52 protein-coding genes and 3 pseudogenes (1 of these 55 running past the window's edge) are annotated in these 57,671 nt (G+C 47.6%); 43 read left to right on the forward strand and 12 right to left on the reverse strand.

Annotated features, from left to right (window positions below; all coding sequences use genetic code 11):
- Positions 1-248, reverse strand: a pseudogene (locus BMZ79_RS30750) (IS110 family transposase); the annotation flags it as partial.
- Positions 249-563: 315 nt separating this feature from the next.
- Between BMZ79_RS30750 and BMZ79_RS30755 the strand changes: the two are divergent.
- From BMZ79_RS30755 to BMZ79_RS30805, 12 genes are all read left to right on the forward strand, one after another.
- Positions 564-1,505 carry an aldo/keto reductase gene (locus tag BMZ79_RS30755; RefSeq protein WP_090648270.1) on the forward strand — a complete coding sequence of 314 codons (942 nt, stop codon included), beginning with the start codon at positions 564-566 and terminating at the stop codon, positions 1,503-1,505.
- Positions 1,506-1,608: 103 nt separating this feature from the next.
- A complete protein-coding gene (locus BMZ79_RS34000) occupies positions 1,609-1,866 on the forward strand; it encodes a hypothetical protein (protein WP_143089176.1) in 258 nt (85 codons plus the stop codon).
- A gap of 180 nt (positions 1,867-2,046) precedes the next feature.
- Positions 2,047-2,253 (forward strand): hypothetical protein, encoded by a 207-nt coding sequence (locus BMZ79_RS34005; protein WP_143089177.1) that lies wholly within the window; start codon positions 2,047-2,049, stop codon positions 2,251-2,253.
- Between the two features lie 302 nt (positions 2,254-2,555).
- Positions 2,556-4,301, forward strand: coding sequence for a sensor histidine kinase (locus BMZ79_RS30765; RefSeq protein ID WP_090648275.1), 1,746 nt, complete (start codon positions 2,556-2,558; stop codon positions 4,299-4,301).
- Positions 4,270-5,364 (forward strand): response regulator, encoded by a 1,095-nt coding sequence (locus tag BMZ79_RS30770; protein WP_090648278.1) that lies wholly within the window; start codon positions 4,270-4,272, stop codon positions 5,362-5,364. The genes BMZ79_RS30765 and BMZ79_RS30770 overlap by 32 nt, the downstream gene beginning before the upstream one ends.
- A 144-nt stretch (positions 5,365-5,508) precedes the next feature.
- A complete protein-coding gene (locus tag BMZ79_RS30775; protein ID WP_090648281.1) occupies positions 5,509-6,828 on the forward strand; it encodes an ABC transporter substrate-binding protein in 1,320 nt (439 codons plus the stop codon).
- A 75-nt stretch (positions 6,829-6,903) separates the two neighbouring features.
- Positions 6,904-7,815: a carbohydrate ABC transporter permease gene (locus tag BMZ79_RS30780; RefSeq protein ID WP_090648283.1), complete on the forward strand. Its 912-nt coding sequence runs from the start codon at positions 6,904-6,906 to the stop codon at positions 7,813-7,815.
- Between the two features lie 5 nt (positions 7,816-7,820).
- The gene (locus BMZ79_RS30785; protein WP_256253255.1) at positions 7,821-8,645 is read left to right on the forward strand and encodes a carbohydrate ABC transporter permease; all 825 of its coding nucleotides are present in this window, start codon (positions 7,821-7,823) and stop codon (positions 8,643-8,645) included.
- Positions 8,646-8,661: 16 nt separating this feature from the next.
- Complete coding sequence (locus tag BMZ79_RS30790; RefSeq protein WP_218154842.1) at positions 8,662-9,705, forward strand: Gfo/Idh/MocA family protein; 1,044 nt, start codon at positions 8,662-8,664, stop codon at positions 9,703-9,705.
- Between the two features lie 21 nt (positions 9,706-9,726).
- Complete coding sequence (locus tag BMZ79_RS30795) at positions 9,727-10,716, forward strand: zinc-dependent alcohol dehydrogenase (RefSeq protein WP_090648287.1); 990 nt, start codon at positions 9,727-9,729, stop codon at positions 10,714-10,716.
- A 14-nt stretch (positions 10,717-10,730) separates the two neighbouring features.
- Complete coding sequence (locus tag BMZ79_RS30800) at positions 10,731-11,492, forward strand: sugar phosphate isomerase/epimerase family protein (protein ID WP_090648289.1); 762 nt, start codon at positions 10,731-10,733, stop codon at positions 11,490-11,492.
- The gene (locus BMZ79_RS30805; RefSeq protein WP_256253257.1) at positions 11,489-12,691 is read left to right on the forward strand and encodes a glycerate kinase family protein; all 1,203 of its coding nucleotides are present in this window, start codon (positions 11,489-11,491) and stop codon (positions 12,689-12,691) included. Before BMZ79_RS30800 ends, BMZ79_RS30805 begins: the two co-directional genes overlap by 4 nt.
- A 146-nt stretch (positions 12,692-12,837) precedes the next feature.
- Here the strand turns inward: BMZ79_RS30805 and BMZ79_RS30810 are convergent, their stop codons facing one another.
- Entirely contained in the window at positions 12,838-13,107 is a 270-nt protein-coding gene (locus tag BMZ79_RS30810; protein ID WP_090648292.1) for a cupin domain-containing protein, read from the reverse strand.
- A gap of 272 nt (positions 13,108-13,379) precedes the next feature.
- Here BMZ79_RS30810 and BMZ79_RS30815 point away from each other — a divergent pair, with 272 nt between their 5' ends.
- The 13 genes from BMZ79_RS30815 to BMZ79_RS30870 all read left to right on the forward strand — a co-directional run bounded on the left by BMZ79_RS30815 (position 13,380) and on the right by BMZ79_RS30870 (position 31,368).
- Positions 13,380-14,123 carry an SDR family NAD(P)-dependent oxidoreductase gene (locus BMZ79_RS30815; protein ID WP_177222436.1) on the forward strand — a complete coding sequence of 248 codons (744 nt, stop codon included), beginning with the start codon at positions 13,380-13,382 and terminating at the stop codon, positions 14,121-14,123.
- Between the two features lie 573 nt (positions 14,124-14,696).
- Positions 14,697-15,116, forward strand: coding sequence for a hypothetical protein (locus tag BMZ79_RS34010; protein WP_143089178.1), 420 nt, complete (start codon positions 14,697-14,699; stop codon positions 15,114-15,116).
- Positions 15,117-15,940: 824 nt separating this feature from the next.
- Complete coding sequence (locus BMZ79_RS30820; RefSeq protein ID WP_090648295.1) at positions 15,941-16,414, forward strand: hypothetical protein; 474 nt, start codon at positions 15,941-15,943, stop codon at positions 16,412-16,414.
- A 153-nt stretch (positions 16,415-16,567) separates the two neighbouring features.
- Positions 16,568-17,119 carry an ATP-binding protein gene (locus BMZ79_RS30825; protein ID WP_256253259.1) on the forward strand — a complete coding sequence of 184 codons (552 nt, stop codon included), beginning with the start codon at positions 16,568-16,570 and terminating at the stop codon, positions 17,117-17,119.
- A 170-nt stretch (positions 17,120-17,289) separates the two neighbouring features.
- Positions 17,290-17,982 (forward strand): hypothetical protein, encoded by a 693-nt coding sequence (locus BMZ79_RS30830; protein ID WP_090648299.1) that lies wholly within the window; start codon positions 17,290-17,292, stop codon positions 17,980-17,982.
- A 221-nt stretch (positions 17,983-18,203) separates the two neighbouring features.
- Positions 18,204-18,869 (forward strand): TetR/AcrR family transcriptional regulator, encoded by a 666-nt coding sequence (locus BMZ79_RS30835; protein ID WP_090648302.1) that lies wholly within the window; start codon positions 18,204-18,206, stop codon positions 18,867-18,869.
- Between the two features lie 186 nt (positions 18,870-19,055).
- Complete coding sequence (locus tag BMZ79_RS30840; RefSeq protein WP_177222450.1) at positions 19,056-20,270, forward strand: serine hydrolase domain-containing protein; 1,215 nt, start codon at positions 19,056-19,058, stop codon at positions 20,268-20,270.
- A 652-nt stretch (positions 20,271-20,922) separates the two neighbouring features.
- The gene (locus tag BMZ79_RS30845; RefSeq protein ID WP_256253260.1) at positions 20,923-21,963 is read left to right on the forward strand and encodes an ABC transporter permease; all 1,041 of its coding nucleotides are present in this window, start codon (positions 20,923-20,925) and stop codon (positions 21,961-21,963) included.
- Between the two features lie 3 nt (positions 21,964-21,966).
- Positions 21,967-22,860, forward strand: coding sequence for a carbohydrate ABC transporter permease (locus BMZ79_RS30850; RefSeq protein ID WP_090648310.1), 894 nt, complete (start codon positions 21,967-21,969; stop codon positions 22,858-22,860).
- A gap of 57 nt (positions 22,861-22,917) precedes the next feature.
- On the forward strand, positions 22,918-24,600 hold the full coding sequence (locus BMZ79_RS30855; RefSeq protein WP_090648312.1) for a type 2 periplasmic-binding domain-containing protein: 1,683 nt from the start codon (positions 22,918-22,920) through the stop codon (positions 24,598-24,600).
- Positions 24,601-24,749: 149 nt separating this feature from the next.
- On the forward strand, positions 24,750-26,492 hold the full coding sequence (locus BMZ79_RS30860) for a cache domain-containing sensor histidine kinase (protein ID WP_090648574.1): 1,743 nt from the start codon (positions 24,750-24,752) through the stop codon (positions 26,490-26,492).
- Between the two features lie 2 nt (positions 26,493-26,494).
- The gene (locus BMZ79_RS30865; protein WP_090648315.1) at positions 26,495-28,090 is read left to right on the forward strand and encodes a response regulator transcription factor; all 1,596 of its coding nucleotides are present in this window, start codon (positions 26,495-26,497) and stop codon (positions 28,088-28,090) included.
- A gap of 251 nt (positions 28,091-28,341) precedes the next feature.
- A complete protein-coding gene (locus tag BMZ79_RS30870; protein ID WP_090648317.1) occupies positions 28,342-31,368 on the forward strand; it encodes a glycoside hydrolase family 2 TIM barrel-domain containing protein in 3,027 nt (1,008 codons plus the stop codon).
- Positions 31,369-31,715: 347 nt separating this feature from the next.
- On the opposite strand, the pseudogene BMZ79_RS30875 reads toward BMZ79_RS30870, so the two are convergent.
- Positions 31,716-32,023, reverse strand: a pseudogene (locus tag BMZ79_RS30875) (winged helix-turn-helix transcriptional regulator).
- 221 nt (positions 32,024-32,244) lie between these two features.
- On the opposite strand from BMZ79_RS30875, the gene BMZ79_RS35750 reads away from it, so the two are divergent.
- Together BMZ79_RS35750 and BMZ79_RS34015 are read left to right on the forward strand one after the other, a co-directional pair.
- A complete protein-coding gene (locus BMZ79_RS35750) occupies positions 32,245-33,036 on the forward strand; it encodes an alpha/beta hydrolase (RefSeq protein WP_371263828.1) in 792 nt (263 codons plus the stop codon).
- Positions 33,037-33,292: 256 nt separating this feature from the next.
- Positions 33,293-33,760 carry a hypothetical protein gene (locus BMZ79_RS34015; RefSeq protein ID WP_143089179.1) on the forward strand — a complete coding sequence of 156 codons (468 nt, stop codon included), beginning with the start codon at positions 33,293-33,295 and terminating at the stop codon, positions 33,758-33,760.
- A 292-nt stretch (positions 33,761-34,052) separates the two neighbouring features.
- On the opposite strand, the gene BMZ79_RS30885 is transcribed toward BMZ79_RS34015, so the two are convergent.
- Entirely contained in the window at positions 34,053-34,877 is an 825-nt protein-coding gene (locus BMZ79_RS30885) for a copper amine oxidase N-terminal domain-containing protein (protein WP_090648321.1), read from the reverse strand.
- A 254-nt stretch (positions 34,878-35,131) separates the two neighbouring features.
- Between BMZ79_RS30885 and BMZ79_RS30890 the strand changes: the two genes are divergently transcribed.
- The 11 genes from BMZ79_RS30890 (at position 35,132) to BMZ79_RS34890 (ending at position 45,578) form a co-directional block, all read left to right on the forward strand.
- Positions 35,132-35,434 carry a hypothetical protein gene (locus tag BMZ79_RS30890; RefSeq protein WP_090648324.1) on the forward strand — a complete coding sequence of 101 codons (303 nt, stop codon included), beginning with the start codon at positions 35,132-35,134 and terminating at the stop codon, positions 35,432-35,434.
- Between the two features lie 47 nt (positions 35,435-35,481).
- Positions 35,482-35,649 carry a hypothetical protein gene (locus BMZ79_RS34600; RefSeq protein WP_177222437.1) on the forward strand — a complete coding sequence of 56 codons (168 nt, stop codon included), beginning with the start codon at positions 35,482-35,484 and terminating at the stop codon, positions 35,647-35,649.
- Between the two features lie 348 nt (positions 35,650-35,997).
- Positions 35,998-36,585 (forward strand): cupin domain-containing protein, encoded by a 588-nt coding sequence (locus BMZ79_RS30895; protein WP_090648326.1) that lies wholly within the window; start codon positions 35,998-36,000, stop codon positions 36,583-36,585.
- Positions 36,586-37,559: 974 nt separating this feature from the next.
- Positions 37,560-37,988, forward strand: coding sequence for a hypothetical protein (locus BMZ79_RS30900; RefSeq protein ID WP_090648328.1), 429 nt, complete (start codon positions 37,560-37,562; stop codon positions 37,986-37,988).
- 489 nt (positions 37,989-38,477) lie between these two features.
- Complete coding sequence (locus BMZ79_RS34020) at positions 38,478-38,747, forward strand: hypothetical protein (RefSeq protein ID WP_143089180.1); 270 nt, start codon at positions 38,478-38,480, stop codon at positions 38,745-38,747.
- A 442-nt stretch (positions 38,748-39,189) separates the two neighbouring features.
- Positions 39,190-40,182 carry an alpha/beta hydrolase family protein gene (locus BMZ79_RS30905; protein ID WP_218154844.1) on the forward strand — a complete coding sequence of 331 codons (993 nt, stop codon included), beginning with the start codon at positions 39,190-39,192 and terminating at the stop codon, positions 40,180-40,182.
- 523 nt (positions 40,183-40,705) lie between these two features.
- Complete coding sequence (locus BMZ79_RS35755; protein WP_090648333.1) at positions 40,706-41,080, forward strand: hypothetical protein; 375 nt, start codon at positions 40,706-40,708, stop codon at positions 41,078-41,080.
- 121 nt (positions 41,081-41,201) lie between these two features.
- Positions 41,202-41,972, forward strand: coding sequence for a hypothetical protein (locus tag BMZ79_RS34025; RefSeq protein WP_143089181.1), 771 nt, complete (start codon positions 41,202-41,204; stop codon positions 41,970-41,972).
- A gap of 401 nt (positions 41,973-42,373) precedes the next feature.
- Entirely contained in the window at positions 42,374-43,699 is a 1,326-nt protein-coding gene (locus BMZ79_RS30925) for a stalk domain-containing protein (RefSeq protein WP_090648339.1), read from the forward strand.
- Between the two features lie 426 nt (positions 43,700-44,125).
- Positions 44,126-44,875 carry an alpha/beta hydrolase gene (locus BMZ79_RS30930; protein ID WP_090648342.1) on the forward strand — a complete coding sequence of 250 codons (750 nt, stop codon included), beginning with the start codon at positions 44,126-44,128 and terminating at the stop codon, positions 44,873-44,875.
- 472 nt (positions 44,876-45,347) lie between these two features.
- Positions 45,348-45,578: a DUF6199 family natural product biosynthesis protein gene (locus BMZ79_RS34890; RefSeq protein WP_218154846.1), complete on the forward strand. Its 231-nt coding sequence runs from the start codon at positions 45,348-45,350 to the stop codon at positions 45,576-45,578.
- A gap of 389 nt (positions 45,579-45,967) precedes the next feature.
- On the opposite strand, the gene BMZ79_RS30935 is transcribed toward BMZ79_RS34890, so the two are convergent.
- The 3 genes from BMZ79_RS30935 to BMZ79_RS30945 are packed head-to-tail and all read right to left on the reverse strand — an operon-like array spanning position 45,968 to position 48,484.
- Entirely contained in the window at positions 45,968-46,279 is a 312-nt protein-coding gene (locus tag BMZ79_RS30935; protein ID WP_090648344.1) for a hypothetical protein, read from the reverse strand.
- Positions 46,263-47,702, reverse strand: coding sequence for a radical SAM protein (locus tag BMZ79_RS30940; RefSeq protein ID WP_090648347.1), 1,440 nt, complete (start codon positions 47,700-47,702; stop codon positions 46,263-46,265). Before BMZ79_RS30940 ends, BMZ79_RS30935 begins: the two co-directional genes overlap by 17 nt.
- A gap of 2 nt (positions 47,703-47,704) precedes the next feature.
- A complete protein-coding gene (locus BMZ79_RS30945; RefSeq protein WP_256253262.1) occupies positions 47,705-48,484 on the reverse strand; it encodes a prolipoprotein diacylglyceryl transferase in 780 nt (259 codons plus the stop codon).
- Positions 48,485-48,948: 464 nt separating this feature from the next.
- On the opposite strand from BMZ79_RS30945, the gene BMZ79_RS30950 reads away from it, so the two are divergent.
- Positions 48,949-49,590, forward strand: a complete 642-nt coding sequence (locus tag BMZ79_RS30950) for an HAD family hydrolase (RefSeq protein WP_090648351.1) — start codon at positions 48,949-48,951, stop codon at positions 49,588-49,590.
- Between the two features lie 422 nt (positions 49,591-50,012).
- On the opposite strand, the gene BMZ79_RS35445 is transcribed toward BMZ79_RS30950, so the two are convergent.
- Positions 50,013-50,417 carry a DUF6223 family protein gene (locus tag BMZ79_RS35445; RefSeq protein ID WP_090648353.1) on the reverse strand — a complete coding sequence of 135 codons (405 nt, stop codon included), beginning with the start codon at positions 50,415-50,417 and terminating at the stop codon, positions 50,013-50,015.
- Positions 50,418-50,716: 299 nt separating this feature from the next.
- On the opposite strand from BMZ79_RS35445, the gene BMZ79_RS30960 reads away from it, so the two are divergent.
- Both BMZ79_RS30960 and BMZ79_RS30965 read left to right on the forward strand, forming a co-directional pair.
- Positions 50,717-51,403: a response regulator transcription factor gene (locus BMZ79_RS30960; RefSeq protein ID WP_090648580.1), complete on the forward strand. Its 687-nt coding sequence runs from the start codon at positions 50,717-50,719 to the stop codon at positions 51,401-51,403.
- Positions 51,400-52,545: a sensor histidine kinase gene (locus tag BMZ79_RS30965; protein ID WP_090648356.1), complete on the forward strand. Its 1,146-nt coding sequence runs from the start codon at positions 51,400-51,402 to the stop codon at positions 52,543-52,545. Before BMZ79_RS30960 ends, BMZ79_RS30965 begins: the two co-directional genes overlap by 4 nt.
- Before the next feature lie 1,263 nt (positions 52,546-53,808).
- Here the strand turns inward: BMZ79_RS30965 and BMZ79_RS30975 are convergent.
- Positions 53,809-53,934: pseudogene (locus BMZ79_RS30975) on the reverse strand (MerR family DNA-binding transcriptional regulator); the annotation flags it as partial.
- Positions 53,935-54,242: 308 nt separating this feature from the next.
- Here BMZ79_RS30975 and BMZ79_RS30980 point away from each other — a divergent pair.
- Entirely contained in the window at positions 54,243-54,683 is a 441-nt protein-coding gene (locus BMZ79_RS30980; protein WP_090648361.1) for a VOC family protein, read from the forward strand.
- A 19-nt stretch (positions 54,684-54,702) separates the two neighbouring features.
- Positions 54,703-55,422 (forward strand): alpha/beta fold hydrolase, encoded by a 720-nt coding sequence (locus BMZ79_RS30985; protein ID WP_143089182.1) that lies wholly within the window; start codon positions 54,703-54,705, stop codon positions 55,420-55,422.
- 146 nt (positions 55,423-55,568) lie between these two features.
- Here the strand turns inward: BMZ79_RS30985 and BMZ79_RS30990 are convergent, their stop codons facing one another.
- The 3 genes from BMZ79_RS30990 to BMZ79_RS31000 form a co-directional block, all read right to left on the reverse strand.
- Complete coding sequence (locus BMZ79_RS30990) at positions 55,569-55,973, reverse strand: VOC family protein (protein ID WP_090648367.1); 405 nt, start codon at positions 55,971-55,973, stop codon at positions 55,569-55,571.
- Positions 55,974-56,381: 408 nt separating this feature from the next.
- Positions 56,382-57,620: a carboxylate--amine ligase gene (locus BMZ79_RS30995; RefSeq protein ID WP_090648369.1), complete on the reverse strand. Its 1,239-nt coding sequence runs from the start codon at positions 57,618-57,620 to the stop codon at positions 56,382-56,384.
- 47 nt (positions 57,621-57,667) lie between these two features.
- A protein-coding gene (locus BMZ79_RS31000) for a MarR family winged helix-turn-helix transcriptional regulator (RefSeq protein WP_090648372.1) crosses the window boundary here: on the reverse strand, positions 57,668-57,671 show its final stretch. Its footprint extends 440 nt past the window's final position; 4 of the gene's 444 nt are visible here — the last part of the coding sequence; the start codon falls outside the window, past its right edge — the gene reads right to left on this strand; its stop codon occupies positions 57,668-57,670.

Here is a 57,671-nt window from a genome sequence, read left to right on the forward strand (position 1 = left end):
GTGGGTTCCATGCCAACAATGACGCTGCTCAGTTTGTAGGAGTGAAGTAGATCCTGGATCCAACGCTTAAACAGCATAAAGCCTTCGCGATCGTTACCAAACTCGAGCGGCGTACCCAAAGCAACGCCGCGAAAGCTGACAGCGCGGGCTACATGAACTTCCTGTGCAATGTCTACACCCACGACAAGGTGAGAAACGGTAATGTTTTCAATGCGTTGATTTTGCTTATCCTGTGCCTTAAAATTCATAGTAGAGCGACCTCCTGATGGGCTTTTTGAGGCTTTTGACCTCGTGCGTAACCCCATCGTACCGAAGCGCTCGTTTTTGTTCAAACACCAAATTATTCGTTTTACAGGAATTCTAACGGGAAACGATAGCTCAACCAAAACACGGAGGCAGTCGGCTAGAAATGATCGGCTTCCTTCGTTCCACTAAAAGGGAGTTCCAGGTTCGGACGATAATTGTATAAAGCTGGGAGGAGTTATTGGAGTGAAGCCGAATTCAATATTATTATGTTTTGTCCCTGTACAGAATCGATTCGAGAAAGGATGAGCAGAAAACCAATGAAGTACGCAAAACTAGGCAGAACTGACATGGAAGTATCCCGCATTACGTATGGCGCAATGGAGTTAGGAGGAGGAAACGCATTCTCGGGTGGGTTGACTCGCTGGGAGCTGAGGCCCGAAGAGGACAACATCCGGCTTCTCCGTCGAGCCTTTGAAAATGGAGTAAATTCGTTCGATACCGCTGAGCTCTATGGGGCGGGACTCTCAGAGATTCTAGTAGGAAAAGCCCTAAGCGAGGTTAGAAAACAATGCGTAATCGCAACCAAGGTAAGCGCTCATCACCTACGGCCCAAAGAGATCCGTACGGCCCTGTGGCAAAGCATGTTTCGGCTGAACACTGACTATATCGACTTGTATTATATCCATACGCCCAGTAACGAAATCCCGATCGAGGAATCTATGGGAGAGCTGAGCAAGCTGAAAGAAGAAGGAGTAATTCGTGCCATCGGTGTATCCAATTTCTCGTTAGCTCAGTTGAAGAAGGCTATGCAATACGGACGGATCGACGCGATTCAACCGGAATATCATATGCTTCAGCGCAGCATCGAGGACGATCTGCTTGGTTATTGTTTGGAAAATGACATTAGCATCATGAGCTACAACTCCCTCGCTAAGGGCATTCTGACCGGGATTTTTCACAAAGGCAAAGAAGTGACAGATTTTCGCAAGGAGCGGCCATTATTCCAATCAGAAAACCTGCTGAAAACCGCAGACCTAATCCGTCTTTTGGAGGAGATAGCCGCGGCCAAGGATGCCACTCTCTCGCAAATCGCAATTAGTTGGCTGCTACGCCAGAAGGGCTTGACCTCGGCTATTGTGGGCACGCAGAACGAGAAGCATTTCTTTGAAAATCTGCAGTCCATTGACACGGAATTGACCGACGAGCAAGCGACCAAGCTGGACGCCGTAAGCAAGCAGACCCTAAGAAATCTTGCATAAGTATCTAACATTCTTGCGGCTCATGTACGAAATGGGAAACTTTTTAAGTAGATATAACGTGACATAGCCGCACCTAATTTTTTCCAATAGGAAGGGAGAGATTATGAAAAAGATACTGGCTTCATCGCTTGTTGCTACAGCAGTACTGGTTGTGAGTAGCTCTGCTTCTGCTCTTGCGAATAATTCAAATACGGGAGTCATGATCAGCAAACAGGAGTATGAGAGAATGTCTAAGATAGTTATTGGAGTGAACAAAGGACAGCTTCCTGTATCTGCACTTACGGCTGCTGAACCACTTCTTCAAAAAAGACCTGACCTTGTATCCCGACAAACCCTTGAAAAATATAAGGCCATTCAATAATGGCGACATCTTCTTCGTTATCGCGATTTCTACGTTCAAGACATCTTGGAGCAGTTTGCCGACGGCAACTGCTCCGTTTTTTGTTATGCTAACGGGTAGAATAGCGTAACTATCCAAATTCCGGATCGTAAAATGACGTAACGTTATTACCTTTTTTGGAGCTTTATTAGGGGAGGACTAGTGAGCAAATATTTATTCTTGTTTTTATTAACTACTACCTTAATGATTGTTAATGTCCTGGTATTTGTCTTCGAGCCTTTTGAACCAAAAGTTGGTGTTATAGGTGAGCCTCACAAAGAACGGGCTATATTCGTAACAACTTCTATTGCTCTTATCGGAGCCAGTATAACTTCTTTGACAGCATGGCAAAAAAGCAAAAGAAAGTAGTCCGCGTTCCCTAGAGCATATTCAACTAACGGGACGCGTTAATTCAAAGAACACTTAGAAACGGCAGCCAACAAGGTGGCTGCCGTTTTCGCTTTCCGGGCAAGAGGCTAACGATCAAAGAAAAGGAAAGCGTTTGTAAGGAGGGATAAACGTCCTTCTTTAATCGGAACCATTGACAAAAACGCTCGCATGCCGCCCTTGCCGGTGGTAGTCGCTCTGAGAAACAAATCGATGATCGTTGTTGACACCCGGCCGATTGAGTTTTACACTCTTAACCAGTTCGCGATCGAGGGTGGTTAACTATGATACGACCGGGGTTCTTCAGTTTCCGCAACAAAATCCTGCTCATCATTCTCGTCATCGGTGTCATTCCGATCACGGTGACCGGCATACTATCCAACCTGGAGTTCAACCGACTGCTGGAAAGACAGGCGGAGGACATTACGATGCAGGCGCTGCGCCAGAGCGAAGGTTATTTGTCGATGTATTTTTCCGAAATGGAGCAGATTGGCATCTTCGCCTCGACCAACGATCAGATTTTGAACCTACTCAAGAAGAGGCGGTTCGAGTCGACCTATGAGAAGGTGTTGGCGGCGAACGAGGTCGACATGATACTGAAGCAGTACCTGAAAACAAGATCTGATATTGAGAAAGTGGAAATTTACGGCTATAACGGCTTTTCCTTCAGCGGAGGCTATTCGAACGACACAATCGATGAGAGCGAGCCATGGATCAAGGAAGTGGTTGACCGCAACGGCTCCCCCTATTGGTACTCTATAAACGAAGGTCAATTCATGGTGTATTCCCGCATGATTACCGGCAATAAATTCGAGGAGAAGCTTGGCATTATTCGAATTGTAATTCCAAGCTACCGCTTGGAATCCGTCCTCAACCAGTTCCAGCCGCTCCATACAGGCTTTTTGCTGCTAATCGACCAAGACCGTCATCCGATTATCGGACGCAACTCGAACGGAAGGGAGCTTGCGCTAAAGCTCGATTTGAATAACTCAAACAAGGAGGTCTCTTTTAAAGGCAAGAAGATGCTCATCACCCAATATGCGCTGGACAAGACGGACTGGACCTTCGTATCCGTGGTGCCGAGGGACGAAATCGTCGAAGGGACAAAGCAGATCCGCAAATACTTTTTAAATACGGTCGTCATCATCCTGGTTATAACGCTCGGCATTGCTGCTTGGATGACGCAAATTTTTACACGGCCGATCAAACTTTTCATCCGGCATATGCAAGAGGTGGAGAAAAACAACTTCAAGTCGCGCCTTGAGGTTCGTTCGAATGACGAGATCGGTCTGCTCACGGCTAGTTACAACCGTATGGTGCAGCGGGTGAACAGCTTGATTAACGAGGTGTACGAGCAACAGATTCTCAAGAACGAAGCGGAGTGGAACGCGCTGCAGGCTCAAATCAATCCGCACTTTCTATACAACACGCTCGACTCCATCAACTGGATTGCCCGCACGCACAAAATTCCCACAATTGTGAAGATGGTGACGGCATTGTCCAAGCTGTTCAAGCTGAGCCTGTCGAAGGCGGACAAATTCATTACGGTGGAGGAGGAGCTGGCGTATATCAAATACTACGCTCACATCCAGGAGACCCGGTTTTCGGACCGGATCAAGATTATAATTGACGTTCCCGAGAAGATGCGTTCGTATCCGATTCCGAGATTTATCCTTCAACCGCTTGTCGAAAACTCCGTCGTACACGGACTGGAGCGGCAAGAAACGTATGGAGAGGTGCACATTAAAGGAGCGGAGTCCGGGGATCGAATATTCTTCATCATCCAAGATAACGGCGTCGGCATCCCGAAGGAAAAGCTGGCTACGTTGTTGAAGCCGGAAGCTCGTCATCACGAGCATCTGGGCCTGGCCAACGTGGACGAGCGGATCAAGCTGTTGTACGGAAGGGAATGGGGCCTCAAAATTGATAGTATCGAGGACGGTGGCACGATCGTGGAAGTGTGGCTGAAGAAAGACTTGGCGAAGGGGGAAGCTCGCAATGAATTACCGGCTGTTGATCGTCGACGATGAGCCGATCGTCCGCAACGGGCTCCTTCACTTTGATTGGGAGTCGCACGGCTTCGAGGCCGTGGACGCCTGCGGGAACGCAAGGGAGGCGCTGAAATGGCTCGCGGATGGTAACGAGGCTCATGTCATCTTGACGGACATCAAGATGCCAGGCATGGACGGCGTGGAATTAAGCAACGAGATTCGGATGAAATATCCCGATCTTCTCGTGGTATTGCTCACTGGATACAATGAGTTTAACTACGCGCAACGCGCAATCCAATCTGGCGTGTTCGATTATTTGCTCAAGCCGGCCGAAGACGAGGATTTCGGGCACGTACTGGTCAAGTGCGCAAAGGAGCTTTCGGAACGCTCGAATCGCGGACTCGATCTCGATGATTTGTTGAACCTCTCCTCCGTCATCCGGAAAATCGGCTTGCTCGCGAGCCGTACATCCGGTCTTGGTCCTAGACGGCTGAGCGACGCCATAGACGATATCGTGCGGGAGTTCGAAGCCTGCGAGTTTCCACCGGGACGCTTATGGCCATTGATGCGCTTTTTGCTGACCTCGCTTGAGATGGAATTCGCAAAGCTGCCCTATTTCCCCGAAGAAAAGTGGACCGCCCGAAAGGAAAGCTTCTATCGAATGCTCGAAGAAGATAGAGTCACTTCCTTCGAACAGGCGAATGAGGGGCTGCGCCGCGAGCTCGGGCATTTCGTTCGCGAGTTGAACCTGGAAAGCTCCCGCCAAAAGGATTCCTCCAAGCTGGACGCCGTACTGGCGTTCATTCACGAGCGTTACAGCGAGGTGCTGTCACTTGACGTGGTCGCTGAATCCGCCGATCTGCATCCGAACACGTTTTCGTCATGGTTTAAGGAGACCAAAGGCATGAACTTCGTCGATTACGTCACCAAGTATCGAATCGACCGCTCCAAGGAATTGCTCGAGGGGACTAACCTGAAGGCGGGTCAAGTCGCTGAGAGCGTTGGCATTCCGGACGCCCGTTACTTCGGTCAAGTGTTCAAGAAGCATGTCGGATTGACGCCGTCTGAATACCGTTCGATGTTCAAATCGAACCTATGCTAACAAGTTCCGGGCCATGAGGCCCTTTTTTTGTGTGGACGAAAAATTTCAACATGAGGCGAATTATTTCGAATTGTGGAGACCCCTTCTCAGAAGGTAGCCTGAAGATAGGCAAGAGAATCGACAGATATAGGAGGTCACGGACGGATGGTGAAAGTCAAGAAAACATTGTTGACGGCAATATCGGTTGCCATGCTGAGTTCTATCGTGGTCGCATGCACGACTGACAACGGCGCGAGCGAGACCAGCAATGCCAAAGACGGCCAGAAGGCGGGCAAGACGAGCTTGAGATTCGCCTGGTGGGGATCCGAGGAACGCCATAATGCCACGCTGGAAGCGATTAAGTTGTACGAGGAGCGTCACCCGGAGATCGACATCGTTCCGGAATACGGAGGCTGGGAAGGCTTCACCGACAAGCTGAAGACTCAATTGATCGCCGGCGAGGGCCCCGATGTGATTTTCGCCGAATTGGCGTGGGGAATTGATACGAACTATTACTTGAGCGTCGATAAATTCCCGTCCATCCACCTGGATAAAATCAATAAGGCATTGCTTGATCAGGCGAAGGTGAACGGGGAAGTGAAGGGCGTGCCGGTCTATCAGGCGGTGAACGCGATCGTCTACAACAAGACGCTGTTTCAAGAGCTTGGCGTGGCGGAGCCGAAGCAAGGTTGGACGTGGGCCGATTACGCGGCGAAAGCAAAGGAAATCACCGAGAAGTCGAAAGGCAAAGTATACGGTGCGGTGGATGACATGGCAGGCAACGCGAGCGCCGACGTATTCTACGCTCAAATGAAAGCCCTTACGGGCAAGCCGGTTTACTCGGCGGACGGCATCGTCTACTCGGATCAAGACGCCTTGAAGGTCGTTCAGTACTGGGAAGAATTACGTGCGGCTGGCGCCGTGACCACGCCGGACATCTCCGCGGCAGATGACAGCAACCAGAACAGCCCGCTCGTGAAACGCCAAGCAGCGATGCAGTTTCGCGGTGCAAGCATCTTCGGTCGCCTTCAAAGCAACACGAAGGACGAGCTTGCCATGGTTCCCGTGCCTCGTGGCGATTTCTCTCCGGACGCAGCCATCACGGAAGTCATCATGACGATCAACAAACATTCCAAGGCGCCGGAGGAAGTCGCTAAATTCATCGATTTCTTCATCAACGACCTGGATGCGGCGAAATTGCTTAAAAACGTACGCGGCGTCTCTTCGAACTCCGAGGTTCGCGATATGCTGGCGAATTCGCCCGATCTGCTCGACGCCTCGACCCGCGCCTTGTTCAAGATCAACAGCGAAGTGTATGCGCAGGAGCTGGCGCCGATGGATCCGATACCGGAGAAGTTCGACGAGTTCCGAGGCGAGAAGAAGTTGTTCGACCAAGTGATGCAGAAGCTAGCGTTTGATAAGTCGACTCCCGAAGAAGCGATTCAAGAGCTTCGCGAAAAAGGGGAAGCCATCTTCAAGAAATAACGCAAACGGCATGGGCCCGGCCGCTCCAAAGCATGAAATGGCCGGTTCCATGCCGCTTAAAAAGGGGTTTAAAGAATGGAAACGAGACTGGGGCATCGCTTGAAGGAATACGCGCTGGGCTACTTGTTCATCTTGCCTTGGTTAATCGGATTCGTCGCGTTCATGCTGTGGCCTTTTATTCATTCGTTTTATTTGGCGCTGACCGATTACCGCTTCGCCGATGATTACGCGTTCGTCGGTATCGATAACTTTACGAAGCTGTTCCAAGACGACGACCGGTTCTTAAAATCGCTATGGGTCACGACCAAGCTTGTTTTGCTGTCCGTACCGCTGAAGCTGGCGTTCGCCCTGCTCGTGGCGATCGTCCTGAATAAGGGAATCTCCGGGTTGTCGTTCTACAGGACCGTCTACTATTTACCGTCGATCGTCGGTGGCAGCGTCGCCGTCTCGATTATGTGGATGCAAATTTTCGGCCGGGAAGGCCTTCTCAATCTATTTCTGCACATGTTCGGAATTCAGGCGAAAGATTGGATTTTCAATCCCGATTCCGCTCTTTATACGATCGTCATTCTAATGGTCTGGCAATTTGGGTCCTCGATGCTCATTTTCCTGGCCGGCCTGAAGCAAGTGCCAAAGGAAATGTACGAAGCGGTGTCCATCGACGGTGCGGGCAAATGGACCCGATTCCTGCATATCACCCTGCCGCTCATCTCGCCGGTGCTCTTCTTCAATCTGATTATGCAGACGATCCAGACGTTCCAGACTTTCACGCAAGGGTACGTCATTACGAAGGGCGGCCCGATGGACGAGACATTGTTCATGGTCATCTATATTTACCAGCAGGCATTCAGCTCGCTGAACATGGGCTACGCGCAGGCGATATCGTGGGTACTGCTGGCGATCATCGGCGCGGCCACCGCGCTGAACTTCTTCGCTTCCCGTTACTGGGTTCATTACGAAGATTCCGGCTCCGGAAAGAAAGGATAACCATGATGAGATATCTCAAACATATTCTGCTGTCCGCCTGCGGGCTCGTCATGGTCTATCCGATCCTATGGCTCTTCTTCGGAAGCTTCAAAACAAACGACGATATTTTCGGAAACGCGTCAATCCTGCCGAGTAAACTGCAATGGAGCAACTACAAGGACGGCTGGTTCGCGATTGGTGAGCACCCGTTCCATGTTTTCTTCGCCAATTCGTTTCTGTTGTCGATTAGCATCCTGATCGGAACGCTGTTCTCTTGCTCGCTAGCGGCGTACGGCTTCGCGAGGCTCCGGTTTCCGCTGAAGAAAACGTGGTTTGCCGTCCTGCTCGTCACGATCATGTTCCCGAAGCAGATCATCATCATCCCGCAATATTTGTTGTTCGCAAAGCTCGGGTGGCTGAACTCCTATCTGCCGATGACGATTCCGGCCTGGCTCGGCGAGTTCAACGGAGCGTTCTTTATCTTTTTGCTTGTACAGTTTATCCGGGGCATTCCAAGAGAGCTTGATGAAGCGGCCGTCGTGGACGGCGCGGGCAAAGTGCGGTTCTTCTTTCGGATTCTGCTGCCATTGCTGAAGCCTGCCATGTTCACGGTATCCATTTTCGCATTTATGTGGTCGTGGGACGATTTCTTCTCCCACCTGTTGTATATCAATTCCGTGAAGCTTTATCCGGTCACGCTCGCGTTGAACCTATTCCTCGACAATACGGGAAAGACGAACTGGGGCGCCATGTTCTCCGTCTCGTTCCTATCGATCCTGCCGCTGCTGCTCCTGTTCTTCTTTGCGCAGAAGCATTTCGTCGAAGGGATATCGACGACTGGTATGAAATGACGATGGAGGTACCGTTATGAAGGAAACGCTGAATTTCGCGATCGCGGGCTACGGCATGATTGCAGCCGTCCACGCGAAGTGTCTCGGCGAAATGAAGGAGGCAAGGTTGGCTGCTGTATTCGGAAATCATCCGCAGAAAACGGCCGCGTTCGCCGCCGAGTACGGGGCGAAGGCTTACGCGGATTACCGCCGGATGCTGGAGCGGGTGGACCTAGACGCGGTCTGCATCTTGACGCCGAGCGGGACCCATGCCGAGCTTGGCGTGCTGGCCGCGGAGGCGGGCAAGCACGTCGTCGTCGAGAAGCCGATCGACGTCTCGTTGGACAGCGCCGACCGTCTCATCGAGGCGTGCCGGCGGAACGGTGTCAAGCTTTGCGTCGTTTCTCAGCATCGCTTCGATTCCGCCGCGTCGGAGCTGAAGCGGGCAATTGATGCCGGAAGGCTCGGACAGTTGAATTTTGGCACTTCCCAAACGAAGTGGTATCGTTCGCAGGACTATTACGACGCGACACCATGGCGCGGAACCTGGGCGATGGATGGAGGCGGGGCGCTGATGAATCAATCCATCCATTACGTCGATCTGCTGCGCTGCTTGATGGGATCGGTCGTAGAGGTATTTGCGTATACCGCGACCCGCGCCCACGTCCGCATCGAGGCGGAAGACATGGCCGTCGCCGCGGTCAAATTCAAGAGCGGGGCGATCGGCATGATCGAAGGAAGCACATCTGCCTACCCCGGCTTCTTCACGCGCCTCGACATCCATGGCACGGAAGGGACCGTCATGATCGAGAACGACGAGATCAAAGCATGGGAGCTGCAAGACGGCGGCGTTTACGCGCCGCCAGCGGGTCCGACCGCCATCGTCGGCGCAACGGGATCCGCGATCTCTCATCATTCGCATCGTCGACTGCTGGAAGATTTCGTGGAGGCGATTCGCGAGGACCGGGAACCGCTCGTGAACGGGGAAGAAGGCCGACGAACGCTGGAAGTCGTATTGGCCGCTTACGAATCCGCACGCACGGGCAAACCGATCCGCATTGGTACCCCGGCGGCGAACTAGAAAAGGACAGGTGACTTTGAAATGAACCATCATGTTTTGGTCAGCGAGACGAAAGGCGAGATCGAGCTTCAGGCGCAGCAGCTGCCGGAGCCGGGCGACCACGAAATCCAAGTGCGGGTGCATGCTTCCTTGATCAGTCCCGGAACGGAAAGGGCGTTCGTGCTGGGCATGGCGAACACGTCCGGCGATTACCCGATGACGCCTGGTTACAGTTCGGCGGGCGAAGTCGTCAAGGTCGGTAAAGCCGTCACCGACTTTCGGGTCGGCGACCGGATTGCCAGCCACGGCATCCAGCACCGCTCGTACGGGAACATTCGGCAAGCACGCGCGGCACGGATTCCCGACGGGGTACCTTACGAGCTAGCGGCGTTCACCTCGCTCGGTGTCATCGCCATGCAGGGCGTGCGCAAGGCGAGAATCGAGCTAGGCGAATCCGCGATGGTTATCGGCCTCGGCATTATCGGCCAGTTGGCGATGCAACTCGCGAAGCTAAACGGCGCGGTGCCGGTCATCGGCGTCGACCGTGAAGACAACCGCATCGAACTCGCGCGGCATTGCGGCGTCGAACTCGCCCTTAATTCGGCGGACGGGGGATGGACGGACGCGGTGCGCCAAGCGACGGAAGGCAAAGGTCCTCAGGTCGTCATCGAGAGTACCGGCGTTCCGGAAGTAATTAACACCGCGCTCGGCACGGCGCGGGATTTCGGCCGTGCCGTCATTTTGAGCAGCACTCGGGGTGACACGACGGTCAACTTCTATCGTGACGTGCACAAGAAGGCGCTGACGATTATCGGTGCGCATATATCCGGCAACGCGGGAACCGAATCTCGGCCAGGCTTCTGGACGTGGCGGGATGACGCCAATGCCTTTTTGAACCTGCTTTGTCATAACCGAGTTTTGTTGGAGCCGCTGATTACTGAGCGGGTTCATTGGACCGACATCGAACAGTCATATCGCGAAATGCTCGCTGGAAACGCGAATAAAATCGGAACGATTATTCATTGGGAATAGGAGCTGACAGATTCATGTATACGTACGGATGGTGCAGGGGAATCGAAGACGCCGAATTGCTCCTCGAGGCCGGCTTCGATTATATCGAATGCGCCTTGACTGCACTTCAACTGGAGAACGAGCAGGCATATCGGGTGGAGCTGCCCCGTTATTTGGAGAGCCCGCTGCCGGTACGCGCGTTTAACTTGTTTCTCCCGCGGGATATCGCGGTGGTCGGTCCGGACGTGGACGAGTACCGGATACAACGCTACGTGGCGAAAGCGGCGGAAGCGCTCGGGCGCATTGGTGCACGGACGGCCGTACTCGGCAGCGGCCGTTCCCGCAATGTGCCGGAAGGTTATGATGCCGGCAGGGCGGAAGAGCAGTTCGTTCGGCTGCTGAACCGAATCGCCGACGAGTTCGAAGGCACCGGTGTCGTGTTGGCGGTGGAGCCGCTTAACCGGAAGGAAAGCAACTTGGTGAACAGCGTGGAGGAAGCATGCCATTTTGTTCGGCTCGTCGAGCGCGAGCCGATTCGCGCGTTGGCAGACTTCTATCATATGGAGCTGGAGGAGGAGCCGTACACTACCCTCGTGAAGCATGCAAAGTGGCTGGCTCACATTCATGTCGCGGATACGGGAAGGCTGTCGCCGGGAACAGGTGCCTATCCTTACGACGAATTCGCCGTACAGCTGCGCATGTCCGGCTATGATGGTATGATCTCCGCTGAGTGCACGGTGAAGGATGCATCGGAGTATGAGCGGAGCTTGGCCTTCATGAAGAGAGCATTTGGATGAAGAGGGATGTCGCTAATCGCGTTCCGCGCGAACAGAGCCAGTCCATGAAGGTATTAATTGCTCCGGATTCGTACAAGGGATGTCTTAGCGCCGAACAGGTTGCCGCAAGCATGGAGCGTGGCATCCGAGATGTTTTACCGGAGGCGGAAATCATGAAGGTTCCCATCGCTGATGGCGGGGAAGGCACGGTCCGCGCAATCGTTGAGGCGGCATCCGGTCGATACCGTCAAGTGGAGGTCACTGGCCCGCTCGGGGCGCCAGTTAACGCTCAATTCGGTACAATCGACGAGGGGGGCACCGCCGTAATTGAGATTGCGGCGGCATCCGGCCTGACGCTCGTACCTTCCGGGAAGTTGAATCCGCTTGCGGCTACATCGCGCGGAACAGGCGAGTTGATTCGAGCGGCGCTCGATATCGGGTGCCGCAAGCTGATCGTCGGTCTTGGCGGCAGTGGGACAAACGATGGTGGAATGGGCATGGCGCGAGCGCTCGGCATCCGTTTCTTGGATGAACGCGGGGAAGAAGTACCTGATGGCGGCGGAGGCCTGCAGCGCCTTTGCCAAATCGACGTATCGGGCTTGGATGTCCGAATCATGGATTCTGAGATTGTCATTGCCTGTGACGTGACGAATCCGCTCGTTGGGCCGAGGGGAGCATCGATCGTGTTCGGTCCCCAGAAGGGTGCTGATCCAGAGACCGTGCAACTATTAGATCATAACTTAGCTCATCTGAGTCACGTTATTTGCAGAGAGCTTGGCCTCGAAGTTTCACATGTACCCGGCGCGGGCGCGGCAGGCGGCTTGGGAGCGGGCATGCTCGCTTTTCTGAGTGCTCGAATGGCATCGGGATTCGAAGTAGTCGCAAACGCGGCCGGCTTAGAACGTTGGATCTTATGGGCGGATGTCGTCTTTACGGGCGAAGGCCGTACGGATGGCCAGACTTCATTAGGAAAAACGCCAGTGGGGGTCGCCAAGCTTGCAAAGCAGCGAGGAAAGCCGATCGTTTGCTTGTCCGGCGGAATCGGCCCTTCTTCCGATATCGCCTTGCTTTACGGACTCGGAATCGATGTCATCGCCGGAGCGACACAATCCCCTATGCCGCTGGAGGCGGCGATTGCCAACGCACCGGACTTGGTTTGCCACGCCGCAGCTTCCATTATGCGAACAATGACCATTTGGTCGAAGTACGACATCCGCTAAAGCTCATTTGAAGGCCGCCGAAAAGGCGGCCTTTTTATGGCATCGCGATGACACAGCTGCGCGCCGTCCCGGGGAACCCGGTCTCAGGACAGAACGGAAGGACAAGCTCATGCAGATCCAGAAGCCGCTTCAGAAAAAGGGGAGCGTTAGACAACGAGCTGCGGCGACGGCGGTTGGATCATCGGCCGCAGCACATACGAGGTACCGACGGGCAAATAGAATACATCGCCCCTGCGAACGCGGACGAATTCATCCTCGATGTAATGGAAGCCTTCACCTTGCGCGACAAAGACGAATTTCACGGAATTATGAACATGTTGCTCGATGTAGAATCCTTCCTTAGTCCGGGCAACATGAACCGCCAGCCCTTCTGCAAACAACTTTTTCCATTCCAGCACTCGTTTAACGGGCTTCATCGCCTCCTGCCATTGACAGAGGGATTAGGATCTTATATCTTTATATTAAGATAATTAATTTTGAGATTTGAACTCAGATAGATTGCCAACGGAGAGAGCTAACAATCAGAGTAAAGAGGAAACCTATAAATAGGGACAGGGCCGATTGCCGGTTCTAAGAGTAAAACGAATTCATTGTATTCGAGTTAAACCGCTCATTATCTGAAGATTTGCGAATAACTCCGCTGCTCGAGGGCAAAGAAAAGACAAAAAGAAAGTGAGTTGATAATAATATGATGGATTTAAATGAAAAGGTTGCCATTATTACAGGCGGAGCAAGCGGGATTGGATTAGCGACTGTAAGCGCTTTTATAGAAAAAGGCGCAAAAGTCGTTATCGCTGATTTCAATGAACCTTCGGGCAAAGCGATTGAAAAGGAACTTCTTGATCTTGGTGGCGAGGTGTATTTTATTCGCGTCAACGCTGCTGACGAAAAGTCGGTGGAAAATATGGTAAAGGAAACGATTAAAAAATATGGCAGATTAGATATTATGATTAATAATGCGGGCATTGGAGCTCAAGGGGCTACGCATGAACTGTCCTATTCGGATTATCATAAAGTAATTGCGGTCAATCAAGACGGGGTGTTTTTTGGCGCTAAATATGCTATTCGGGAAATGCTGAAAACCGGCGGTGGCGTCATTGTGAATACGGCATCGGTTCTAGGGCTTGTCGGGCAACCGGGTGCATTTGCATATAATGCAAGCAAAGGCGCAGTTAATATTTTGACCAAGAGTTTAGCACTTGAATATGCAAAACATAACATTCGCGTGAATTCGGTTTGTCCAGGATATGTAGAATCGGGAATGGTTAATCGAGATACGCTTGGTGATTATTATAATGGACTTGTTGCCCGGCACCCGATCGGTCGCCTTGGCAACCCATCTGAAATTGCACACGCAGTCGTATTCTTGTGTGAAAATGAATTTGTAACGGGATGCAACTTGGTGATCGACGGGGGTTACACCGCTCACTAATGCTTATAACAGGAGTAACCGATACCTACGGCAGCCAACATCGAGGCTGCCGTTTTTTTATACTCCCTGTGCTCTGTCGTTATATCAACAGCGTATACAATCCTCAACGCAGGAAGACCGAGACGTTAGGTTCAAGTCATGGAACGCCGTATGAAGGAGATTTCAATAATGAATAGGGTTTACGAATTTTCCACGTCGATGACCTCGTCGAGGGAGGTATGTACATCGCGTCCCGTGGTTTCCGTAAGGGCATGATCGGTATCGTTAGCGGCCTGGATGGCTGAGGTGGACTAAAACCTAGGATACGCAGGTTACCAAATTTGTGTCGTTAGACATTATTGTCAGGTGTCATAACCCATAAATGGCTGCGTATATCGCTGCATTTTTATTTTATGACATCAAGTTCTTGTCACGAACCAAAGACAAGAACTTGATGTCATTCCCGATCGATCTGCTCCATGCAAACCTGGTTAAACTAACGGGCAGGATAGTTGAATAATGGTTGCAACATTCATGAAGATTTCCACGTTTTATATTTAATTGAAAAATCCGGTAAAGAGGCGATTTTACAATATGATTAAGAGGATGTTTATTTATGTTGTATTATGCAGTCTTGTATTGTTGATTGGATGCAGTAAAGAACGCGCCCAGCATGAAAGCAATGAAGAGTCAGCGAAGGGTGAAATAAATGTGAAGACCTCTAGTGAAAGTAGTTTTGCATATGATTCAATGCTGAAGTTTGAAAATAATATATATGTTGGTACAAAGGAGGGTATAAAGAATATTGGTGAGCAAATAGGTGAAGTTGAAGTTTTTTCTACAAATGAGACTGATAAGTCAAAAAATACAACATTTTCGAACAGATACCCTAAAGGCACCAAATTATATAGAGTGATCGGTGAAAGAGTAGAAAATGTAATTGCAGTGCAGCTAGGAAGCAATTCATATATTAAAGCATATAGCCTCAAATTTAAGGCTCCTGGTGCAAAGTAAAGAATACACATCCACTTACGAGAGGCAACTAAACGATTATTACAGTTACGCTAACGGGACACGATAGTTCAATTATTACACGACGGTAGCCGGTCTTAGAGAGATCGGCTGCCGTCGCTGCGTTAACGGGCAGTATAGTTGAATAACGGAACTAATTAGGTGACCTTCGTACCAATTAATACCTACAACGATGGGGAGTGATTACATTCTCTGAGTGGATATCTCAACATTTCGGTCTTTTCATTGTTCTCATCATTTTCGCTTTTCCAATAATGGGTGGAGTCATTACCATTGTTTTAATCAATAAGTGGCTAAGAAGGTATAGCATCTTATTAAGCTATCGGAGAACGATAAATCATTGCCCCAATGTTACCGGAACACGGAGGTGTGGTTTTATGCCAGTACTTACAATATTTTTTTATGTAATGCTTATCATCGTGGTTTTCCTCAGTTTTGTTGGAATTCTTTTAAATCGAAAGATAATTTGGGTGGTAGGTGCAGTATGGTATGTCGTTAGCTTTCTAGGAAGCTGGTCAATTGGACTGTATTTACTTGTCTTACCATTCACAATATTTACGATCGCATTAGCACACTCTATACGTTTGATTAAGAAACCTAAACACGTTGCGCTACCATTAGTTCTTGGAATGTTGCTTTGGATTATTAGCATAACCATGGTTGATGACTATTGGCTGTTCTACCCCTTTTCTCGATTAGTGGGGTAGCTAAACTAAAACCCAGCACTTAACTAACGGGACACGATAGCTCAACGCGTCGCCGACCATAAAGATGTGTTAGGAATATTCGTATCTAAGGAGGATCCTATGAGATGGAGAATGATTTTAACGTTTTTGTTGGCGAGCACGCTGCTGCTTAGCGGATGTAAACAGAATGAGAATGATGTGTACACCGGTATGCAACGCAATACTATTCAGGACCTTCAATCGGGTAGCGAAATGGACTACGTTTATGAGTTCAGGGGACATTCGAAGCATTGGGCAGCCGTGTATATCACCTATAAGCCGAAAGGAGAGGAGAATCACACATCAAGATTGTTCATGAAATATATTGGTAAGGATCCTAGACCTTCGGGTCAACTCCGTTACGCGTACGACACAGACGGTGGCGAGGATGGGAACGGAACACTGCCTAGCGTCGATAAGATTGGCAATGTGTACAGTCTTGGCTCCTCGGGTGGAAATGGTTCAACCGCCAATCCTGATTCTTCCGTGAAAATGCAGGTGTGGTGGAACAAAACGTCGGAAACCATTCAACTTGACCCAATTGGGACGAAATAGCCTGCATCGGTCTGTAGAAATTCCGGGGACGATAGTCCATTCATAACACGCGGCAGCCGGCCTTAGAATTAGGGGCAGGATTGTAATTATAATGTGTGGAATGAATCTTGATAATACTTGTGAGGGTGGCATTTGATGAATCGAATTGTAGTCATGACGGTAGGAAAAACGCACAGTGGTAAGACGACATTTGCTAAACAATTGGAATCGCAGTTGAAAAATACAATTATTATTGACCAAGATAATCACGCATCGTTCATTAATGCTCACTACAAGTCGTTACGTCCGAAAGGAGGACCAAATACGCTGAAGTATGCAGTTACCCAAACGATAGTCGATTTCGCTGTAAATCAGACCCATTGTAATCTTGTACTTTGCAATTCTAACCTTGCCCGAAACGGTCGTATGGATGCACTGGACTATTTTCATAGGAATGGGATTATAAGCATTCTTGTCTATTTCGAAATTCCGGAAGTCGTACTTAAAGAACGGATAACAGAAAGCCAGCGAAGTAAAGATATTTTTCGGAGTGCGTCAACTTTCGAAGAGGTGCTAGCTCGACAACAAGAGAGCGATTCATCGGCTCCAAAAATAGGGGAAGCTGACCACTTCTTTATCGTCAACCGTAATGAAGAAGACGTACCTTTGGTTATTAAGCAAATTGCGGAAATATCGAACCGTTCTTACGCTAACGGGACACGATAGCTAAATACTAGCGATGTAACGGTAGCCAACAGTATGGCTGCCGTTTTTCAACTAAACGCTTGCCCCCGAGGTCGTTATCATACGGTTTTTATTTCGATCCGCGCTGCAAAGTAACCCCATTGTATCCAGCGTGTCTAAGGTAGTAATAGGTAGGTCGAGGAGGGTTTTACGTGAAGAGAGTCGGTGTCGTGCTGCTTATGGCTGCCGTAGCACTTACGGGCTGCTGGGAGCAGAAAACGAAGACCTTTCAAGGCGCGGTCGAGCGCGTGGAGAACGGTCGAATATCCGTCAATTGCTCGGATGAAATGAACCGGGGTAAGCGTGGTGCGATCGAGGATATCGGGTACGTATGCGGAATCGAAACTACGCCACAGACCGTTTATCGAGACGAAGACGGCAGCGGGCTGAAGGCAAGCGACTTCAAAGCAGGCGAAGTAGTCAAGGTCATTCTTACTAAAGCTGTGGATTTTCATGCCTCCAAGCCGGGCAATCGGTATGCTGAAACCTTGATTCTCCTGCATCAAGACGCCGTAACGCGCGAAGATATTCTTCTCGCTTTAGGGGAGAAGGGTTTGAAACTGACGGCGTATGACGACCCGGACGAGATTTCGCTGACAGATGCAAAAGCTCAGGCGTTCGTTCTTGAAGACGGCGGCGAGCTTGTGCTCTATGAGTTTCCATCCATGCTGGCGCAGGAGAAAGGATGGGGGACGCTCATGAATGAGTGGGAGTCGAGAGGACATAGAGGTGGAACGAACTTCAATCTTCAGCGTTTCCTGTTGATCCTCTATGCCGGCCAAACCGCGTCCGACTCGACGTTCGGAACGATCCAGCAGGTCATGCATAATCTGGCGGAATATTGAGGCGAGTGTGAATGGCTGCCACACGTCAGCCCTTCGCTACCCTAACGGGACACACAAGACGGCAGCCGGCCTTAAAAACGGTCGGCTGTCGTTGTTGCTAACGGGCAAGATAGCGAATCTGTTTAAGAACAGGCGACCGCGGTGAAGGTGTAGAGTTGACATCGAAAGGTTGATGGGATATATTTATACATACCAACCGAATGTATGTAAGGAGAACGCGAATGGCAAGAAATAAATATCCGGAAGAAACAATTAACCGAATCCTAACCGCGGCTCTTAACCTGTTCATTCAAAAAGGGTACGAGCATACCTCCGTTCAGGATATCATCAATGAGTTGGGAGGGCTGACGAAAGGGGCTATTTACTACCACTTTAAGTCGAAGGAAGAGATCTTGCAGGCCGTCACCGACCGTTTGTTCAAAGGCGCGGACGAGATACTGTCCAGCGTCCGGGATGATAAAAGGCTTAACGGTTTGGAGAAACTTCGCAAGATTTCCCGCGTCTCTCTCGACAATCCAGCCCAAAACGAACTGGCTTCGGCGGCGCCGAACCTCTTACGCAATCCGAAGTTTCTGGCGGCACAGATCGAGAACATCATCGAAAAAGCTGTACCTGTCTATATCCAGCCCATCATCGAAGAGGGTATGCGAGACGGATCCATCCGAACGAACTATCCGCAGGAGCTAAGCGAAGCGTTGATGCTTCTTACCAACTTGTGGCTAAACCCGCTGGTTATTCAGACCTCGCCCGAGATGAAGTTGCGAAAAGTAAGGTTTTTCGATGAAATGCTAAAGGGCTTGGGACTTGACTTGTTTGATGAACAAATATTTCAACGGTATGAAGAACTGTTTCGTTTGTCAGCTAGAGAAACCAGCATAGAAAACTAAACTGCCGAAAGGCAGCTTAATTTTCAAGTTAATCATACCATCGGTTGGTATGATTAACTTGATCTAGGCTTCGTTAACAAGGAAGAGGTTATTATTTTTATGGAAAACGCCAAACTGAGAGAGAATTTGCAGTAAAACAATAGGATTAATAAAAAGGTAAGAAAGGGAAACCAAATGCAAAACATGATGAGACAGAGTAACAGAGGCTTCTCCGAAGCAGGTCTGCGCAGAATGCGCGACGTGCTGGAACGGCATGTCGAATCCGGTAAAATTCCTGGGCTTGTCGCCCTAGTCAGCCGAAACGGTGAGATGCATGTCGAAGCGCTGGGGACAATGCGTCATGACGGGGGCGCACCGATGTGCCGGGACACGATATTTCGGATGGCGTCGACCTCGAAACCGGTCACAATGGCTGCAGCGATGGTCCTGCTCGATGATTGCCGGCTGCGGTTGGATGACTCGATAGATAAGTGGCTGCCAGAACTAGCCAACCGCCAGGTATTGAAACGGGCAGACGGACCGCTGGATGATACCGTGCCAGCGCTGCGACCGATCACTGTACGGGACCTGCTGACGTCCACGTTTGGGCTCGGAGTAGATTTCGCACTTATGCAGTCCCCGATCAGGGCTGCGACCTTCGAGCGAACCGACTACAGCGTGGCATCCGGGCCGGCGCCAGATCCGGATGAATGGATGCGCCGCCTTGGCGAGCTGCCGCTTTCGTACCAGCCCGGAGAACGGTGGCAGTACGATCTTAGCAACGAGGTAGTCGGCGTGTTGGTTGCCAGGGTCACGGGCAAGCCGTTGGAGACGTTCCTGCGTGAACGCGTTCTTGATCCGCTGGGAATGAAGGACACCGGATTCCATGTGCCCTCCGGGAAGATCGACCGGCTACCGCCCCTTTACGGGCCAGACCCGCAGACCGGAGACTTCCTCATGTGGGACGAGGCGATAGGCGGAAGGTTCAGCCAGCCTCCAGCGTTTCAGGGAGGCGGCGGCGGACTGGCCTCCACCGTCGACGACTACTATGCCTACTTCCAAATGCTGCTGAATCACGGTATGCACGGGAACGAACGTATCTTGTCCCGGACCGTCGTCGAGCTGATGACCACTAATCGTCTTACACCCGAGCAGCAAGCAGCTCGAGATACCATGTACAGGAACATCGGCCATGCGTCTCACGGTGGTTGGGGCTTCGGGATGGCAGTCCGCACCTACCGAAGCGACTACGCGCCCATCGGCCAATTCGGCTGGGACGGCGGTACCGGCACAACGGTGTACGCTGACCCGGGCAATCGTCTCACCGGAATCCTGTTGACTCAGGTCGGGATGTCCAATGCGGATTCGCTTCATCTTATCCAAGACTTCTGGACCACGGTCTACCAGGCAATCGAAGATTAATCGAGCCTGCGCCTGCTATACCCCCCGTCCTCAATAATTGCCATGACTCTTGGAACGCTGCGACGATTTCAGGATATTTAGCCGTGCAGTCCGTTTGATGTCGGGTAAATAAGCGCCTAACGCCCTTTATATGCGAAAGAATTAGCCGATGGCTGTCGAGTTTCAGTTCATGAATATGGGAATCGCCTTGAAAGGGCTCTGACCGCTTACCGAGCAGCATGGGCTCTAAGTACATGTGCGTCACCTTTACCTATTGTAGCATTCGCTGGCAGCGCGATTAACCGGTAGATGGCCGGAAGAAAAGGAAGGAACTGCCGCTACAGCGAAACCCCACCACCCCGTAATTCCGTGTGTAAATTTTCGATTTTGAACCGAGATCAGGGCCGCCGTTTGGCGGCTCTTTTTGTTTCTGCTTGAACGATTCGGATCCCGGCTACCTTCGGTATCGCCTTTCCCCGCCAGGGCGAAGACAAGGAAGACACCGCGCTGCCTCGCCGTATCCTCGGACTCTATCATGCCTCTGTCAGAATGGCTGACGAACGTTCAATTAACGATTTAGAGCGTTAATCTTTAAGGCAGTATCATCGTATGCAGGGCGATCACCCTGAATATTTCCGTTGGTACAAATAAATAATTTGAATAGGACGGAGTCATGGAAGGCATTTGGTCATTAACTTGGCGGATGCCTTTTGTTTTGGAGATCAAGCAAACATCGTCTTATTTTGATAGAAATCTGAATGTTGTTACGTATCCTCTCCTAGAGCCACTTTGTACAATAATGAAGAAAAGGAGTGAGCGCATGCTTGCAAAAATGATTAAATACCGCTGGCAGTATGTTATGATTTTGCCGGCACTCGTGTTGCTTTTCCTATTTAATTACATTCCGATGATTGGCATCCAGATTGCGTTCAAAGACTTTGCGATCGGCTCGTCGATATGGGGAAGCAATTGGGTGGGATTGGAAAATTTTTCATTCGTTCATGATCCACAATTTTGGAAGGTTGTCAGAAACACACTTACAATTTCCGTACTGAAGTTCGTTTTTGGGTTTCCTTTACCCATCCTGCTGGCCATTATGATTAATGAAGTTAACCATTCGGGATTTAAACGATTTGTGCAGTCCGTAAGTTATTTGCCACACTTTTTCTCATGGATCGTGGTGGCGTATATCCTCCAATCCTTTTTAACTTTGGATGGAGGTCTTGCAAACGATCTCATTACAAAGCTCGGTGGCGATCCAATCTTTTTTCTTGGCTCTGCGGAATGGTTCCGACCCATGATTGTATCTAGTGGTTTGTGGAAAGAAGTGGGTTGGAACACTATCCTTTACTTGGCGGCCATTACGACTATCGACCCGCAGCTTTATGAAGCTGCTAAAGTAGAAGGTGCGGGTAAGCTCGCTAGGATTCGCTATATTACACTGCCGGGCATCTTGCCTACGATAACCATTGTTTTGATTTTGACCATTCCAGGTTTGATCACCGTAGGGATGGATCAAATTTATCCGCTGATGAATCCGGCAAACCAAGCAGTTGCGGACGTTCTCGATACTTATGTACTCCGTAGCGGGCTTCAACAGGGTTACTTTGGAATGGCAACGGCGATCGGATTAATATCTTCGCTCATTAGCCTAATCCTTGTCGTGACGACAAACTCAATCTCCAAGAAAATCAATGACGAAGGGCTTTGGTAACTGGTGAAAACGTCTAAACTTGAGCGGGTTGGTCAATGGCTGATTATTATACTGCTGGTGTTATTGTGTGTTTCGGTGCTTTATCCATTCTTCTATATGTTGGCGGTTTCCCTGAATAATGGGAAAGATGCTGCAAGCGGTGGGATCTACCTCTGGCCACGGTCTTTTACTTGGATTAATTACGAAATTGTTTTGGGGAACCAAGTCATCCGTCATGCTTATTTAATTACAATCGGAAGAACGGTGATTGGTACGATCGGTGGACTGGCAATCACACTTGCAGCTGCGTTCGGATTATCTTATAAACTTCTTCCACTGAGAAAAAGTATCCTGACTTATATTCTTCTAACCATGTTATTCGCTGGCGGGTTGATTCCCTTCTATATTCAGCTATTTAAATTGGGGCTTACGAATACCTTTTGGGTGTATGTCATCCCCGGTCTTTTCTCGGCATGGAGCATGTTCGTCATGCAGAAGTTCATTCAAGGGCTTCCGGAAGCGTTGACCGAATCTGCTGAGTTGGATGGTGCAGGGCCAGTTCGGATATTACTTCAAATCATAGTACCGCTTTCTCAACCCATGCTTGCCGCGCTTGGACTGTTTACAGCCGTAGGACATTGGAATGATTGGTTCTCTGGAGCTTTCTTCGTGACGGATCAGAATTTAATTCCGGTTCAAACTTTCCTGCAGCAATTGTTGTCAGCCCAGGATTTGTCAACCATTATGAGCTCTAATGGCAATCTAGAAGCGCTTGCTCGAGGTTCCATGGACAATATTACGTTGATGTCGGTTAAAATGGCTACCGTGATGACCAGTGCGCTTCCGATTCTTGCCGTGTATCCTTTCTTGCAGAAGTATTTTGTTAAAGGCGTATTGATCGGTTCGGTTAAAGGCTAATCCTCGGGTATAAGGCAAGAACACATATACCAATAATTTTGAAAAGGGAGTCATAACATGAATTCGAAATCAAAAGGAGTCAAAAGTACAATAGCATTGGCCTTGGTCGCGACGATTAGTCTGACTGCAGGTTGCTCGGGCAACAACAACACTGTCGCAACTGGAAATAATAATGCCGGAACTGAAAAAGATACGTCAAATTCCACAAGTACACCAAGCTCGAATCATTTTAAGATGTGGTTGGGATGGTCGCAAACGATTAACAATAACAGCCTTATCCAAAAATATTGGAAAACAGAAGAGCCTAAGCTCGACGTTCAGTTTGAGGCAACGCAGGGCGACGTTACTACAGCACTTAACCTCAAGCTGAATACGGGTGGATTTGATGACGCGGCTATCTTTTCTCGAAATCAGGTTATCGATAATGCAATGAAGCGCTCCAAGCTCATTCAGCCGCTTGAGCAGTACTTTGACATGCCGGATAAGTATCCGAACTTAGCTGCAATTCCGAAGCAATATTTGGAGCAAATGAAAGATAGCGAGGGGCATATTTGGTCCATTCCGTCGTGGTTTGATACAAATCCCTCGGATCCATTCCCGGGTTGGTCCTCCAATGCCTGGTTCATTCGTACAGATATCCTTGAGAAAACGGGCATGAAAGAAGATGACTTGAAAACGCTTAATGGTGTGGAAACATACTTGGAGAAAGCATCTGCGCTGAAGGATGATTCGGGTAAGCCTCTTCTGCCGCTCGGAGTCTTTATGGATTCAAATGACGAAAATATGATTCTGTCTGCTTTTGGTGTGCCGGTGGCTACGGCTGGAGGGGTTACACCGGTTAAGAAAGACGGGGATAACTTTATTTTCGAGTACGATAATCCAGGTTTCAAAGCAGCGTACCAATGGATGAACAGACTCTATAACAAAGGACTTATCGATCCTGAAGCAGTGACTGATAAAGCAGAGAGATATAGAGAGAAAATTAAAAGTGGTCGTTATGCAATGAATATCGGCAGCTTCTGGAACTTTAATCAAAGCTTGTGGGAACAATTGGATGGACCTACTAGCCCGGGATGGTTCTACAAACCGATTCCGTTTCCTAAAGTTGATGGCGTTACCCAGGTTGGTGAGACAAATATAATCAACCCGTACCCGGGATTCGATACGTATATCAGCAATAAAACAAAGAATCTGGATGCTATCCTCAAATTTTATGATTATGCGTTAACGCCAGTACCGGAGCAATCGCAAATTGTTGGGGATGGACCAGAAGGAAAGTATTGGGGATGGGATGATCAACCATACGGCGCTTGGAAGTTCATTGATCCTGAATATAAAGAACTGCGCAGTTCTGGGGATCCGGTCAAGATAGCACAACTGTCACCGTCATTCTGGCAGTCCTCTAATTACAGTAATAAGTGGTATGCTTGGTTTACCAATGAAAATACACATGCAGGCCAAGCAAAAACAGCGGAGTTTTCTCAAACGATTAGCAAGTTCGGTGCAACCCGCGTTGCGGAGAATTACGATATGGTGCTAGCAAAAGCGGGGGGCGCCTGGGAAAAGTATAAACCAGAGCTGGAGACGGTATATAAAGAATATCGCGCCAAGTTGATGATGGCAGAGAACGATGCGAAGTTCGAAAAAACATGGAACGAGTTTACTTCGGCCCTTGAAACTCGCGCACATTGGAGCGAGTTGAAGACAGAGTGGACCGATCAAGCGATGAACCGATCGTAACAAGAAAAGTAGCTATGCATGAGTGGAGCAGCCCCGAATGGGGATGCTCCCTTTGCGATTTTCTTGCTGAATGAAGAATTGGGCAGAAGAACGGAGAATGCCTTGTGCGACGTTGGCTTGAGAGATTAATTATTCGTCTGACCCATACCATGAACCTTCGGGTTAAACTTGTCGTTATATATGGGCTGGTCGTTTTTATTCCAACAGTGATATTAGGAATGGGCGCTTCTTATCTGGCACTGCATAATGTTAGAGCCAACTACATGCTCACTATTAATGAGGCAGTACGACAAACGACACAGAGTGTGGAGTTTCGAAAACAAGGCTATGATCTTTTGGCAACCCGGGCGGGAACAGATGGAGAACTTATTTCTAGGCTGAGCAGGACTTACGAGAATATGACCCAACAAATCGAAACCGTCAATTATGTAGACCGCTCTTTTCAAGTGATGAGCCGATACTTGCCCGGAATCAAGGCTTTCCGGATTTATCATACCAATGAATCTCTCGTGGAAGACGGAGGATTTTTATGGAAGCCAGGCAAACGAATATTAACGGGTAACCTGAATGAGGAATCCTGGTATCGCAGCGTAATGGAATCGCCCTCTGCATTGCAATGGACCTATATCCCGGGGAGCGTTGCACAACTAATGGTGTCACAAAAAATTACGAATGGAGATAATAGTGTCGTAGGTGTAATTTATCTGCTTCTGGATTATAACACGGTGTTTGGTGAGCTTATGGATCGGCCTTTTAGCGGCTCCGGAAGCTTGTACCTCATAGATGAAGAAGAGCACATTGTTTCAGCTTCTAATCGCTCCATTATCGGCAAATCGGTGATCGATACCGATCTGTCAAACTTATGGAAAAGCGTACTTCGAACTGAAAGTGCCACAGTAAACGGGGAGTATTTTACAGTCAGAAACATTGAGGGAAACTGGACAGTAGCAGCATTAATCCAGATGCGAAAAATGGAAAAACAATCTGCCATGACAGTGTACAGTATTGTGGGGGTCACAGTTTTTTTTCTATTACTCTCCATATTCCTCGTATTAATCGTATTAAAAAACATTGTTCTGCGCATACGCAAGCTGGGTGTGCGGATGAGCGATATTGCTGAGGGTGATTTTAATGTTTCGGTTCAAAGTCGAAGTCAAGACGAACTCGGGGATCTAGAAATCATATTTAATCAAATGGCCGGCCAATTAGGGCAATTAGTCGAAATGCTGAGTAATGCAAAATTGCATGAAAAGGAGTCCTCCTTCCAGGCTCTTCAAGCACAAATCAATCCGCATTTTATTTATAATTCGCTCAGTCTTCTCCACTGGCGTGCTCATGATCAAGGTGACTTATATCAAGTGGAAACGATAGAAGCCTTAACGACCTTCTATCGGTTAGCGCTTGATAACAAATCGAATGTTACGCTAATTCGGAAAGAACTGGAACATGTAAAAGCTTATGTGGATATTCAACAACTTCGCTATCCGGATTGCGTTCGTATAGTGTGGGACATTGACGATGAAGTGCTGGATTTATATTCGATAAAATTGATTTTGCAGCCTATTGTCGAAAATTCCTATATTCATGGAAAGATTTTTACACAGACGGGTGCTTTGATTGCTATTGGGATCAAGAGAAGCTCGAATGGAGTCCGCTTTACAGTAAAGGACAATGGAATAGGAATGGCCCCGTACACCTTGGAACTAGTTCAGAAAGGAGAGAAAGCAGGTCAGGGAAATGGCTTTGGCCTTTTAAATATACGGGAGCGACTCCGACTATACTTCGGCAGCCTTGGAAAAATGACAGTCGAAAGTAATCTTGATTCGGGAACGACGATTACAATCGAGATGCCCGCCTGCTTGGACAAACCGATCATTCAAAAGGAGGGGTAAGAATGCTGCAAGTTCTCATTGTAGACGATGAACCCACTCATATTTTAGGCCTAATCAGGCATATCCCTTGGGATAAACTTGGATTCGCTGATCCGGTTACAGCAAAATCGGGTGAAGAAGCGCTTACCATACTTCAAGCTCATTTCATTGATGTACTGATCACGGATATCACGATGCCTGGCATGAATGGTATTGAGCTTGCGGCAACCGCAAAATCACTCTATCCGAATATACAAATTCTTATTATAAGTGGCTACAATGAATTCGAATTTGCTCAAGAGGCCATTGAAATAGGTGTTCAAGGCTATCTGCTGAAGCCTCTAAAATTGGCAGAGATCAAACATAGACTAACTTCTTTCAGACAAACCTTGGAGAATATCAAGCAAATCAACGAACAAACATTTCAATTTCAATCGATGATGTCGGATAGCTTACATTTGCTCACAGAATCGTTCATTTCGGAACTGCTGCATGATGAGCCAATGGAGGAAGATACACTGTTCTCTTGGTGTCGGCTCCTACATTTACCTGAACAAAATGTGGAGATCCAACTTGGTATTGTATCCCTTGATGACTATGCGACAACCAGTCATGATGCGAATCAAAGGCTAATGTTAAGTTCGGCACTTGTGCAATCGGTCAAGGTCTCTTTACAAGATAAGAGCCATGTCCTTGTTTCAAAACTTAAACCTGACGAGGTTGTGGCGATAATAGTTAATCCGACGGTAGACGAAAAAAGTAGTCTGGAAAGACAGATGCGTTTTGTACAAAACTTTATGGAGAATACGCACCAGGCCTCACTTACCATTTGTATTAGCCGGGAAGGTAACCATTGGAATGAGGTTCAACAGCTTTTCCAAGAGAGTAGGTACACGATTGCTGATGCTCGGCAAAGCGGAACGGGTTTGATTGTATATGTCGGAGCGGAAGAACGTAAGACGTATGAAGATTTTCAGCAACGGGAAAATCTGCTTCCCAGCCTGCTTGCGCTCGCTGACCTGGATGATTCCGATCAATTAATGGAAGCAGTTAGACGAGTATATATGGAACTGAATTTTCAAGCCCAGTCTTTCGCCTATATCCAGTCCCTCAGTATTGGACTACTGGGTGATTTGTCGCGCAAGCCATGGCATGATACCGAAGCGATTATGTATCAAAGCAAACGTGCATGGCGCCGATTGCTGGAGTGTACAACGGTCGAAGAGCTTCAAGAAGCTGTTCTCGAATATATTGAAACGACGTTTTCACTCGCACGGAAAGAGCGAACGATACAGCAGCATCATCTTATAAACCGGATCGTTGCTTATCTGGAAGATCAAGTTTCAGCTAATATAACGTTCAAGCAGCTCGCGGATATGTTTTATCTTAGTGCAGGGCACTTAAGGGTGCTTTTCAAGAAGGAGATGGGGTTAACAATCTCCGATTTTGTCAAGAATTTACGAATGAAAAAGGCTAAGGAACTGCTTCAAGATCCAACGATCAAGATTTATGAGGTCGCGGAGCGAGTTGGATTTCAAACCCCTGCGTACTTTACGTATCAGTTCAAGAAAAATGAGGGATATACTCCGCAGGAATATAGAGACCGATATTACCGTTAATCTCTAAAGATAAAAAAATGAAGTGGTGCTCCTCTTCCAGGTCTACGGGTTCAAGAGAGTATTTTGTTTGTTCCGTAAACTCGAAAATCTTCACATTGATAGAAATCGATTGAATGTTACCTGTAAAGCATGTTTGTTCGACTTTAAGATAGGGATGAGGGAACCCTGAAAATCAAAGTGGATCCCATATTCCTTGTAAAACGTCTGAAGGGTTAGTTGAATCGTGAAATCCCCCAAAAGAGGTGAAAAATATGCTTAGCGTGGGTTTGAAGAACACTTATCATGAAGATCCTCAACAGTTGCATATTAATACGGAGAAAAATCGAAACTACTTTATTCCGTTTTCTCCTGAACAAGATCCATTTACACAAAGAGAACAGTCGAATCATTTCTTTCTGTTAAATGGACAATGGCGCTTTAGATATTATGAAAGCGTTAAAGATTTGGAAGAAAACTTTCTCGAGATTCAAGAATACGATGAAATACCGGTTCCATCCAATTGGCAATTGCACGGTTATGATGTACCGCAATATACCAACATTCACTACCCTATTCCTTATGATCCACCGTTTGTGCCTGACCAGAATCCAGCGGGTGTTTATAACCGAGAGTTCACAATAGATTTATCCGATGAACTTGATCGTTATATAAACTTTGAAGGTGTCGACAGTTGTTTTTATCTCTATATTAACAATCACTTTGTTGGGTACAGTCAAGTTTCTCATATGACCAGCGAATTTAATATTACCAAGTACCTCGTCAGTGGTAAGAATACGCTTACGGTCGTAGTACTTAAGTGGTGTGATGGTACCTATCTTGAGGATCAGGATAAATGGAGGTTGTCCGGTATTTTCAGAGATGTGTACATACTCTCAAGACCGCGGAATAAAATCGAAAACTACCGGATAACCTCGAAGCTTTTTGATTTCAACAATAAAGCAGAAATAGCAGTTGATGTCAATGCAAATACTGAAGTTGCGGTAAAACTCTTTGATGCGAGCGGAATATATCTAGGTGAGAGAATTCTCCAAGATGGAGAAACGTCCGTTGTCTTCTGCGTTGAACATCCATGCTTGTGGAACGCGGAATATCCTTATTTGTACAACGTTACGTTGCAAACAGAGCAAGAGATTATTGGCGAAAAAGTAGGAATCCGGGAGATTACGATTCACAATGGAGCTATCCTTCTGAATGGAGTAGCGATTAAATTCAAAGGCGTTAACCGTCATGACAGCGATCCTGTAACCGGTTCTGTTATTAGCAGAGAGCAAATGTTGGTCGACCTCCATTTAATGAAACAACATAATATTAACAGTATTCGAACATCGCATTACCCTAACAGCCCTATCTTCCTTCAGCTATGTGACGAACTTGGTTTTTATGTTATGGACGAAGCGGATATTGAGTCGCACGGTGCTGTAGAGGCTGCTCATACGCAAGACAACAATGGAGACTATTCCGGCATTGCTCTTCTTGTAGCTCGAGAAGATTATGAGAAAGCCATACTAGATCGAGTCGATCTTATGATTACAAGAGACATCAATCGACCTTGCGTTCTTATGTGGTCGCTTGGCAATGAAGCCGGGTATAGCAAAAACATGGAGAAGACTGCTAAATATATTAAAGCTTACGATTCAACAAGATTAGTCCAGTATCAAAGCATGCACGAACTAGAAGGGGGAGAAAAAGCTGACGCCAGTCCAGCGACCCTAGATGTCGTTTCGGTTATGTATAATTCATCGGAGTGGATGGAGAAAAATTTTCTAAAGCAAGAGGATGAAAAGCGCCCATTAGTATTATGCGAGTATTGTCATTCCATGGGCAATGGGCCGGGGGACTTGGAGGACTATTGGAAAGTTATTTATTCGAGTGATAGATATAGCGGGGGATTTATTTGGGAATGGTGTGACCATGGGATCGAAATCGGGAAAGATAGCTATGGTAATGCCAAGTATGCGTATGGCGGAGATTTTAACGAAGCTCGCCATGATGGAAACTTCTGCATTGATGGCTTGATTTATCCGGATCGTACTCCCCATACCGGGTTATTAGAAGCGAAGAATGTTTATCGTCCGATTCGAATCAAGCCTGTTTATCCCGCGAAAGGTGTATTCGAGTTCATCAACACGTATGACTTTGCCTATTTGTCCGATAAACTTGAATGCACCGTTGAGGTTACTGACCTCGGAAGAGTGATCCTGCAAGAGAAATTGGATATTGAGGTTGGGGCTAAGTCCTCCAAGCTTATTACGATCCCGAGTCTTGAAGGTCTGACAGGTAAAAGTGTATATGCACGGTTTATCTTTACACAGAAGCACGATACTCCATGGTCTAACAAGGGCTATGAAATTGGTTTTGATCAATTATGCATTTGTAAAGAAGAGATCGTCATCGAGCCGTCGCCCCTATTAACTACTACTGTCGATTTTGCTGAAGACATGAGATATATTCATATATCGGGTGAGGGCTTTAAATATCGATTTAATAAATCCGTTGCACTATTTGATAGGTTGTGTTTTAATCATACGGATCTGATCGAGAAACCGATGGAATACAATGCATTTAGAGCCCCTACCGACAATGAATGGGTAAAATCGCAATGGGAGAAGTTTAGTTTTGGGAACCTTACGACAAAGGTTTACGATATTTCAGCTAAGAAATTAGATTCCTATATCCTACTTAGCTCAAAAATCGCACTTGGCGGTCATTCGTATCACAACACGTTCAACTTGAACACGGAAACCTTCATTTTCAATAATGGTGATATTAAAATGAACTATGCCGTTCAAGTTGCAGACAAGCGTCCATACTTGCCGCGATTTGGTGTGAGAATGTTTATGAGCAATCGATTTGACCAAGTAGAGTATTATGGATATGGCCCACATGAAAGTTACATTGATAAACATCAGGCTTCGTATAAGGGAGTATTCTCGCAACCGATTGCTGATATGCATGAGAATTATATTAAACCACAAGAGAATTCTTCCCATTGGGGTTGCGACTATGTGAATATCTCTTCCGATACCGCAATGGTTAAATTCGAGGCTGAGCTGCCTTTTTCATTTAATGCTTCGGAATATACACAGGAAGAGCTATCGACCAAAAAACATCATTACGAGCTAGAGAAGAGTCGCTATTCTGTTGTTTGCATTGATTATAAACAATCCGGCATCGGGTCAGCCAGCTGCGGGCCTTTCTTATTGGATCAATATCAATTCAATGAAAAGGATTTTAAATTTGAGTTTAGGATTAAACCAACATCGAAGAAGTTAACTTAATAAGAAGACGAGCGAATAAGTAAAACGAAAAAATAACGCCCCAGGGCTTTGGGGCTGTCACAGTGGAAACGCGTAAAACGGTATGTTGGCGATGATTATACAGGCACAAATTTATGCGCAGCTCCGCGGAGAGCGTAGAAGAGAACTTTATCGCCGATTTTTTAATATACGAATGGCCACTATTCAACTAAAGGGCAGGAGAGATCAACAAAGATACGAAGGCAGCCGACCAGTTATGATCGGTTGCCTTCATTCAGTTAATGGGCTGGTTAGGACAAGACGGTAAATATAGTTGGCAAGGCTCAACCAGCCATAGTCTGGCATCATTGTTACTCTTGATTGGGACATCAAGAATTACTTTCAATATGAGTCATCCCCCACTGAGCCATTGCCTGCATGACAGGGATAAATGTTCTACCGTAATCGCTTAGTGAGTATTCCACCTTCGGCGGGACTTCCGGAAAAACCTTTCTCACGATTAACTTATCGCTTTCCAATTCTCTGAGTTGTTCAGTTAACATTTTGCGAGTCACTTGCGAAATGGAACGTCGAGTTCATTAAAGCGTTTTGTACCATTAACTAGATTCCAAAGAATAAGGACTTTCCACTTCCCCCCGACTACCGAGAGAGTTGCCTCCACAGGACATCCACTCATATACAACACTCCATTAGTTACGAATTAGATACTACGTTACTTTAAAGTTCGTACTTACTTATTGGTTATTTAATTAGTATATTACATCTCGAAAGAAATAGTTTAATGGAGGACATCAAATGAGTAGAGAACAACGTAAGGCAGTGGATGCAATGCTACGGCTCCCACGACCGTCCAACCCACAAACCATCGAGGAGATGCGAGCAGGCTTCGCTGCCATGATGGCGACTTTTAGAGTACCTGAGGGTGTGCGGACCGCGCCGACGAACCTAGGTAATCGACCCGGAGTGCTCGTCGAACCCGAAGGGGCTTTCAATCCTGGAACGATCCTTTACTTTCATGGCGGCTCGTACGTACTGGGTTCTCCCCATACTGCTATGCCCCTCACCGCGAACCTCGTTAGAAGGACCAGTATCCGGTCCATCTCGCTCGACTATCGTCTTGCTCCGGAGCACCCGTTCCCTGCGGCGCTGGACGATGCGCTCGCTGCCTATCGCGCGCTACTGGACAATGGAGTCGAGGCCGCGTCTATCGCATTCGCAGGTGACTCTGCAGGTGGCGGTATCGCTGTCTCGGCTTGCCTCATGGCACGGGACGCTGGTCTACCGATGCCAGCATCAGTGGTGGCGTTCTCGCCAGGTCTGGATAAGACGCACTCTGGAGCGAGTATGAATAGCAAAGCCCGGATCGACCCGTATTTCACCCGTGAGAGTTTCAACTACACGGATGCGATGTACCTCGCTGGACAGGACCCGGATCATGAACTCTTGAGCCCCGCCAGGTTCGCAGATCTCACCGGATTTCCACCGCTTCTGCTCCAAGTCGGAACTAACGAGGTACTCCTTGACGACTCCACTCAGATGGCTGATCGTGCACGAGAAGCAGGCGTGGATGTGGTCCTCGATGTTACGGCCGACGTCCCGCATGTTTTCCAGGCGTTCGCCGGTATCCTCGATGAAGCCGATCACGCCCTTGATCGTGCTGCGCTTTTCATCAAGCAACATCTAAAATGACCAGGCGTCCGATAGCCGTCGGATCTCAACTAACGGTGACGTTAACGGGAAACGTTCAAAAAACAGCGTCAGGAAAGCTGATTACGCTAACGGGCACGATAGTTCAATGCATCTTGGAGCAGTTTGCCGGGGGGCAGCTGCTCCATTTTTTCGTTACGCTAACGGGCAGAATTCTCGAATAGAAATTTCTTACATAAACATTGTGAATGCTTTATAATGACAGTCAAACGAAACCACTTATTAGGAGGTTGCCATATTGGAAACTGCTCAACTTATCACTCATGATAATCGTAAGATTTATCCTCATGTTTACTCTGTGAAACCAGGACCAGTACAAATTTTGCGTGTTCCTAAGATGCAATATGTATCCCAAGAAATGAGAACAGCTTTCCATATGAACTGGGCGGGACGCCCAGAACCATTAGATGAACAGTGGATTGTATGGAAAGTAGTGAACCAGTTGAAGCAAATAACAAAGAACTCAATGGGATATAAGTTTAAGTTAATGCCCCCCGAGATCATTTGGCGTAGTAAAAGTGATGATGATAAATATAACGTTACTCATATGATGCAAGTTCCAGATTGTATGACTTCGGAAATTTACGAAGAGGCAAGAGCAAATGTCGAGAAGAATTTACGTGGACAAACAGTTCCTAAGACCAAGTTTGTAGTAGAAGAGTTCACTATATGTGCTCAAAAAACTTCATGTTGGACATTATCGTGATACACAGTCAACTCTACAAGAAATTGAAAATCATATTGAAGAGCAAGGGTACCGAATCAAAGGCAATCGAAGAGAAATTTATCTGACACCAGCTATGCAATGTCATCTACCTGAAACATGGAAAACGATTGTAAGGGTCGAAATCGAAAAAACTTGACTGAGCTAACGGAGAACGATAGCTCAATTATGATACGACGGCAGCCGACTTGATAACGATTGACTGTCGTCATTGGGCAAATAGAAAAGGCCATCCTTATGGGGGTGGCCAGTCTTTAAACTCATTCTATAATTATTAAGAAAAAATTCTAGCGACAGTAATAATATACTCAACATCATGTAATGGGAAGTTTTGAGTTACCGTTACTTCTTCACCGGATTTAACTTCGGAGATAGCAGGGTAATTTGGACGACTATAGGAATCTGTTGCAAAACCGCCAAAAACTTTACCATAAGACACAAGTGGATGAATATCTGCTTTACCGGCTGGAATGTCATTCCCTGACTTGTTTTTAGCTGTAATATTCAATTGAAAATTACCATTTTGGGATTTTTTTATTGTATAATTTTCAATTTGTAGAACATTGTCAATATTTTTTGGATAGAGATCGTTTCCCTTAAAATCCATGAGAGGCTTTCCTACAAGTATACTTTCATCGTCTAAAACAAGTACACGAAGCACACTATCCCAGTGATATTTTAGATTCGTGGTGTTTAAAAACAAACGTATAGGCAATGAGATTGATCCATCTTTAATTACAGGTTTTGTATCCATGGAAAAGGTTTTTCCATCCACTTCGGCTTTCTCAGAACCCACTACGAATTTAAAGGTATGGCCTTGCCATATAACTTGTGCAGTTTTGGTATTAGTTTGATAGGAGACACTTCCACCGAACAATTCATCAAACGTTCGAAGAGGAATTAGTAACCGATCATTTTGATCTACAAATGGAGCAGTGGGGTGAGCGTACAGAATATAGTACGGTCCAGCCTTTAGATATACAAGGGAGTAGGTTGGCAATGATGAGGTATTAGTAGGAGTAGCTGCGGATACGTTGTTGAGTTGACTAAAGCCAAAAAATGAAACTATACAAAGAAAAGCGGATATTAATCTTTTCATTCAATTAACGCCTCTCTTTCACCTATTCTTTGGGAGTTATCTTTATAACGCTAATATGCAAAGTATTGTTACAGTTCAGCATTACGAATATGCCGGGTATTATGCGGTTCTAACGGTACACGATGGTTCAATGCATCTTGGAGCAGTTTGCCGGCGGCAGCTGCTCCATTTTTTCGTTACGCTAACGGGCAGGTTAGCATAATAGAGCAGCTGTTTACCTACCGGGGAAAGCTCGGTATTCTGGAGGTATATCGTTGTCTAATAAGGGGCAGGCTGACACGGAGGGACAAGTTGCCGCTTCCTTATTTACGGGATTAAACGAAACGCTCATGGAACGTTTCAGACGTTATTACGGGCAGTATCGACTGAATTCCGGAACTGATGAGGGTTTTACTCTAGCCAAAGAAGCGCTGGTGTTCGCCATGTTGAATGATATTAGCAACTATGTCGAGGCGGATGATTTATTATCGATACGTCGAATGATGGGCGAATGGGATGTGATCCTATTTATGATTCAAGCCAGCAACGATTCACTTAAGGAGTATTTCGAGCAGTAACTCAAGCTGCACTCGTGAATTAAAGCATTACGGAGGAGGCCATCTGTATGACCCGCGAAAGTAGAAATGTGGAAACGGACGGAGATCCGGATACATTATATGAGGATTTGGAGGCGCATGAAGAAACGAGCTTCTTCTTGAATGAGAAGCAGTCGGACGTATCCGACACATTGACCGTAGAGCCTGCCGACATGCAGCGACCGAAGAAGGAATAGCAGGTATGGCCGGTAGATCGAACGATTCCGTCTCGTAATGAGACGGAACTTTTTGCGTTCAATCGAATCTTCCACCATGCTGTCGCCGACAAGAACATCTATACAAGTCGTATAAAATTCGCTTTTTTATTTATTGAATAGAATTTCTTTATCTGAGATAGTTGGAGTCAACAAAATTTCGTTTCGCTAACGGGCAGTAATCAAAAATATTATAATAATTAACACTGTCTTCATTATGGCATGAATCTGAACGTCTCTATTTCAGTTTTTTGGATGCCGCACGTATATCTGGGCACGTGAATATATTATGTATAGTTTTAATTATCCAATCCAGAAACGAGGGATACAGTGCCAACCGACAGCGCCATAGACGCCCTTAGTTCTCCTTCTTTGAATTTATCTTTTGACTTAAGTACAGCACCATTATTCCAGAAAAACGCTCAAAACTTCATTCTTCAGCAATTCGCTAAGCAGTTACCCGTAATGCAAAACCTAGGCTTACTCGACGTTTATCTGAGTAACGGCCATAGCGTAGAGCCCCATTGGCATCCTAATGCATCCGAAATTCAATACGTAGTACAAGGAGAAGTTGCCGTCTCCATTCTTAATCCATTTTCCCGGCAAATCCTTAGTTACCGCGTCAAGCCCCCCCAGACGGTGTATATCCCGATGGGCTGGTGGCATTGGCAAACCGCGACGATGGATAACACCCACTTTGTGTCTGCTTTCGATAATAATGCCACGCAGGTCGTATTCGGGTCTGACATCCTTAGAATGACACCTCCCGAGGTGTTCCAGATGATCTATGGCGTGAATGCGGCCCAGCTTGCTGATGTGCTCAAGCCTATCGACCAAACAGTAGTCATAGGTCCGCCTGCTTCAAGAGATATTGAATGGAGGATAGGCACGCAAGCATTCCTGAATCAGTCTTCGTAAACAAAAGGCCGAGATGCAACTTGTTACAGGGTTCCCGGCCCTGATCTTGCTTAAAGTTGAAGAATACAGCTTTCCTTGTAGATTAACTCGTTTTGAATAATGTTCATTAGTACCATATCTATGACAAGGGTTTGAACTAACGGGACACGATAGCTCAATCATTACACGACGGCAGCCGGCGTTAGGTCGATCGGCTGCCGTCGTTCTGCTAACGGGCAGATTAGCACAGTACTTTGTGGTAAAGTATGGGAAGAAGACCCGTTCAAGATATTTGGTGCTTCCTGAGGGCTTAAAAGCATCAGGTTGATTTATAAGAAAAAATAATGTATTAGGGGAGCGTGAAATTTATTGCAATTAAGTCTGTATCAGAAACAGATTAAGATTGTTATTATTTCGTTGTTGCTCCTGGCATTCGTCATAGCTCTCTTTTTTTATAGGAATGAATATACACAGCCGTTCGATTGACGTGTCGATCCAAGGAGTGAATTACCAACTTGGACCAGAGAACGGCAACAACGTTCAACCCGAAACAGTCAGAATTAAAGGTAATTGGTCTAGGAGCTTGAAAGGTTTACGGAAATTTACGGGTACAATCACATTTACACATGAAACGATTCCCGTTCCGAAAGAGAGTCAGGAGACAACTATTCATTTCGATAAGAACGGATACGGGTTGATCATGTACACCTATTTGGAAAAATCAGATCCCTTGAACGTTGAGCCTAGAATCTACACCTACGGTGCTTTATTCGCCGTCATTTTGTTTTAAAATAGTGGAGTTGATGGACAAAATGAAAAAGCATTATTAAGCTAACGGGACACTTTAGTTTAATGGAGACACAACGGCAGCCGGGAGACGATCGGCTGCCGTTCCATTGAAGTAACGGGCAGGATAGTTATAAAGTTGCAACATTCAGGTGGGGTTATCGTCTGATATAAAAAGGATAATCCTGTAAAGGGGTAATGTGTACATAATGGTTAAGAAAACAATGATTTTTCTTGTATTATGTAGTTTCATATTGCTAATTGGTTGTGGAAAAGAACAACTTAGCCAACAAGTAGAGGTAAAGAACATTGAAAGTAACTACTTGAATCTTCGTATCAGTAAACCTGAAGGTCAGAACTACATTGATTATAAGAAGATTGATGATATTAAAACGGTAAAAATGGTAACGGATATTTTAATAAATTTGCAGTGGGAAAAAGCAAAAGTATCAATGTCCCGACAACCAGATTATAAAATTGTTATACTCAATATCGCACCAAACAATTTTTATATACCAGTAACTTACTCAGTTTGGCGTTCTCCAAAGAAAGACTTATTAGAAGTGATCATAGAAGATAAGTCCAAGTATGCGAAAGTTACAAAGGAAGACTTTAAAAAGTTACTTTCAATTTTATAAACGCCTTGAGAACATACATCATTAAACTAACGGGACACGATAGTCAAATCATCTGCTCATAATGGATAACGGTGAGTTAAGGCGAAGGGTGGCGGTATTATTGAAATCGCTCCTTGATTGGTTAAACCGTAAGCGAATTATTCATTGCCCTATATGTAATCAAGAGCTTAACGTTTATGCATACGGTTCTAAAGAATCCTTGACATTATTGTGTGTACCGTGTAATGAATTTTATTTAAAGTCGAGTTCAACTTCTGTCATTGTTAAGTATGAAATACCTGAAGGTCTCATGAAACAATTTGAGATGGATCCGTACCACAAATATTATACTGGGCTCCCTGTAAGTGAAGCCTACGAACCCCGTTGGATTAAATATATCCGTAATCTGTTAAGCTAACGGGACACGTTATCGCAATAGACACGCTTAAAAGTTAGCCGATTTGGGTGCCGTTTTATAAAGTTTAGAAGTAAAATTAAAGAGGGACAACCATGCCTAAAGTGACAAGACGAACGTTTACGCCTAAAGAACTCATTAAGCTATTGTTTTATAAGAAGGTATGTCCTCAATGTGATGGACAATTGAAAAAAAAGTATTATGATGTGTCACTGGAGAAAGATAAGCTTAAAATAAGCGGTTTAACTTATCATGATGCTGATTTATATCAGAGAACGTATTATTTTCATTGTGGTGATTGCAATTTAGATGTCAAAATTAGTGATCTAAAAAAACGTCCTCTGAGGGTGGAAATGGAGCAATGAGAACATGGAGGACCATTCTAGGGTGATAAGCTATTAACCACTTGGTTGTTAAGCTAACGGGACACGATAGTTCAATGAGGGCTGCCAGTCAGGAGGCCATGCCCAACCCAAAACTTTTTCCAACGGTGTCTTATTTGCGAACTCTGATTTCAGCTCTATTATGTATCTACCGCGTAGTGGATGGAATGGTGTAGATGGCCTGATCTTTGCAGGACCTGCTATTGCCAGGGAACAAGCTCTAATTATTTCGAATGAACTCATGAAAAAATTCTTAAAAACAATCGATACTGGCGATGGTCCCTATGTCTTAAATTAACGGGACACGATAGTATTTTGGTTGACGTGTCAACCGCGATGTGCTACCTTTATCTACGGTTAATACGTCAACCATTAACCGTATTGCAAGGAACGCACATCGTTGCAAAAAAAGGAGAGTGTCTCGATGCAAGAGAAAGCAAAGGGAGATCGTCCCAGTAGCATGCCGTTCACGGAAGCAGCCGGTATTCCTGTCAACGATCCCACACCTGTCACGGCCTTCAGCCCCGTCGTGCTGCCGGTCCCGGGTCGGATTGTGGATCTGCAGATCAAGGTCTCCGCGCCCTCCACAGGGAGCGACCTGCCCGTCATTCTTCTGTCGCACGGCCACGGGCCTTCATACTTCGTCTCATCCCTACATGGCTACGGCCCCCTCGCGAACTTCTGGGCAGCTCACGGTTTCGTCGTGATCCAGCCCACTCACTTGGACTCGAAGATGCTGGGCCTGCGTGAATCGGACAACCCAGAGGCACCGTTGTATTGGCGGTCCCGAGCCGAGGACATGCGCTACATCCTCGATCACCTCGACCAGATCGAGGATGCTGTTCCAGGGCTCAGCGGGCGTCTAGACCGGAGCCGGATCGCCGCAGTAGGGCATTCAATGGGGGGGCATACGGTAGGCATGCTATGTGGTCAGGTGGCTACGGATCCGGTCCATGGTACGGAAGTGAATCTCGCCGACCCTCGGATCAAGGTGGGGGTACTGATGGCTGCGCCAGGCAAAGGAGGGGACCTCGCAGCGTTCGCAACCGGGCACTACCCGATCTTGGGGACAACGAGCTTCGCCACAATGACAACGCCAGCCCTCGTCATCGTGGGTGAGAACGACTGGAGTTCTGCGTTCTCCGATCGCAAGGATTGGCGCGCTGACGCATACTTCCAGAGCCCTGGCCCCAAATGCTTGTTGACGCTGTTCGGAGCGGAGCACGGGCTTGGTGGGATCTCCACATACGACGCGAAGGAAACGACCGATGAAAATCCCGAACGCGTGGCTACGCTGCGAGCGCTCGTCTGGTCCTATCTCCGCACAGCGCTCTACCCTGGAGACTCCGCCTGGACTGTAGCGTGTGCAGCGTTGATGGATACGCCTAATCCGCTGGGTATTGTGGAATCCAAATGAAGCTCTAAAAATTCCGAAGAGCCCAAAATACACAACTGCTTATCGGGCGAACATTCCTAAGGTGTTCGCTCTTTTATGTATTTGTTTCCGGCTCAAAACTTGCCATTTAATCTGTTCGTAGGGCGTACCCGGAAGCGGCCGGCTGTCATCGATCTCGCTCACCGCGTCTTCCATCAACTCTTGGACAATCGTCGCGTAGAGCTTGTCTTTGGAGGCACGGCTTATCCATGATTTCTGGAGCACGTCTACCGGGTAATCGAAGACTGACATCGAGCCGTGCCTGGTACGCCCGTCCTCCGCCCACGCTACTCCACGGTCAGCCCCCTGGTAACCGAACTAGTTCCGATTACCGCCGCGGCAGCTGCTTCTTTTCCATTGAAGTCAAGGGTCGGTTGGGATTGCGGAAAAATGGAAAACCGCGCCGCTGGAGACCCTGAAAAAATTTTTATCCTGTGCATTTGAATTATGCCAATCTTTGAAACTAGTAATACACTATATCATCCTCAGAAAAGGAGTGATATAGTTGGCAAACAGTGATGTACGTCTTGCTCTTTGGTCCGGCATCAATTTTTCCGGTCGCCGGATTCTCTTCAGACGTGGGGGAGTTGCGGTTCGTGATCTTGGCGCGTTTCGGTTTAACAACGTTCTCTCGAGTTTTCGTCTCAGAAATGTGGTCCAGAGCTCTGAAGTCACACTTGTATTGTTTTCGCGAATTAATTTTCAGGGATCTTTCCGTGTGTTCCGTGGCAGCCAAAGCGTAGCAAACTTGAGCAATTTCAACTTTAACAACGTCACGTCTTCGTTTATTTTGGTAGGACGCAACCTTACAAATTCCCAAATTTCCCAAATCCAAAACACTGGCAGACCGCCTCAAGACATCCTCGTAATAAGACAGTAATGCCGCAAGAGAGTGACCTGGCGGTATGTGCCGTTAAGCTGACGGGACACGATAGTTCAATCATGACACGACGGCAGCCGGATCGGCTGCCGTCGTTGCGCTAACGGGCAGATAAGTGCAATTGAATACCACCTTTTTCTTGGGGAATATTGATGCTGTAGGTAATAAAGAAGTTAAGGTGGAATTACATTTGAGATTTATTCTTGGCATGGTAGTAATTGCCACGGTGACATATATTCAAGGAATTGAATTCGAACCTAATCAGGCGGTAACTGCCTCTGCTGCAGAAGTTCAGCCATCACAGACTCAGGATGAGGAACTGTTAAGGCGCCTAGAAAAGTTAGAGCCTCCTATAGCAAGAGATATTCAGTCTCCATTTGTTCAACGTCCATTTCCGTCAAAGGTGAAATCAACAGTCGAAGTAATGCAAAGAGGCTATCAACTGCCGTTTAGAGTTCCCTTGAATGATCCACAGTGGCAAAGACCGTTATATAACGAGCAATGGCACAGTACTTACTCAGGGGGACGTTGGGCGTACATGCCTTTAAGATTGTTCTATGCGCAGCACAGGCTGTTTACAACTTCTTTGGTCGGGTTGTCAAACTTGTATGATTTCTTTCAAAACTTAGGTTTTAAAGATATTGACGTTGAGCAGAACGGTGCAACTCAAGAGAAACGGATAAACGAAGTAGTCGTCGTTGTAATGCAAGCCAGGATAGAACGTGTTGTGACACAAGGGAATCAAGTAGTCATCGTTGCCAGACCGCAGCGAACAGGTGTACAAGCGATAACAATTAATAAAACGAACATGAAGCTTGATAATCAAAATGAAGCCATTCTTTTTCAATTAGTTACTCCAGATGGAGATGAAATTGATTATTCAATTTACTAAATAATCGACAGATCGTTACGTAACGGGTGAGTGAGTGGTACGATAGGTCAATGACAGAAGGAGTAGATTGCAATGTAGCTGCTCCTTTGACGTATTACGCTAACGGGCTTTCAATTACGATATGCGGCAGCTGGTCTAACGATCAGCTGCCGTTTTCCACGGAAGTAAAGGGCAGTATAGTGCAATGAAGAAATTGGATTATTAAGGGTTTATTCCGAATTTCGTTAACTCTCGGCCGCGTCGATCCACTTGTAACCGTCTAGTTACCGTTTTGTTACAATCAAAACGGAGGCTGCTGATATAGTTAGCTTCAGACAAAACATGGCGATGAACGACCCGACCGTAACCGCACATATGCCCGCACTCTCAAACACGCCGTCAAAACCACCGCTGCCGCCCTGATGGGTACCGCGCTCCTCTTAAGCGCCGCCGCCCCGTGCGCATTCGCCGCGGACGTCAAAAGGACAGCCGTACCGATCGCTGTCGTTTCCTCCGTCCAGCCGGCCTCCGATGCCGCGCATATTACATATCGCAGCGTCCAGCAGTCGACGGATCAGCTCAAAACCGATCTGCAGGTACCGGTCATCACCGGCATGAAGGATTCCGCGTACCAAAATACACTGAACGCCAACCTGGCTGCCAGCGCCAAGGAGGCAGCCGATAAAATCGGGAAGCAAGCGAAGGACGATTACGCCTTGAACGACGGCTCCTTCCGGGGGCCATACGAAATTACGGTCCGAAGCGAGCTGTTCTCGGACGGCAGCGCGGCCGCAGGCGGCGTATTATCGTTCCGCGTCAACACGTATACCTACATAGGCGGCGCACACGGCAGCACAATCGCTACGAGCTACAACATCCGCAACGAAGAACATGCGTCCCCGATCAAGCTGAAGGACCTGTTCGGGTCGGACTACAAAACCGTCGTCAATCGTGCAGTTCTGGCTCAAATCGCCAAACGCCCGGATGGCTTCTTCCCGGGAACGTTCAAAACGATTGCCGATGATCAGGCTTTTTACATCCATAAAGGCGTTGCATACATCATCTTCCAGGAAGGTGAAATCGCGCCGTATTCCACCGGAATTCCCGAATTCGCGCTGGCTATTCCCGGCTTCGGGGCGGCCGTTCCCGCAGGCGCCGACAAGCCGTCTATTACGGCAAGCCGCCTTATGATTAACGGCAAGTATAGTAGCAATGCACATCCAGTGAACAATAATGGACGGGTTCTCGTTCCAATGCGGATAATCAGCGAAAAGCTTAATGCAACCGTACAATTCACAGCTATGAATCAGCCTATTATTATTAAACGCGGAAATGATACCGTACAATTTACGATTGGTAACACGCAAGCATATGTCAATGGAAGGTCTGTTCAACTTGATGTACCGGCTAAAGTTATCGATGGGCTCAGCTACGCTCCGATTAGCTTCGTTGCAAAAGGACTAGGTACGGACGTCCAATGGGAGGGCTTTGCTCGAGTAGTTGTTGTCGAGGAAAAACATGCTGCAAGCGAGAAAGCGTTCGATGTACAGTCGGCTCAGGCTATTGTACAAAAACAAGTAGGGAGCGGCGTGACTATTGAAGCGAACGGTGCTCAATTCATTCGTTTCTACAAATTCATGGCATCCAATGAGAATGTTACTTATGAATATCAGTATTTGGTTGATAAGTACACAGGTGAGTTATTCACCTACTACGCGGATGGAACTATGCATAGCTTGAGTAAGTAATAAACTCGAAGGTTATTCGGATAGTGCGCGAATTCCGTTGGTTAATGAGTCAACTACCATGAAAGAACGAATTGACTTTTATGCTTTGTGGTGTAGTATAAGAGATGTATGAAGGGCTAACGGGGAACGATTATTCAACGATAGAAGGAGCAGATTGCCGAGGCAGCTGCTCCTTTGTTTTATTCCTCCGCTATCGATTTGCCCATTCGGGCTCCTCCAAACGAATGAACTTTTGCGCGTTATCTGGAGAAATACAATCGAATCGTTATCGCACAACACATTTTGGAGTAGTTTGCCTTGGGCAGCTGCTCCATTTTTCATTACGCTAACGGGCAGGTCAAAGGAATAACCCAACTAAACCCGAATACAAATATTTAGTTAAATCACGGACGTGGCAATTTTTAATAAGCGAGGAGCGAAAATAAAATGAATTATATAAATCGACCAACAGAATCACCTGAAAATGTTACCCATAAAACATTTTATAGTGAACTGTTCGGTCATGAAATCGGTTATAATATCTATCTTCCGCCTGATTACGAAAAAAGCGGAAAAAAATACCCAGTCGCATACCATCTTCACGGGTGGACGGGCAACGAAACAAGCGACATATGGACATTGGAAAAGGTTTATTCAAACAAGAAGTCGATTACCGTTTTCCCAAATAATTCCCCCGTTATCGAAGATTTTGAGAATCTGCCCGTTGAATCTATGATTATTAACGAGTTGATACCGCATATCGACCGTGAATACAGGACGAACGCGACGCGTGAAAACAGATCCGTTTCTGGCTTTTCAATGGGTGGCGGAATGGCGTTTTATTATGCTGTTAAATATCCCGAACTGTTTGGTTCGGTGACTGCCTACGCAGGCACATACCACCATTATTATCACAAAGATTACCACGGTGTGGGGGAAGAGCCGGAAAAAGCCGCCGAGTTATATGAGAATATGATGAGAGAAGAGAGGTATGTAGAGGAGAATAATGTGTTATATGTGATAAGTCAAAACGCGGAAAAAATACGCGCTAAGTTACATATAAAAATTCATGTCGGAACGGCTGATGTATTGTTTTGCGATAATGAGATTTTACATTTATATTTAAATTCATTGAATATTCCGCACGAATATATCGTGTTTGAAGAAATCGGGCATGAGATGGTTAAAATATTGTAATAATCTGCTTATGTGGATATGAAACCCGTCATGGCAAACCCGCCATGCCACCCCATGCACTCCTGAATCCCAATGGCAGTAACCGCGCGATTCAGCTAACGGGACACGATAGTCCAATAAGTAGATGCTAGATGTTTATAAATTCCGGATATGGTTAGACTATAAACTAATTATCGATTGTGTTTAACTGATATTCATGACAAAAACTGTGTAAGTCGGACCGTCTGAAGGTGCTGACAAAGAATATACATTAGATCAACGGTAATTAAACCGCCAAGGCAGAGCCCCGGCGGTTTTTCTTATGTTCGAGTCCGGTATGTCCTTACCTATTGTCGGACGACAAGAACTTCTATCCCGTAAGCCCCAAAAACAGCAGTTCGAGTTATTAAACTAACGGGCAGTTCAACGTGGTCATTCAAAGGATTGAAATTTGAAATTATTAGGAGTATTGTGTGAATCAGGAGGGAATTGGATGGTGCCACCTGAAGTCAAAGTAATTTCTGTATTCCTTACAATATTTCTTGTGCTTTGGACAGGAGCTGCATTGTTCGCCACCATAAAACCCAAGACATTTTGGAATATAACTCAAGGGTGGAAGGCAACAAGAGAACCTTCACCTGCTTATTTTTTATTTTCCCGAATCGGAACTGCAATATGTGCATGCATTGGTCTTGTATTGTTAATCCAACCATATTTACATTGAAAGTCTAAGCTAACTGGAGACGATAATTCAATCATGACACGACGGCAGCCGGCCTCAGAACCATCGGCTGCCGTCGTTGCGCTAACGGGCTAGCTTTCCGCATTATTGACTTCTAATTAAAGGGGAGCATTCAAGTTGGCAGCCTGTTCCGCTAGTGAGTGTAATATAGTAAGTCATTCCATCCGATAGAATTCATTCAAGGTATGGGCGGTGACGACGTCGGCTCAAATTGGAACAAGAAATGGAAGGTCGCATCGATTCCTTCGCTGTCCTGTTTGATTCTAGGGCTGAAATTCATCGCAAATGGGTTGGATTTTTGCTTCCTCGGTCAAAATCGGATTTTCTTGGAACCAGGCTCTTACAAACTATTTGACCTTGCGAATGCCTATTTATAGTGAGAGACGAAATAAGCCACTAGCGAGGAGACCGAAGCAGGCAGCGTTCAATAGAAATGTAATACCTGCACCGATCAGTAATCCTTGTACGATACCGCTTTTTTTGTGAAAAACCAGGATAGCAGGAATCAGGTACACGAGTTGCGCAATGCTGATAAAGAAGAAGGCAAAAGGAAATAGAAAAAGCAATAAATGCAGAACGGCCAATAGCCCGATTCCGAGCCACACTTGTTTGGTGTGGCCGGGTGATTCGGCCTGCGGGGTGACTTCTGTATTCTTGTTCTCCTCATCATTCATTCCAGTCATCGACCCTACCTCCTGGGCGCATGTCATATTCATCTCGTAGCTTGGCTAACTTCTTCTCTTGGTCTCCACGATAGAACATGTTGTACGTGTCGAAGGGAATGATTCGTCCATCGGGATGTACGATGTGCACGCAGGACTTTTTGACAGAGCGTACATCAAAATTGTATGGATCTAGAAATTGCATAATGATGACACGAAACACATTGTCATAACTAATCTTGTCGGGCACAGCGACCATCGGCAAGCAGCAGAGCAGGCTTTTCAGCGAGAGCGCGGAAGAGGCTGGTGAATGAGCCGTCGAGAACAACTCGAATATGTTCGATTTTAGTGTTTGATCCTGCTCAAACACGATCGTGTTGCGGCCGCCCTCCAGCAATATTTGGGGATCAATTAATCCGGTAAGCGACAGCACCTCCTCGCCTAGCTTCAAGGCGTAACCCATCGCCAAACAATCAGGATGGCAAGGCACCGGGATAATATCCTCCGCGCGAAAAACACCGGATTGATTAATAATTCCCTGCCGCACCTCACTAAGTGTTAGACGATCCACTGCCGGATCGTACTCTTCCAATCGACCAGCTGCTTGGATTGGCTGGAAGGTCACGCCACGTACGGCAGGCTGCTTGAGGCCGAACTGGATAATGTCGCCGATTTCATGATCGTTCAACCCTTTTTTGAGCGTAACGACCAGCGTGGTCGAGACATTGAATTCGTTTAAATGCGTAAGCGCACGGCGGCGAACATCGCGCAAATCAACTCCGCGAAGTTCGAGCAGCGCCTCCTCCTGGAAGCTGTCGAACTGCAGATAAATTTCAAAGCCAGGCATATATTCGGCTAACCGTTTGGCAAAGCCGCGATCCTGAGCAATGCGGAGGCCGTTGGTGTTCACCATAATATGCTTGATCGGTTTGCTTTTGGCGAGGTCCAATATTTCGAAAAACTGCGGATGAATGGTGGGCTCTCCCCGGCTAATTTGCACAATGTCAGGTTCGCCTTCATTGCGGACAATGGCATCGAGCATGGCCTCGATTTGTTCCAGCGAGCGCCATGAGCCATTATGCGGTGAGGATTCTGCATAGCAAATCGGACATTGCAGATTACACCGTTCTGTTACCTCAACCAGCGTCAGACAACTATGCTGCTCATGATCCGGACAAAGACCACAATCATACGGACAGCCGTAACGGATGGGTGTGTTCCATTGCTGCGGCATTTCCGCGGGTTTCAGAAATTCTCGGCATCTCTTATAGTAGTCGGCATCGCTTGCGATGAGAACCTTCTCCCGGCCGTGCTGTCCGCAATACTTGAGTAAGAACACTTGATTGTCCTCGATGATGACTTTCGCTTCAACCTTGCGCAGACATTTTGAACAGATGCTGTTCGTAAGCTCGTAGAAAATGTAGGGTCTGTTTTTCGTTGTCATTGTTACAACTCCTTTCGATATAAGCGTTGCGGTTGGCTTAACCACTTGTAGATCAAAGCCAAGTAATAGATTAGGCCAGCGAGACATGCAAGCTGAATATTGTTAAGTCCGAAATAAGGATGAGGGGTCGGCTTTATAAAATCGACAGCGAAGCGAAACGTGAGATACCCCGTCATAAACAGTTGGAAAATAGCTCCGTCAGGAAATGTTGCTTTTTTTTTCCATCGATAGAGCAACCCGCAAAGAAGAAGTAAGAATGCGATCTCGTAAAGCTGTGTAGGGTGCCTGGGAGTGCCATCGCCAAAATCAATACCCGTTATCCAAGTTGTCGGTGTGCCGTAGGTATGGTCATCAAGCCCGGTCATAAAGCAACCGATACGGCCGATCGTCATGCCAATGATAATTGGAAGCGCCATATCGTCGCCAGTGGAACGGGTAACGCCGACGAACTTCTTGGTCCACTCCACGGCGATCAGCCCGCCTAACAATCCGCCGACTATCGTTTTGCCCTCCATTAAGTAGGTGTAGCTGTGCCAGTTCTCGATTGTCCTCAAGGGATCCTCAAGCCAATACAATACTTTAGAACCGATGGCAGCTCCAAGAATAGCACCGACGATGATCCACATACCTTGTACGATAGGAAGCTTGTCCTTGCTGCGAGTGTAAAGGTAAACGCGAAAGCCGATAAAATATGCGAGTGCTTCGAAAACCGCATGCGGGTGCAGCTTAATAAAACCAAGATCAACCCAAATTGGAAAAGTCATCACGGTCACTCGTTTCATTTTATTTGGATTTATTTGCTATAATCATTCGCTAGCGGTTGAAGATACTCCTCTATGAAGCAATGATGTCTCTAATTTGTGAATATAGAACTGTATGGTCTCGATTCGTCGGAGCCAAGAACATTGTGTCATGAATGAGGTGAAATTTATGTACGACTATAGCGGAGAAAGGAAGTAGTCCGATGAAGCACAAATACAAACTATTACATACGTATATTGACGGAGCAGGGAATGTTTATTTGGTTTCAACAGGGCTATCAAAAAATACAGTGAACAATCGACTTGGTCGACATTTTTGATTGCAACGATGATAAGCTTTGTAAGCATTGACAAGCAAGAGCTAACGGGACACGATAGCACAACAAATAATAGCCTGCCGGCGTCGGCGGCCTATGCTAACGAGCACGATAGTTCAATTATGACACGACGGCAGCCACACATGGTTGACAAAGGAGAACGAAACCATGAAAAGGTACATACTCTTCGATCATGATGGTGTCCTGGTTGATACTGAATTCTGGTATTACAAAGCGGGAGAACGCGCTCTCGCTGACATTGGATTTACCTTGGATAAGGATCAATATCTCCGCGACATGACCCAGTCATGGGGCACTTGGTCGCAAGCTAAGGCGGCAGGTATCGATGAACAGACAATAAGCAAACAGCGTGAAGTCCGCAACGTCTATTATCAGGACTATCTAAGAACAGAAGCCATAGAGATCGAAGGCGTAGTGGAAACGCTAGCCGAACTATCAAAGTACGTCCGCATGGCAATCGTGACGACTGCAAAACGTGTGGATTTTCAACTTATTCATGAGAATCGTCAGATTAGACAATTCATGGATTTCATCCTTGTTCGCGAAGACTACGAGTGCACCAAGCCGCATCCTGAACCATATTTGACCGGCTTAAAGCGCTTCGGAGCTACTAAAGAAGAGACCTTGGTTGTGGAGGATTCAAACAGAGGGTTGCAATCAGCCGTGGCGGCTGGTATCGACTGTGCCATAGTACATAACGACTTCACAAAAACACATGACTTCTCACAGGCCAGCTATCGAATCAAGACTCTGATTGAACTTAAGGACATTATCCTGAATGTAACCTGAAAGAGCATTCGCCAGCGTGGCCCATGCTCACTTGAAAAAGTGAAGAGCGCGGGCGTCGCGGGCTCAATGTGATCCCCGAGGAACATGGAGCTTGGCCGCTAGGCACCATGGCATGCCCCCGCCTTCTCAGATCAGTATAGAAACAGCACCATTTTAACACATAGTGGAAGTATCCTGCCCGTTAGCGCAACGACGGCAGCCGATTGTTATAAAGCCGGCTGCCGTCGTGTCATGATTGAGCTATCGTGTCCCGTTAGTTTAATAATTCCACCGGGGAAAAGATTAAGCTATCGGGACGCTATAGCAGTATAAACACCCAGTTGGGAAGTAGTGGCGCCTGATAGTGACCGGTAGCTTCCAAAACAATAGTTGGGGGGTACCCGCCTGATGCTCAAGTTCACATGACCAGAATCAGGGTCGGATCAGCCCTTGCGGCGGGAGCGGGCTAGAGCTATCCTACCGAGAATCATGCTAGTCAGCCCGAGCGCTAGGGCAAAGATGGCCCCGACTCGCCCGTCACCAGTGCCGGGACCACCGGGAAATATGATCACATGCACCCCAGCGTAAGCTATAACGATCAGTCCCATCACCATAGCCATGATGGCCCCACGTCGCCCGCTGCCGGTGCCGAAACGGCCGGCGGAGCGGGCCAGAGACAGCCCAGCGAGGGTCGCGCTGATCAGCCCCAACACCGCATCCACCAATGACCAGAGCCGCCCGGGGGTTAATCCGTATCCGACATTACCGCTGCTCGCTTCAGCAGAGGCAATAGTCGGAACAAGTAGAAGTGCACAAAGTAATACGAATGAAACTAGCTTCATTTTCATTTGTTAACTACCCCTTTTTTCATTAATAACGCCGAGTTCAAACAGCGCTCTTTCAGTCGAGATCATACACCGTTCGAAGTTCCTTCAACTTTCAAACATTACGTTTCTCTGGATCCCACCCCCCAGTAATTGTTCTTCTTGTTCTTGGTGCCAGTTTACTCTACAAATGTCGAGAACTTATGCAGATCCTCCTCTTTTTGCGTGGATTTATACAAGAACGTGCTATTTCACGGTATTATTTTCGGTAAGCGGTGTGCTTTTGCAATGGAAGCAGACTAAATTGGAAAGATGTGATTGGAATAGAACCGAAATTGTTGCTTGTGGAAGACGAACCGGGCATGCTTAAGGAGATGCACACCTATCTGCAACGTGAAGGGTTTCGGGTATTGACCGCCTGTACCGGCATGGAAGCACTTTCGATGGCCCGGTCTGAACGGCCTGATCTCGTTGTGCTTGATTGGATGCTCCCCGAGAAAAACGGCATCGACGTATGCCGCGAATTAAGGCAATTCTCGAACTGCGGTATTATTATGGTCACGGCCCGATCGGATGAATCGGATAAAATCGTCGGTCTGGAAATCGGCGCGGACGATTATTTGACGAAGCCGTTCAGCTTGCGGGAACTCGCTTCGCGCATCCGAGCTTTACTTCGCCGCTTGCGCGGACCTGAAGACAGGTCGGTGTTCTTGGAAAGAGATAACCTGATCATTTCCGAGGCTAGATGTCAGGTATTCAAAGACGGTCAGGAAATCCAATTGACACCAACCGAATTCAAAATATTGTTCACGCTGGCGGCTCGCCCCGGCATTGTCTTCAGCCGCTTGCAATTGTTAAAAGTGGCTTTGGAGGATGAGTACATGGGATACGAAAGAACGATGGATTCCCATATCCGGAATCTTCGCCGTAAGCTGGGAGATGATCCGGCCAATCCTCGTTATATTCAAACGGTATATGGTTTCGGTTACCGATTTGGTGAACAATCATGACGTTAACAGTACGTATGAAAATATTTGCCTGTATGGTACTGCTGGTGCTCATTGTAAGTATCACTTTCTCTCTAACAACGCAAGTTTACACAGGCAGCTTAATCGAGCAATTTCAAAGGGAACAAATCGACGCCAACTATTTGAGTGCCACGCCAGAGGGGCAACTTGAAATCTTTAAATCTTATTTCCTTGACAATATGCGGCTGAACGCACTGCTTAATGTCACGCACGGCGTGCGCTTGTTCTTTTTTGTTACGATCGGGTTGTTCTTCAGCTTTTGGATATCGGGGGTGCTTACCCTCCCGCTCAAAAAGCTAATCGCGGCCATAGAGCGAGTGGCGCAGGGCGACCTGAACGTCAAAGTACCTGTAGACACAAAAGACGAGTATGGGAAAGTCGCCAAAACGTTCAATGAAATGACGTTACGCCTGCGTGAGGCTGAAGAAGCCCGCAGACGATTGGTAGCCGATGTTGCTCACGAGATTCGGACTCCGCTGTCCATAATGCAGCTTAAACTTGAAAATTATCAGCAGGCCGGTCATCCTGTCCCGCCGGTAATGCTGCTTCGGATTCACGATGAGATAATCCGGCTCAGCCAGCTGGTGGACGATCTTCATGTATTGTCGCTCGCCGAAGCGGGCCGATTGTCTCTCGATCGCAAACCGATCGATATGACGGTACACCTAGAACGAATCGTGGACGACGTGAAATACGAAGCGGAAGAAAACGGATTGGACATGCGCCTTAGTACGATTTCGAGGCCAATTATCGTGATGGCCGATGCGAGACGAATCACGCAGGTTTTCTTTAATTTGCTGACCAATGCGATTCATTACACGCCGTATGGAGGGAAGATTACGGTTGAAGTCGAAGACCGGGTCTTAGATGGGAATGCGTGCTATGCATGTGTCTCGGTAATCGATACCGGCATTGGAATACCGGCAGAAAAGCTGCCCCATCTATTCGATCGTTTTTACCGAGTAGACGAAGCACGTTCGCGGTATACAGGCGGTACGGGACTCGGATTATCCATTGCCCATCATTTTGTAAAAGCCCACGGCGGTTTCATCCGCGTTGCGAGTCAACCTGATGAAGGGACTACATTTACCGTTTTTCTGCCTATTGCAAGAGATAGGTATTAAATTTGATAACACCGGCGTAAACGAGAGGCTGCCATCTCCTCGATTGAGTCGAACCCTTCGAAGGCTTTATCTCCACTATTTAGATTGGATAAATGAACCAAGGGAAAAGTCCCGTGTTTTAAATCTAGGTCCAGATAACTTTGACCGATCAGCTGCCGTCGTTGCGTTAACGGGCAGGATAGTTGAATGGTTTCGCGAATAACTAACGTCACTGTGTATAATTCCGCAGAAAAGACGTTATAAGAAATTCCCGCAAAGTCGATATGGTTTTCAATTAATTTGAGGTGATGATTTGAGTAAAAGCATAAATTTAAATGCCATAAAATCCACACTTATTCCTCTAAGCCTGATTTTATTTATTTGTTGGCATCTATTTGATACTACGAATGGCGAGAGAGTTACACTATTAGTTGCTGGGAGTCACAATATACTTATCCAAGATAAAGATAATCATAGTAGGGAAATATCAATAAGTATTGATCTTTCAAATCTATTGACCGAAAGAAATAAAATATATGACATTCAATATAAAAAGAGATTATTGCAGCGTCCCCGACTTATTTCAATTACCCCAGTCAACTAAAAATACATTGTTGGGAGCAAGGCATCGAAGGCGGCAACAACTAACGGGACAAGATCGTGCACTCAGATTTCACAAAGGCAGCCGTCCTCGGAATGATCGGCTGCCATCGTTGCGCTAATGGGCAGTTATGCATGATGGAATTGTGATAAAATGGAACCGACGATCATAAGTAGGGGTTGAATGAGTACTTTGACACCGCTAAAACAATCAAAGTGGAAATATCTGCTGCTGCTGCTTTCATCGGGTGTTACGACAATCGCCTTTCTCTGTTCTTACATCGCGATATTCGGTTTCGAATATCATCACCGTTTTAGGGAAGGGTACATAGGTCCAGGTACGATTTCGAAGTTTATTGGAGTCGTCATACTAGTCGGTTATCTCATTCTGACCTACGTAGTAACATGGGATTATAATCGGGACATTAATAGTTCCGTAGTGCGGATATTTAAGTCATTATTCAATGCCATTGTTATCCTTAGTACGGGGAGTTTATTGATTTTTCTGATGTTCTTTTTCATACCATAGGATTTATCCTCAATTAAGAAAATGAATTATTCAATGTAATGCTTGTCAAGATATGTGATAGTTGTGACGTTTAATTAAACCACAGATTACGTTACCGGATGAAGCAGCCTGTCGAGGCTGCTTTTTTAATTGATTCGCGCGGCAAATCGGAAAATAAATAACCGCCTGCCCGCATGATCGCGCTCAATTAGCGGAAGCAGCCCTTTTTTCTCATAATAACGAATGGTTGATTCTGGTATATGTAATTGAGCGGCTGCCGCGCCAATGGAATAATAGTTCATGTGGAGTCCTCCATATTTATTGTCGACGGGAATATCATACGATTTAAACCTTGGTTTAAGTCAAGCGGAATGACAAGAGTTCCCGATTGTCTGGGAGACGGCAAACAAGTTTCGGGCCGAAGACGGAGGCAGGAGAACGCGTCGAACAAATGGCAGCTTTTATCCATCGCAACGGAAAGTAGTCGTTCAAAATTTAAATCAATCCATTCCCTGATATGGTAATATAAGGTTGCGATTATGATCCCTATGGAAATCGTTACTGGGCATGCGAGGCCAGAGAGAGCCGGTAACTAGAAGGAGTCGTTGAGATGATAGAGCACCCTGTAATCAGTCACGTTCAAGTGCCGGTAACGGATTTGAACCGGGCCGTCGAATGGTACACCGACGTTTTTGGCTGGGAATCGGAAGGGAATTTCGGAGATTTTGCGTCCCTCAGGCTTGGGAATCGTGTCAACTTGTTTCTATGGAAGACGGAGGACGAAACGACCGCGAACTTTACCGTGGGCGGCGAGGAGTATCCTGTTTTAGGCGTAGAGGTGATCGATATTGAAGGACTAGCCGGAAAAGCCGAAGGATCCGGCACGGAAATCCTAGGCGGGATTGTAGCGGACGAGGACGGACGGCGGTTTCTGAAATTCCGGGACCCATTCGGGAACCTCATCGTGATTCACGAGGAACCGAATCCATCAACGGGCCAATCTACAATACGGCACGACAGAAAGGACGATTCCGATGACGGCGGGTGTTAGAATTTCCGAATGGGAGGGCTTGACCCGGCTGGACTTCACGTTCAAGGGCCGCGAGTGCATACTGATACAGCCCACGACGCGTTCATTCAAGTCCGACGGCGGCAAAATGGTCATGTACATGGAGTATTTCGGCGCCTTCCCCAACACCGCGATTTCGCTCGTCGAGCACGGCTACCACCTCTCCTACATCAAGAACGGCAACCGGTGGGGGACCGACGACGACCAGCATATGCGCCGGGACTTTGTGGATTTCCTGGCCGAGGCATACGGCCTGTCCCGCCGGTTCGTGACCATCGGGATGAGCGCCGGCGGCGTGGCCTCGGTGAATTTCGCCCACCTGTACCCTGACTACGTGTCGGTGCTGTACCTCGACGCGCCGGCCATGAATCTGCTGAGCGCCCCGCTCGGCTACAACAAGCCTGCTAGGAACGAAGAAACGGTCAAGGAAGTGCTGGACGCGCTCGGCCTGACCGCGTCGGAGATGCTGAGCTTCCGCGGCCATCCCATGGACAAGATGGGCACGCTTGCCGAGCACGACATCCCGGTGGTGCTGGTCTACGGCGACAGCGACACCAGCGTACCCTATGAGGAAAACGGCAAACTCTTGGCCGACTTCTACGAAAAACACGGCAAGCGGGACATCATCGCCGTGTTCGGCAAGGAAGGGGGCGGGCACCACCCGCACGGACTGCCGGATCCCAAGCCGATCGTGGATTTTATCTTGAACCGTGACAGGTGACCCCGGCCCATAACGAATGCATGCAACGACACCAGGCTGCCGGCAAGATCGGCAGCCTGGTGTCGTGGTCTCTGGTCTCGTTTTATAAGGCGCGGCCACTAAACTAACGAACCGGGAGACTTCGCCTCGCTCACTTCAACTGTCCGTCAACGTCTGCCGCCGAACCGTTTGATCGCTTCCTCGGTCACCGGCGCGAAGAGGTTCACCAGGTTGCCGTCGGGATCGCGAAACAGTACGGCGCGGTTCCCCCACGGCATCGTGGCGGGTTCCTTTACCCACTCGCCGACCAGCGGCTTCAAGCGCTCGTATTCGGCATCGACATCGTGGACGCGGAACTCGAGGATGACCGTGCGATTGTTGGCCGCCTCTGCGGAACCGGCGCCGAACAGCTGCACCGTCTGGGAGTGGCCGATCGCCAGGGTGCACGAGGGCAAGACGAGCTCGGCGAAGACGGGCGCGGGGCGTTCCGCCGTAACCCCCAAGACGTTCTCATAGAACGCGACGAGACGATCCACGTCGTCGGTAATGATGCGTACAGAAGCAAAATTCACGAGATACCATCCTTCCAATCGTACAGAATACAAGACCCGTTTCCTATTCGTTTGAGCCCGAATCCATCGCTTGGATCTTCTGCTCCCAAGGGAAACGTACTCCTATTATAAAAAACGCGACTGACAACGGTATGTCAGTCGAGTTTAAAATTTTTTTGTCGGAGAAACGATGGGCTGCCGCCTTTGTTCAACTAACAGGCAAGATAGTTTAGCTCGTACGGGGGGATGCGGATGCAGCTTCAATTGGACGATGCCGCGCTTAACGAAGCCTAAAAAAATGCGAGGGCGATTGCGGGACCCGCAGGGTACATCAACGCGACGGACAAGAAACGCGTCGCCTCATCCTTAACACGAAGGCAGCCGGTCGAATCGACCGGCTGCCTTTATTTCGGGATGCGCTCCGCGCCACTAAGCTTGTCCTTTATCGAAGTAATAACGCTGATAATTGCGGACGTGACCGTAGAAGTAACGCGAGACGCTGAGAATCCGCTTGGCGTTCAGATCCTTGCTGTACCAGAGCGACCGGATCACTTTTTTCTCCCGGTAGAGCCGATTAATCTCCGAGGACAGCGCGGGATCGGTGACGTAGCGGTTCAAGACCTTCTTCGGCACGTTCGTCCACATCGCGGTGGCTCGCCCGTAGACGCAGTCGGACTCTTTGCCATAGACGACTTGATCGATCAGCGCCTGGAGCATATTCAACCCCGCGGCCCGGACGAACAAGCTGCTTCGGCCGAGGCGAGGATTGATTTCGAACATCATGTACTTGCCCGTGCGGCTGTCGAACTTCATGTCGATGTTGGAAAAGCCCACATAGCCGATGTTCTCCAGGAAGGTCTTGATCTTCTCGTAGATGGCCATATCGGAACGGCTAATGATCGCGGCATAGTTGCCGAGCGTCTTCGGCGCGTACTCTTCGAGCACGGGCTGGCCGAGGCACATCATTTTCACGCGGCCGTTGTCGTCCGAATAGCTGTTGATCACGCGCATGGCGCTGTCGCCGCCGGGAATAAACTCCTGGATGATCAGCTTCCCTTTGTAGTCGGAGGCGTTTATATTGCGGACCATCGTTAAGTATTCCTCGCGGGTATTGAAGAAGAACACTTTCTTTTTGCCTTCGAAGTGGCAGTACAGGTACTCGTATGCATTGCTGTTCTCCGGTTTGACGACGATCGGAAATTGAAAATCCATGCGGTTCAGGGCGTCTTCCCGCTCGTTCGGTTCGCACACGACCGTCTTCGGATAGTCCAGCCCGAATTTCTCGCACAGCTCGTAGAACTTGTCCTTCGTATCCAGCGTTTGGAGCAGCGTGCCGGAGAGGAAGCGGTTGGCGATCAAGCCGTCGAACGCGTCATAGTGGCGGGACAGCATCCCCGCATAATAATCCGAACACGGAATGACGACCAGCTTCCGATTCGGGGCGGCGTGCTGCTTCAAGATGGCCGACAACGCGCCGGGGAAGACGTCTTCCTGGTCGAAACGATCGATCTGGACGAGATCGAACAAGTTGCTGTGCATGGTCGGAATCAACAGCCGCGTGCAGAGCAGGAGCGGTTTGATCCCGTACGTTTCATGGATCAGTCTGACGTTGCCGTAGGCGTTCTCGTCGCTGCCAAGGATAATCGGTAAAAAGTCGGTAGGCTTCATAAATTCTCCTCGTTCGCTCCCCGCCGGGGAAGCGACGTTTGCGTTTGTTAG

The sequence above is a fragment of the Paenibacillus sp. UNC496MF genome, from assembly GCF_900113915.1.
In the GTDB taxonomy this organism is placed as follows: Bacteria; Bacillota; Bacilli; order Paenibacillales; family Paenibacillaceae; genus Paenibacillus_Z; species Paenibacillus_Z artemisiicola.

What these genes read in the sequence shown, in the direction of transcription:
- BMZ79_RS30820 (WP_090648295.1), top strand. Translation starts at nt 15,941, where the DNA reads ATGAGATGGAGAATGATTTTAACGTTTTTGTTGGCGAGCACGCTGCTG.
- BMZ79_RS30965 (WP_090648356.1), top strand. Translation starts at nt 51,400, where the DNA reads ATGACGTTAACAGTACGTATGAAAATATTTGCCTGTATGGTACTGCTG.
- BMZ79_RS30980 (WP_090648361.1), top strand. Translation starts at nt 54,243, where the DNA reads ATGATAGAGCACCCTGTAATCAGTCACGTTCAAGTGCCGGTAACGGAT.
- BMZ79_RS30835 (WP_090648302.1), top strand. Translation starts at nt 18,204, where the DNA reads ATGGCAAGAAATAAATATCCGGAAGAAACAATTAACCGAATCCTAACC.
- BMZ79_RS30795 (WP_090648287.1), top strand. Translation starts at nt 9,727, where the DNA reads ATGAACCATCATGTTTTGGTCAGCGAGACGAAAGGCGAGATCGAGCTT.
- BMZ79_RS30780 (WP_090648283.1), top strand. Translation starts at nt 6,904, where the DNA reads ATGGAAACGAGACTGGGGCATCGCTTGAAGGAATACGCGCTGGGCTAC.
- BMZ79_RS30950 (WP_090648351.1), top strand. Translation starts at nt 48,949, where the DNA reads ATGAAAAGGTACATACTCTTCGATCATGATGGTGTCCTGGTTGATACT.
- BMZ79_RS30865 (WP_090648315.1), top strand. Translation starts at nt 26,495, where the DNA reads ATGCTGCAAGTTCTCATTGTAGACGATGAACCCACTCATATTTTAGGC.
- BMZ79_RS34000 (WP_143089176.1), top strand. Translation starts at nt 1,609, where the DNA reads ATGAAAAAGATACTGGCTTCATCGCTTGTTGCTACAGCAGTACTGGTT.
- BMZ79_RS30805 (WP_256253257.1), top strand. Translation starts at nt 11,489, where the DNA reads ATGAAGAGGGATGTCGCTAATCGCGTTCCGCGCGAACAGAGCCAGTCC.
- BMZ79_RS30825 (WP_256253259.1), top strand. Translation starts at nt 16,568, where the DNA reads ATGACGGTAGGAAAAACGCACAGTGGTAAGACGACATTTGCTAAACAA.
- BMZ79_RS35445 (WP_090648353.1), bottom strand. Translation starts at nt 50,417, where the DNA reads ATGAAAATGAAGCTAGTTTCATTCGTATTACTTTGTGCACTTCTACTT.
- BMZ79_RS34890 (WP_218154846.1), top strand. Translation starts at nt 45,348, where the DNA reads ATGGTGCCACCTGAAGTCAAAGTAATTTCTGTATTCCTTACAATATTT.
- BMZ79_RS30885 (WP_090648321.1), bottom strand. Translation starts at nt 34,877, where the DNA reads ATGAAAAGATTAATATCCGCTTTTCTTTGTATAGTTTCATTTTTTGGC.
- BMZ79_RS30925 (WP_090648339.1), top strand. Translation starts at nt 42,374, where the DNA reads ATGGGTACCGCGCTCCTCTTAAGCGCCGCCGCCCCGTGCGCATTCGCC.
- BMZ79_RS30905 (WP_218154844.1), top strand. Translation starts at nt 39,190, where the DNA reads ATGCAAGAGAAAGCAAAGGGAGATCGTCCCAGTAGCATGCCGTTCACG.
- BMZ79_RS30785 (WP_256253255.1), top strand. Translation starts at nt 7,821, where the DNA reads ATGAGATATCTCAAACATATTCTGCTGTCCGCCTGCGGGCTCGTCATG.
- BMZ79_RS30815 (WP_177222436.1), top strand. Translation starts at nt 13,380, where the DNA reads ATGATGGATTTAAATGAAAAGGTTGCCATTATTACAGGCGGAGCAAGC.
- BMZ79_RS30770 (WP_090648278.1), top strand. Translation starts at nt 4,270, where the DNA reads ATGAATTACCGGCTGTTGATCGTCGACGATGAGCCGATCGTCCGCAAC.
- BMZ79_RS35750 (WP_371263828.1), top strand. Translation starts at nt 32,245, where the DNA reads ATGGCGACTTTTAGAGTACCTGAGGGTGTGCGGACCGCGCCGACGAAC.
- BMZ79_RS30855 (WP_090648312.1), top strand. Translation starts at nt 22,918, where the DNA reads ATGAATTCGAAATCAAAAGGAGTCAAAAGTACAATAGCATTGGCCTTG.
- BMZ79_RS34020 (WP_143089180.1), top strand. Translation starts at nt 38,478, where the DNA reads ATGCCTAAAGTGACAAGACGAACGTTTACGCCTAAAGAACTCATTAAG.
- BMZ79_RS30870 (WP_090648317.1), top strand. Translation starts at nt 28,342, where the DNA reads ATGCTTAGCGTGGGTTTGAAGAACACTTATCATGAAGATCCTCAACAG.
- BMZ79_RS30995 (WP_090648369.1), bottom strand. Translation starts at nt 57,620, where the DNA reads ATGAAGCCTACCGACTTTTTACCGATTATCCTTGGCAGCGACGAGAAC.
- BMZ79_RS30935 (WP_090648344.1), bottom strand. Translation starts at nt 46,279, where the DNA reads ATGACTGGAATGAATGATGAGGAGAACAAGAATACAGAAGTCACCCCG.
- BMZ79_RS30755 (WP_090648270.1), top strand. Translation starts at nt 564, where the DNA reads ATGAAGTACGCAAAACTAGGCAGAACTGACATGGAAGTATCCCGCATT.
- BMZ79_RS30845 (WP_256253260.1), top strand. Translation starts at nt 20,923, where the DNA reads ATGGAAGGCATTTGGTCATTAACTTGGCGGATGCCTTTTGTTTTGGAG.
- BMZ79_RS30945 (WP_256253262.1), bottom strand. Translation starts at nt 48,484, where the DNA reads ATGAAACGAGTGACCGTGATGACTTTTCCAATTTGGGTTGATCTTGGT.
- BMZ79_RS34010 (WP_143089178.1), top strand. Translation starts at nt 14,697, where the DNA reads ATGATTAAGAGGATGTTTATTTATGTTGTATTATGCAGTCTTGTATTG.
- BMZ79_RS30800 (WP_090648289.1), top strand. Translation starts at nt 10,731, where the DNA reads ATGTATACGTACGGATGGTGCAGGGGAATCGAAGACGCCGAATTGCTC.
- BMZ79_RS30810 (WP_090648292.1), bottom strand. Translation starts at nt 13,107, where the DNA reads ATGAAGCCCGTTAAACGAGTGCTGGAATGGAAAAAGTTGTTTGCAGAA.
- BMZ79_RS30775 (WP_090648281.1), top strand. Translation starts at nt 5,509, where the DNA reads ATGGTGAAAGTCAAGAAAACATTGTTGACGGCAATATCGGTTGCCATG.
- BMZ79_RS30860 (WP_090648574.1), top strand. Translation starts at nt 24,750, where the DNA reads ATGAACCTTCGGGTTAAACTTGTCGTTATATATGGGCTGGTCGTTTTT.
- BMZ79_RS30940 (WP_090648347.1), bottom strand. Translation starts at nt 47,702, where the DNA reads ATGACAACGAAAAACAGACCCTACATTTTCTACGAGCTTACGAACAGC.
- BMZ79_RS30930 (WP_090648342.1), top strand. Translation starts at nt 44,126, where the DNA reads ATGAATTATATAAATCGACCAACAGAATCACCTGAAAATGTTACCCAT.
- BMZ79_RS30840 (WP_177222450.1), top strand. Translation starts at nt 19,056, where the DNA reads ATGAGACAGAGTAACAGAGGCTTCTCCGAAGCAGGTCTGCGCAGAATG.
- BMZ79_RS30900 (WP_090648328.1), top strand. Translation starts at nt 37,560, where the DNA reads ATGGTTAAGAAAACAATGATTTTTCTTGTATTATGTAGTTTCATATTG.
- BMZ79_RS30765 (WP_090648275.1), top strand. Translation starts at nt 2,556, where the DNA reads ATGATACGACCGGGGTTCTTCAGTTTCCGCAACAAAATCCTGCTCATC.
- BMZ79_RS34600 (WP_177222437.1), top strand. Translation starts at nt 35,482, where the DNA reads ATGACCCGCGAAAGTAGAAATGTGGAAACGGACGGAGATCCGGATACA.
- BMZ79_RS30790 (WP_218154842.1), top strand. Translation starts at nt 8,662, where the DNA reads ATGAAGGAAACGCTGAATTTCGCGATCGCGGGCTACGGCATGATTGCA.